Consider the following 56408-nt stretch of genomic DNA (forward strand, 5'->3'; position numbering starts at 1 on the left):
CACCGGCAGAGAACAGGATGGCATCGGGCTTGCCGTCCAGCCAGTTGGCCTTGTTGCGCAGGGCGGCGATCATGCGCTGCTGCTTGGGCAGCGACATCTCGTCGGTCGCCGCATCGCCATGATGGGCAAGGTTGAGGATGGTCGGCGGCATCGAGCCGATGCGGCGCAGCTGCGCGATCACATCGGTGTCGACGAACGGAAATCCGTTCCCGGTCAGCGGATAGTCGAACCAGGAATCGCCCTGCGCCAGCATCACCAGCGGCCGGTTGGCGACGGCCGCCTCGAGATTGCCGGCACTTTCCCTTGCGGTTTCGAGCCGCTCGATGTTGGCCTGGTGAACCCTGATGCGCTTGGCGATGTCGTCGTCTATGCGCCGCTGCGCGGCTTCCTGCACGAATTCCTGCTGGTCCATCCCCAGGTCCCTCCCACGACCGTCTACTTCCAGCTGAGCATGCGCCCATGTCCATGATCGGTCTGTAATTTAGATCACAGTAAGATTCCTGGGGAAGGACGGCTTGCCACGCCGTGATCGCCGCAGAGCATGTCGTTTCCGTCTCCGTGGGGCCTGCAAAAGACCATAGACTTCTATCCTTGTTTTCGCGCAATTCCGGACGGGAAACCGCCAACACCTTCCCTGGAATTGCTTAGTCAACGGAGATCGGGAACATGCGTCTTTTCGGTCGTTTCGTGCTTGCCGCTTCCGCCGCCCTGCTGCTTGGGACCGGTGCTGCCTCCGCCGAGAAACTCAGGATCGGGACCGAGGGCGCCTATCCGCCCTTCAACTATGCCAATTCGGACGGCACGCTGGGCGGCTTCGACATCGACCTCGGCAAGGCGCTGTGTGCCGAGATGAAGGCCGAGTGCGAATTCTCCGTACAGGATTTCGATGGTTCCATTCCGGCGCTGCAGGCCGGCAAGTTCGACGCCATCATCAACATCACCATCACGCCGGAACGGGCCGAGAAGGTCGAGTTCACCCACAAATATTACCAGACGCCACCGGCCATCGCCGTGCCGAAGGATTCGACCATTGCAGGCACGTCGCCTGACGATCTGAAGGGCAAGGTGCTGGGTGTGCAGAGCGCCACCATCCACCAGAATTTCGCCGAGAAGAAATACTCCGGCTCGACCGTCAAGGCCTATCCGACCGGCGACGACGCCCGCACCGACATGGCCAATGGCCGGCTGGACGCGATGATGGACGGCTCGATCATCCTGACCGAATGGCTGAAGAAGCCCGATGGCGCCTGCTGCAAATTGCTCGGCACGCTGGCCGCCGATCCGGCCATTCATGGACCCGGCGTCGGCATCGCCCTGCAAAAGGGCAACAAGGAACTGGCCGACAAGTTCAATGCCGCCATCGACGCCCTGCGTGCCAACGGCAAGTACAAGGAAATCAACGACAAATACTTCTTGTTCGACGTCTACGGAAGTTAACCCCTTCACCGCTCCTACCTCGGCAGCGCCATCAGGCGCTGCCGTTTTCATGAGATGACGGAGAAGTTTCTTGGTTGAGCGGCGCTCCCCTTTCTACACCAGCATCGTTGGCCTCGGCGCCACGATGGGCCGGGTCGGCGGCGATTTCGTCTCGGCCAAAACTTACTCCGGCATTGCCGACGAGCACCTGAACACGCGCAAGAATGTCGGCGTGCAGGATCTCAGCACCATGGGCAAGATGGACATCAAGGGGGCGGAAGCCGAGGCGCTGGTCAACCACATCATCGTCAACGATGCGGCCGCGATGAGCCCCGGCCAGGTGCGCTATTCCACCGTCTGCCGCGACGATGGCGGCATCATGGACGACCTCACCGTGTTCCGGCTGGGATCGGAGCATTTCATGCTGGTGACCGGTTCGGTCAACCGGCTGAAGATGCTGCCCTGGCTGCAGCATCATGCTGAAGCGCGAAAGGCCTATGTCACCGACATCACCGCGGCCGTCGCCTTCCCGACCATACAGGGGCCGCGCTCACGCGAGCTGCTGAAAGCACTGGTTTCGGATGCCGATCTCGCTGAGTTGAAACGCTGGGCGTTCACTTCAGGGCGCGTCGGCGAGACCAAAGTCCTGATCTCACGCACCGGGGTGACCGGCGAGCTCGGCTTCGAACTGTTCGTGCCGGCGGACGAGGCGACTTCCGTCTGGGACGCGCTGATGCGGACCGGTAGCGATTTCGGCCTGAAGCCATACGGCGTGCTGGCCATGTTCACGCTCGGGCTGGAAAAGGCCTATCCGGCGCATGGCATCGACATGGACGAGAGCCGTACGCCCTTCCATGTCGGGCTCGATCGCTGGATCAAGTTCGACAAGGGCGAGTTCATCGGCCGCGAGGCATTGCTCACAATTCGCGGCAAGGGGCTCGACGAACGCTGGACCGGGCTGATTCTCGACGGTGACAAGCCGGCCGCGACGGATGCCAGGGTTTTCGCCGACGGCGAGGATGCCGGCGTCGTCACCTACAGCGATCACGGCTATTCCTTAGGCAAAGTTCTGGCGACGGCGCATTTGCGGCTGCCGTTCACCGCCATCGGAACCGAGCTCAGCATCGACATCGACGGCAAGCCGACACGGGCGGTGGTGGCGCCGATGCCGTTCTTCGATCCCGAAGGCGCGAGGCTGCGCGCCTGATTGCTCAGGCCAACTTTGCCAGCAGCCGCATAAAGGTGGCCGCTTCCTTGGCGGTCAGCGGCGCCAGCGTTTCCTGGGTGATGGCGCGGGCCAACGGGATCAGCCGTTCGATCGCCTCGCGTCCCTCTGGCGTGAGGTTGACCAGCAGCCGCCTCTTGTCGACCTCGTGTTTGGTCAGATCGACCAGGCCACGCGCCTTCAGCCGGTCGATGACGCCCTTGACCGTCGCCGCATCCATGGCGATCAGCGTGCCCAACTGGTTCTGCGAGGTCTCGCCGACATCGTGCAGCTTGGCAAGTGCAGCGAATTGCGGCGGCGTCAGGTCGCTGATCTGGGCGGCAAAGATCGAGACATGGCGCTGATGCGCCTTGCGCAGGATGAAGCCGACCTGCTCCTGCAGGCGGTAGTCATGTTCGTCGGGCTCTTCGGCCTCGACGAGCTTGAGAAGATTGTCCCCGCCGCTCATCGCAAGCCGTCCCAGGCCTTGATGTCGCCGACCGCCAGGCCGCCCATGCGGTCGTGCACGCGGGGGCCGCAGCTCATGGCGAGGCAGAACAGGATTTCGTCGGCGCGCGGCCCGTCGCTGAGACCGACCTCCATGGCGTCGAAATGGCTACGCACATAGGCGGCGTTGGTGTGGCCGAGCGGCACGTCGAGCCGCGAGCCGAAGGCGCCGACCTTGGTTGCCGACGGCACGATCGCCTTGGCGTCGCCCAGCCGCTCGCGCATGGCGTAACCGCCCGGCACATGCCACAGCGCGCCGTGCTCCAGCTCCCCTGACGAACCGACGATGGTGCCCTTGCCGTAGGCGTCGATCTGCTTGATGTCGCCGCCCAATGCGGCAATGAGCTTGTCGGTGAGCAGCAGGCCAAGCGGCTTCAGATCGTCCATGGCGCTCTGCAGCTCTTCCACGTAACGACCGGCGAAGGGGTTCTTGACCAGCGCCACGGCGGCAGCACGGCGGCGCGGCGCGGCCGGGGCCGGCCCGCCATCGTGAAAGATCTCTTCGGTAAGAACCGCGATCTTGCGGATCGGAAACTCAGGCATGCGCAACTTCCTTCCCTGGACTTTTGTTGGGCGCGGCAAGCGCCATGGAACCACTGATGCGGGCTTCCCCGCCTAGAAACAGCGCCGATGCGGCAATCAGGCCGCGCCGGCGAAAATCTTCGGCGACGGCAAGGCCATTGTCCAGCGCCCGCTCCACATCGCCACGCGCGAGCACGCCGACGGCTTGTGTCACCAGCCGTGCACCGAGATCGCTGTCGGGCGCCAAGTCCTGCGCGGGAATGCGCTTGATGGCGGGATTGCCGGGCAGGTCGACGGCGTTGGCAATGAGTGTCGCGGCCGCATCGGCCTCGGCGCCGGTGCGCGCGAGCACGGTGACGGCGTCGGCAATGCCAAGCGAGAACGAACGGCCGCGCCAGCCGCTCGTGGCGACGCCGCGCACGCCGTCCGCCGAGCGAATGGTGAGACGGTCGGCCATGCCGTTGCCGGTGCCGGCGATCGCCAGGTTCATCGACTGGCCCTTGCCGATGTGGAGTGCGCTGTCGCCGCCATTGTTGACATAGGCGCGGTCGAGTCTGCGGCCTGCAAGCAATGCCGAGAGCATTTCGTCGGCTACCGATCCGGCGACGGCGGCCATCGGCGTGATAAAGCTTTCCGCCAAGGGCATGACGGCTGCTTCCATGCGGCGGGCCGTCGGACCGGCAAAGGTGCGTGGCGCCAGGAAAAATGCCGGGAGGCGCAGTTCCGGAAGCTCCTTGACCAACTCGACCAGGATCGTCTGGAAGCGCTCGATCGACTGGGCGTAGGCGGCACGACACTCATCCGCCTCGCCAAAGGCCTGGACGATCAGGTCGATCGGCCCGTGGTTGAGATGCAGCCGCTTGCCGTCCTGCAGCCAGTGGACTTGCGGGCCTTGCATCAAGAGGCCCCGTTCGAGCCGACGCGGCGCAACTGCGCCAGCGGCGGCCATGGATTGTGGGCCTCGGCGCCTGAGCCGCGGCGCGGGTTGAGATATTCGCCGCCTTTGGCAACGATATCCTCGACGCTGCGTATCTCGGCCTCGTAGCCGCCCAGCCGGACATAGTCGTCGCGGCGTAGCGTGAATTCGATCGGCGCCACCAGCGCCGGCGTCGGCACATAGCCGAAGGCGCCTTCCGGCACGCGCATGACGTCGACCATCAGCGTGATGCCGCCGCCCGGCCAGACATAGACCGGCGCGCCGCCAACGGTAACATAGGTATTCAAGCCCTGCACCGAGCGGGTGAGATTGACCGGGTTTTCGGTGACGCCGGCGCGCAGCGAACCGCCGGCGCCGCCGATGAACAGCACGGTGCAGAGCGCCGGCTCGCAATTGTCCTCGATCAGGCCGACCGATTTCTGCAGCCGCTCGGGGAACGGTTTTTCCACCGGCTTCAACTCGTCGTCGAGCTCGTAATAGGCGAACTGCTCGCCGGTGGTCGACACCATCAGCAGCGACAGGCCGGGGCGGGCGCCCTTCTTGGCGTTCCATTCGCCGAGGATCGACAGCGGGTCGGAAATCGAGGTGCCGCCCCAGCCGAGGCCGGGCTCGGAAACCTTGAAATAGCGGCCCGGCGTCGAACGGCGGCCGATGATCTTGATGCCGGTATCCTGCCAGCCCAGCACCTTGCCGGCCTGATGCTCGGAGACGACGCCGGTGATATGGTCGTCGACCACCACCACCTCGTCGACAAGGCCGCGCCATTGCGTGGCGAACATGCCGATGGTGGCCGAGCCGCAGCCGACACGCATGCGGTGTTCCTGCTTGCCGTCGATGACAGGCGGCTTGCCGGCTTCGACGATGATGGTGGCGCCGCCATCGATGGTCAGTTCGACCGGCTTGCGATTGCACAGACTGAGCATCGCGTCACAGGTTGCCCGGCCTTCGGCCTTGGAGCCGCCGGTCAGATGATGCACGCCGCCCAGCGACAGCATCTGCGAGCCGTATTCGCCTGTCGTGACGTGGCCGATCGGCTCGCCTTGCGCGCGCACGATTGCCGTTTCGGGACCGAGATGGCGGTCGGTATCGATCTTCACCTTGACGCCGCAGTACGAAAAAATGCCCTCGGTGACCACGGTCACCAGATCGACCCCCTCGACCTCCTGGCTGACGATGAAGGGAGCCGGCTTGTAGTCGGGATAGGTGGTGCCGGCGCCGATTGCAGTGACGAAGCGGCGGCCGGTGTTGACCAGTTCGCCGTCCCATTGCTCGCCCTCGGCAGTGAAAGGCACGACCGCGGCGCCGCTCTCTGCCGCATGGTCGAGGATGGTCAGCGGGTCCATACGCACGATGCGGCCACCGACATTGCCGTAGCGGTCGCAGGCGCCGGTGCGGCCATCGGCGATGTAGCACATGACCGGACAGGCATCGCAGCGGATCTTTTCCGCCACCAGCTTTTCGCCGGGATCGTGGGTTTCGAAGCGTTCGGCAAGCTCGCTCATCGGCGTGCCTCCTTGTCGCGGATGCCATCTTTTTCGCGGATGGCGGCGCGGATGCGCGTCGGCGTCGCCGGAACCTTGGTGATGAGAACGCCGGTGGCGTGGCGTATGGCGTTGAGGATGGCGGGTGCGGTCGGGATCAGCACATGCTCGCCCAGGCCCTTGGCGCCGAACGGTCCCTCCGGATCGGGAACCTCGATCAATATGTGCTCGATCTCAGGCACATCGCCGATGGTCGGGATGAGATAGTCGTGCAAATTCTCGGTGCGGCCGGGGATGTATTCCTCCATCAGCGCCATGCCGATGCCTTGCGCGATGCCGCCTTCGATCTGGCCTTCGACCAGCAGCGGGTTGATAGCCTTGCCGACATCGTGCGCGGCGGTGATTTTCAAGAGCTTCACCGTGCCGAGCTTGAGGTCGACCTCCAGTTCGGCGATCTGCGCGCCATAGCCATAGACGGCGTAAGGCTTGCCTTGGCCCTTGGCGTCGAGCGGCAGCGTCGGCGGGTCGTAGGTTTCCTCGGCGCGGAAGACGTAGCCGTCCGCATCGACATCGAGCGCGGCGAGATCGATACGCCGAGTGGCTTCGCCCTCACGAATGACGATCGCCGGGCCGTCCAATTGCAGGGCCGCGTTCTCCGAGACATTGGCAAAGCGCAGGATCTTTTCGCGCAAGGCGCGGCCGGCTTTTTCGGCCGCCTTGCCGGTGACAAAAGTCTGGCGCGAGGCCGATGTTTTGCCGGCGTCGGGGCTGATCGCAGTGTCGGCGCTTCTCAGCTTGAATTTTTCCAGCGGCAGGCCGAGTGCGTCGGCGCAGATCTGGGCAATGACGGTGTTGGAGCCCTGGCCGATATCGACGGCGCCCTGATGCAGGATGACCTCCCCCTCTGGCGAGATACCGACCCTTATGGTCGACGGATTGGGCAGCGAGGTGTTGCCGCAGCCATACCAGCAGGACGCGATGCCGACGCCGCGCTTTTTGCTCGTATTGGCATTGTTGAATGTATCTGCGTCGGCCGTCGCGCGAGCCCAATGCGGCCGCAAGGAGTCGAGGCACTCGAATATGCCGACGCCCGACTCCAGTCGCTGTCCGGTAACCGTTTCGGATCCGTTCCGAAGGCAGTTCTTCAGCCGAAAATCGAGCCGGTCCATGCCAAGCTTGCCGGCGAGCTCATCATAGAGCGTCTCCTGCATGATCGTCGCCTGCGGCACGCCAAAGCCACGGAAGGCGCCGGAAATCGGCCCGTGGGTGTGGATGGCGCGGCCTTCGGCGCGGTAGTTCGGCGTCGCATAGGGACCGGAGGCATGCACCGGCACGCGGTTGGCGACAGTCGGGCCCCAGCTGGCATAGGCGCCGGTGTTGAAATCGCCTGTGAAGACCATGCCGGTGACATGGCCCTCGGCATCTACGCCGATGGTCGCCTTCATCTCGGCGGGGTGGCGCTTGGTGGTCGACATCATCGATTCGGTGCGGGTGTAGGCAAGCGCCGCCGGCCGGCCGGTTTTCAGTGCCACAAGGCCGATGAGCGGCTGCAGCGACACGTCGAGCTTCGAGCCGAAGCCGCCGCCGGTCGCGGTCGGCACGATGCGCACCTTGTCGACGGCAAGACCGAGCACCTTTGCCGTTTCGTCACGGTCCATGTAGGGGGCCTGGGTGCAGGCGACGACGACTAGCGTGTCGCCGTCCATGTAGGCATGGCCGGCTTCCGGCTCGATATAGGCGTGCTCGACATAGGAGGTGTCGATGGCACCGGACACTGTGAAGGCAGCCTCGCCAAGCGCCGCCTCGGGGTCGCCGCGCTCGACAAAGCCCTTGGTCAACAAATTGGCCGGGCGGTTCGCGTGGATGAGCGCCGCCCCTTCTGCCTGCGCGTCGCCGGGCTGCAGAAAATGCGGCAGCTCGGTCCAGCGGACCGGGAAATCCTGGAGGTCGAGATCGAGCATGGCCTCGCGCTCGCCGGCGACCAGCGCCACTGCCTCGCCGCGCAGCCGCGCAAAGCCTTCGGCCAGCGCCGGCTGGTCGGCAAACGGACCGATGACGCCGAAACAGTTTTTTCCCGGAATGTCGGCGGCGGTGAAGACGCCGGCGATGCCGGGATGCGACTTCACCCAGCCCTCCAGGTCGCCGAAGGCGAAGCCGGCATGATAATGCGGCGAGCGAACCACCAGCACGGCCAGCGCATCGGCGGGAAAGGCATCGGCGCCGAATTTTTCAGCGCCGGTGACTTTTGGCACGCCGTCGAGCCGGACCGGGGAGGCGCCTACAGCATTCCCTGTGGTTGGCATTCTACGTTCAAAGTTGAATTCCAACGAATGACGTTGGCGCTGCCCCTCACCCTTACCCTCTCCCCGTGAAGAACGGTGAGAGGGGAGCGTCGGCGCTGGAGCACTTCCCTTATCCCCGTCACTATACGGGGTGCCGGCAGGCGGATGAGGGGCAGCGCCGCCGGTCGACGTCTCGAACCGTCCCGCATCCATCACTGCCGCGATGATCTTTCTGTAGCCCGTGCAACGGCACAGGATGCCACCCAGCGCATCCTGCACCTCGGTCTCGGTCGGATTCGGCGTGCCATCCAGCAGCGCCGTTGCCGCGACCAGCAGCGCCGGCGTGCAGATTCCGCACTGCGCGGCGCCATGCGCCAGGAAAGACGCCTGTAGCGCCGACAACCGGCCATCGGCAAGGCCTTCGACGGTCGTTACGGACGTCCCGGCTGCGGAGGCCGCTGGCATCAGGCAGGCGCAGACGGCGTCGCCGTCCACCAGCACCGTGCAGGCGCCGCAATCGCCGGCATCGCAGCCAACCTTGGTGCCGGTCAGCTGCAATTCGTCGCGCAAAACCTGCGAGAGCCGGCGCAACGGCGGCACGTTGACCGAGACGGCGCCGCCATTGACCGCGAAGACGATGTCTACGCGCTCGGGGCCGAAACCCGGCACGAGATCAGGCAGGGCTTCAATCATGTCGGAGTGGCTCATGCCGCCACCATGCTGTTGTCGTTCGTCAGCCCGCAAGCCCCCAGCACGGCGCGGGCGACAAGCTCGCGCGCTGCGTCGAGCCGGTATTCGGCGCTGCCGCGCACGTCGGCGATCGGCGAGAGCTCGGTCATCGGCGCGGCCAAGATCGCACCGGCGAGTGCCGGGCGGACAGGCTTGCCCACCAGCACGGCTTCGACAGCGGCGAGCCGCTTGGCCACGGCCGAGCAGGACCCGACCGCGACAGCGGCTTCCATGACGATGCCAGCCTCGGCAACGAGGCGCGCCGCCACCATGGCGATGGAGATGACGAGGTAGCGCCGCGCACCGAGCTTGACGAAGGCCGACGTGCCGGTGGCCCTGGGCTTCGGCACCCGGATGGCGGTAACCAGCTCGCCCGGTAGCAGCGCGGTGCGGCGGTTGCCGAGAATGAACTCCTGCAGCGGCAGATGACGCGTCACGGCTGCAGAGCGCAGCTCGACCTCGGCGTCCAGCACCAGCAGTCCCGGAACGCCATCGGCAGCAGGCGAAGCATTGCAGAGATTGCCGGCGATCGAGGCGACATTCTGGATCTGCAGCGAGCCCACTTCGCGCGCGGCCTGCTTCAGCGCATCGAAAGCCGCCGGCAATCGATGGCGGACAAGGTCGGTCCAGGTGGTGCGGGCGCCCAAAACCCAATGGGTTTCGGTCTCGGCAATGCCGCGCAGCGAGGCCAGGCCGTTAATATCGAGAACATTGTCGCGGAACGGTTTGGCGCCCTGCGCCGGATAGAAATCGGTGCCGCCGGCAAGCACGCGCCAGGCGCCCTCGCCCAGCAGAGCGAGCGCCTCGTCTAGCGTGGTGGGTTTCGCGTAACGGATCACGCTTTGCCTTCCAAAAAAATCGGCCTTCCCATTGGGGCCTTCAGAAGGTGGGGTCTTCCCGAACCCCGCCAATGTCTGATCAGGCCAAATTCATTCGTATGCAAATGATATCAAGCTGGCGGAAATTGTCAAAGCCGGAGTTTAAGAGAACCCGGCCGCCACGCATTTGTTACGTCCGCGCACGATCCCCAAAAATCGGAATCGATTTTCGAAAAGGATCCTGCGCAATGTAAAGTGCTACAGCGTCCTTTGCGCGTCCGAAGGGGACGCGCGGCGCTGTAGGAGGTTGACGCAGGCGGCCATCCGGTCAAGTTTCTGCATCCGGTCGCATCAGCGGCGTATTTCACTCGATCCCCCGTTCGAGACGTAGAAGAGGAGAGGCGCCATGGCCGACGAAGCGCTTGTTGTCATCGACCTGCAAAACGACTTCTGCCCCGGCGGCGCGCTGGCGGTTGCCGGCGGCGACGAGATCGTGCCGCTGGTCAACGATATGATTCGGCACGCCGAGCATGTCGTGCTGACGCAGGACTGGCACCCGGCCGGACATTCGAGCTTTGCCTCCAGCCATCCGGGTGCCCAGCCCTTCAGCGCCATCGAGATGCCCTATGGGCCGCAGACTCTGTGGCCCGACCATTGCATCCAGGGCAGCCTCGGTTCGGACTTTCACTCGGGGCTCGCCTGGACCAAGGCCGAGTTGGTGATCCGCAAGGGATTTCGCCCTGATATCGACAGCTACTCCGCCTTCTTCGAGAACGACCACAAGACGCCGACCGGGCTCGCCGGCTACCTCAAGGAGCGCGGCATCGGCACCGTGACCCTGGTTGGCCTGGCGACCGACTTCTGCGTCGCCTTCTCGGCCCTCGACGCGGTCAAGCAAGGCTTCAAGACGACGGTGCGGCTCGACGCCTGCCGCGGCATCGATCTCAACGGTTCGGTCGAGGCGATGCTGAAGCGGATGCGCGATGCCGGGGTGAGGCTCGAAGACCCGATCTCGGAGTGACTGGATCGTGAGGCATCGAGGGGGCTGCACACGGTTGGGGAAGGCTTTCGCGGCAGGTGTACTCGCTTCCGCTGCGTCTCCGCAAATGGCCTTCGCGGCCGAGGCCCGCGGCCTGCCCGATGCTGCCATGTCGCTGTGGTGGGCGCTGCCTTTCGCCGGCCTGCTGCTCTCGATCGCCACCGGACCGCTGCTGTTCCACCATGTCTGGGAGCATCATTACGGCAAGATCGCCGCCGGCTGGGCAGCGCTGGCGGTCATCCCCCTGATGGTTGCATTCGGCGTTCCGGTAGCCGGTGAAGCCGTGCTGCACACGCTGCTCACCGAGTACATGTCGTTCATTATCCTGCTGTTCGCGCTCTACACCATTTCGGGCGGCATCCTTGTCGCCGGCAACATCCATGGCACGCCGCTGGTCAATGCCGGGCTGCTGCTCGTCGGGGCGATGCTGGCCTCGGTGATCGGCACCACCGGCGCCTCGATGATCCTGATCCGGCCGATGCTGCGCGCCAACGACAACCGGCAGTTCAACGCCCATGTCGTCATCTTCTTCATCTTCCTGGTGTCCAACATCGGCGGCTCGTTGACGCCCTTGGGCGACCCGCCATTGTTCGTCGGCTTCCTGCGCGGCGTCGACTTCTTCTGGACGTCGGCGAACCTCTGGCGCGAGACGCTGTTTACCGGCGGCCTGGTGCTGCTTGTCTTCCTGGCCATCGACATCATGCTGCATCGCCGTGAAGGCGGCGCGCCGAAGATCAAGGATCCGACGCCGGATACGAAGGTGCGTCTGCGCGGCCTGGCCAATCTGCCGCTGCTGGCTGGCGTCATCGCCGCCATCCTGCTGTCGGCAGCATGGAAGCCGGGCGTGAGCTTTTCAGTGCTGGGCGTGAGCCTCGAACTGCAGAACCTGGCGCGCGACGCCATTATCCTGGGGCTCGCCGGACTGTCGCTTGTCGTTTCCCTCAAGAGCCATCGCGAGGCGAACGGTTTCACCTGGGGCCCGATCGCGGAGGTGGCAAAACTGTTTGCCGGCATCTTCATCTGCATCGTGCCGGTCATTGCCATCCTTCGCGCCGGCCATGACGGCGCGCTGGCGCCGCTGGTCGCGCTGGTGACGTCACCCACCGGGCAGCCCAATGATCTCGCCTATTTCTGGCTGACCGGCGGGCTGTCGTCCTTCCTCGACAATGCGCCGACCTATCTGGTGTTTTTCGAACTCGCAGGCGGCGACGCGCGGCACCTGATGACGGAGGCGGCCTCGACGCTGGCCGCGATCTCGGCCGGCGCGGTGTTCATGGGCGCCAACACCTATATCGGCAATGCGCCCAACTTCATGGTCTACGCCATCGCCCGACACCGCGGTGTGAAGATGCCGGGCTTCTTCGGCTACATGGCATGGTCAGGGCTGGTGCTGATCCCGATCTTTTTGACCGCCGGGTTCCTGTTTTTCGGCTGATCAGCCGACGCCGACATAGCGCCTGACTGCCGATGGGTCGGCGCGCAATTGCTCGACATCGACGGTCTCGCGGTTGCGGCCGTTCTCGATGAAGCAGACGCGGTCGGCGACGGACAGCACGGCGTCGACGCGCTGTTCGACCAGAATGGTGGAGACACCTAGCTCACGCAGCTTCACCACCGTCTCGCGGATTTTGGCGATCATCGACGGCATCAGCCCCTCCGTCGGCTCGTCTAGCAACAGCACCTGCGGCTCCAGACAAAGCGCGCGGGCCATGGCCAACATCTGCTGTTCGCCACCGGACAAAGTGCCGGAGCGCTGCCGCAGCCGCTGGCGCAGCAACGGGAAGAGGTCGAGCACGCTCTCGCGCGTCGCTCTGCCCTTGCCGCGCGCCATCAGACCGATCTCGATGTTTTCCGCCACCGTCATCTCGGCGAACAGCCGCCTGCCTTGCGGCACATAGGCGACGCCGGCCTTGGGCACCTCATGCGCCGGCAGGCCGGTCAACTCCTTGCCGGCGAGCCGGATCGAACCGGCGCTCGACCGAACCAGCCCCATCATTGCTTTCAGCGCCGTCGTCTTGCCGGCGCCGTTGCGACCGAACAGGCACAGCACCTCGCCCTTGTTGAGCACGAGATCAAGCTCGTAAAGCACCTGAACCTCGCCATAGAAGCAGTCGAGCCTGGAGATGGTCAGCGCTTCAGTCTCGTGGGCCTCAGTCTCGTGGGCCTCAGTCTTGGGGGCTTCGCTCATGCCGCCGTTCCCAGATAGGCTTCCTGCACCTGTGTGTTGGCGCGGACCTGTTCGGGCGTGCCTTCGGCCAGGATCCTGCCGGCGTTGAAGACCGTGATGCGGTCGGCCAGTTGCATGACGACAGGCATGTTGTGCTCGATCAGGAGCACGGTGGCGCTCTTGGCGATCTCGCGCACCAGTTCGATGAAATTGTCGATCTCGCTGTCGGCCAGCCCTTGCGTCGGCTCGTCGAGGATCAAAAGCCGCGGCTTCAGCGCCAGGCCCATTGCCACTTCCAGCAGGCGCTGATGGCCGTAGGAAAGCTGGCCGGCCGGCATATGGGCGCGGCCGGCAAGTCCGGTGCGTTCCAGCGCGGCCATGACGCCGGTGCGCACCGCACCTTTCGAGCGGCCATCGGTCAGCGTGCGCTGCACCGGCAACGCGACATTATCGTAGGCAGAGAGGTTGGCGAAGACGCTGGTGATCTGGAAGGTGTAGGCGATGCCCCGGCGCACCCTGAGATAGGCCGGCTGGCTGGTGATGTCGGCGCCGTCGAAGACGATCATGCCGGATGATGGCTGAATGCGGCCGCTGACCAGGCTGACGAAGGTGGTTTTGCCGGCGCCATTGGGGCCGATGACGGCGCGGATCTCGCCCGGCATCAGCTGAAAATCGACACCGTCGACGGCGCGCAGGCCGCCGAAACTGCGCGCCAGGCCTTTGGTGGTCAGCAACGGCATCATGGCAGCCACCCGAGCCAGCGCTGGCGGATGGTGCCCAGAATGCCTTTGGGGAAAAACAGCACCAGAAGGATGAGCGCAATACCGACGATCAGGAGATAGGCGGAGGTGTAACCGCTGGCGGTGTCGATGACATAGTACATGAACACAGTGCCAAGCAGCGCACCCAGCGTCGTGGCGGCGCCGCCGAGCAGCACCCAGAGCAGCGGCAGGATGGAATACTGCACCGAGGCAAAGCTCGAGCCGACATAGCCGAACAGCAGCGCATAGGCCGCACCCGAGGCGGCGCAGATGGTGCCGGAGACGACGACCGCAATGAGCTTGTTGGAGAAGGTGTCGTAGCCCAGCATTTTCGTGCGCTCCTCGTTCTCGCGCACCGCGACCAGCACGCGGCCATAGCGGGAGCGGACGATGGCGAGGGTGATCAGCAGCACGACCGAGAACAGCGCCAGCGCGCTCATGTAGCGCACGGTCGGGTTGGTTAGGTCGAGCGATGTCGCGCCGAAGGCCAGAACCCGCGCCGGCTGCGGCACGACCAGACCCTGGTCGCCGCCGGTCCAGGCGGCGAAATAGAGGATGACGAGGTAAAACACCTGCGCGAACATCATGGTGACGATCATGAAGGCGACGCCGGTGGTGCGCAGCGCCAGCAGGCCGATCACCAGTGCCAGCAGCGCGCCGCAGGCGATACCGGCGAGGAAAGCCAAAGGCACGCTCCAGCCGAGATGGATGACCGCGAGACCAGCGCCATAGAGCCCGGCGGCGAAGAACATGGCGTGGCCGAGGCTGAGCAGGCCGACATAGCCGAACAGCATGTTGTAGCCCATGGCGAACACCGCCAGCACCATGATGCGGGCTAGCAGGCCATGATGGTAGTCGGGCAGGACGAAGCTCAGCGCAAACAGTAGCGCGATGACGCCGAGATGCAATGCATAGGCTTTTGCCGGCGAAGCTTCGCTCATCGCGACGCCTGCCCGAACAGGCCCTGCGGCCGGAATACCAGCACCATGGCCACCAGCAGCGTGGCGATGATCTTGGCCAAAGTCGGCGAAAAGAACACCGAGATGATGCCGTCGGACAGGCCGATCAGCACGGCGGCGACGACGGTGCCGCGCAGCGAGCCGAGGCCGCCGATGATGACGACGATGAAGGACAACAGCAGCGGGTCCTGTCCCATCAGATAATGCGCCTGACTGATCGGCACGATCAGCACGGCGGCGATGGCCGCCAGCATGGCGCCGAGCCCGAAGACGCCGGCATAGACGCGGTCGACCGGAATGCCGAAGGCCTGCGCCGTCTCGCTGTCATATTGGGTGGCGCGCATGATGAGGCCGATCTTGGTGCGCGTCAGCACCAGCCAGGTGGCGATGAGCAGAAGGGCCGAAGCGGCAATGATCGACAGCTTGTAGCCGGAATAGCCGAACCAGGGCAAAAGGATGCGGTAGCTGAAGGGCGGCTCCACCGGGCGCGCTTCCGGGCCATAGAAGCTCAACGCCAGCTGCTGGATGATGTAGAGCATGCCGATCGTGGCGACGATGGTGGCTTCCGGATTGTAATTGAGCCGGCGCAGCACAAGCCGCTCGGCTACCAGCGCAATGGCGCCGACGATCAGCGGCGCAATCACCAGCGCCGCCAGGAAGCCGAGCGTGGGATGGCCGGGTATCGCCGTCGAGATCGCCCAGGCCAGCACCGCGCCCAGCATGAAGAACTCGCCATGGGCGACGTTGACGACGCGCATGACGCCGAACACCAGCGACAGCCCAAGCGCCGTCAGCGCCAACACGGCAGAGGTGACAAGGCCTTCGAGGGCGGCGAGGAGGAGGTGGGGTCCGAAATGCATTCAGGGCGCCCTTACCCTCCCCTTGTGGGGAGGGTGACCGCGCAGCGGTCGGGTGGGGGTTGGGCACGGGCCGTCGCGACCCCCACCCCGTCTCGCAAGCTTCGCAAAAGTGCGAAGCTTGCGTGCCGACCCTCCCCACAAGGGGGAGGGTAAGGCGCCTCACAGCGCCTGCGTCGTATAATCCCCTTCGGCCTCGTAAAGCCCGTCCTCGATCTTGGTCTTGTGGACGACATTCAGCTTGCCACCTTCGACCTTGGAGATGTTCTGGATGCCAAAACACTGGTGGATCTTGCCGTTGAAGGTCTTCGGCCCCTGCGGATGCTCCGGCCCTTCGGCGAATTCGGTCAGCGCCTCGGTCGCCTCGACCAGCTTGGCGCGGTCTTCCAGGCCCTTGTAGCCGGCGTCTTCCATCGCCTTCTTGACGACATAGAGCGTCTCCCAGCAGCCGAACATGTGGGCGGCGGTGGAGACGTCCTTGGGGTCGCCGACTGCAGCGCCATTTTCGTCGATGCCGACGGCGGCGCGGTAGGCTTTCTGCGCGGCCGAGTCATTGGCCTGCGCATAGCGCGGCGAACCTTCCCAGAAATGGCTGCCGTCCAGGAATTCGAGGCCGGGGCTGTTGATGTCGGTGGCTTCGAGCGAATCGATGAAGCCGAACAACTGCGGCCGGTTGGAGCCGTAGAACTCGCCGAGTTCCTTGACGAAGGTGAGCACGGCCGGGCCGACCATGACGTGGTAGATGACTTCGGTCTCGGCCGGGATCTGCGGGAAGTATTTCGTGAAAGATGACTCTGTCGGCGGGATGGCGATCTGGGCGATGACCTCGGCGCCTTGCGCCTTCAGCGCCGGCGGCAGGTAGTCGCGATGGTCGTAGCCGAAGGCGAAGTCGGGGAAGATCTGCGTCACCTTCTTGCCGGCATTGGCCGCGATCCATGGCGCCATCGACTGGATCTGGCTCTTCACATCGGTGATGCCGGGCTGGAAGACGTAGCGGTTGAGCTTGGTCGAAGCGACATGGTGGCCTTCGCTGACGACGAAATAGGGGATCTTGTTTTCGCCGGCGGCCGGGGCCGAGCCGATCACGACATGCGAGAACAGCGTGCCAAAGACGATGTCGGTCTTGTGCTGGGTGGCGAACTTGCCGACCACCTCGGCGCCACGGCCGGGATCGGTGCCGTCATCCTCGATCACCAGTTCGACCGGCCGGCCGTTGATGCCGCCGGCATCGTTGATCGCCTTGACCGCGGCGGCACTGGTCTTTTCGTACCAGCGGCCATAGGCGGCGCCGATGCCGGTGCGGTGCGACTGGAAGCCGATCTTGATTGGCGCCGAACTCTGCGCCTGGCTGTAGCGGACGAAGCCGGGCGCGAGCGTCAGCCCGGCGCCGGCGGCGAGACCTTTCAGCGCGGTGCGGCGGCTAAGGGTGGATTTGGAGAGATCGAAAAACCCATTCTTGTCAGTCACGGCAGTTCCCCTGTTTTTGAGTTTTGACTGGCTGTAACGAGGCAAGGCCACTCCCTTGCAGGAGGGGCAGAAATTGCATGTGTACAAACTAAATCACCAAAGCACAGAGCTTGCAAGCGGGCTTTCCGCAAAGGCATGTGGATCAGCTTGTCTCATCCGGCCGTCGGCGTGGCAAGCAACCACAGGCCGAAGATCGTGTAGGCAATCATCAGCATGGTGAGCGGCAACTGGCTGAGGGCGGCGCGCGATGGCACCTGGTGCAGTCGCCAGGCCAGTCCATGGGCAACGAGCACCGCCAGCATGTGCCCGGCGATGATGATGCCGGCCTGCAGGTTCCACAGCCACCAGGCGGAGTGGGCCCCGGCGACGATGCCGGCCTCGATCTGCATGTCGGCGGCGCCGAACAGGTTCCATCCCAGCGCGAACGGGTCGGACAAAGCGGCAATCGCATACTGGCCGTCGACCAGCAGCGCCGTCAGATAGTGCGCGACATGATAGGCGAGCGCGATCGGTACGATCGACCAGACCAGCAGCCCGGCGGCCTCGCCGTGGGAATGTCGGCTGCCGGCAAGGCGCTGGCCGAGTATGACGGCCAGCAGGAATGCCGCCGCGAGCAGGACGAAGGTCAGCACGAGGCCAAAGCTGCTTATGCCGATGAGCGCGGTGCGGCCGGGATATTCCAGCGGGTTGATGCCGAACAGGCCGAGCCAGAAGAAGGTTTTCGACAGGCCGTCGAAGGACACCGATGACAGGCTGAGCAGCAGGAAAGCGATGCCGCTTGCCGGCAGGGGCGCTGCGCCGAGCAGTTTTGAGCCCGGCCAGCAGAGAGCGAGCCGCCCGTGTTCATCGCGCTCGACAAGGGCGAAGCGCGCCACCATAGCGAAGAACACCGTCAGGAATTCGCCGCGCCGGCTCCAATCGCGGTAGCCAAAGGCGAGCATGGCGATGAAGGTAAGCAACCAGTAGAGGCCGGCGACATAGGCAAGCCGCGCCGGGTCGTCGGGCGCCGGGTAGATCAGCTCGAACCAGGCGAAGGCGAAGAACAGGATAACGGCCGGCCAGCAGCCGAGCCATGAAGGCAAACGCGATTCCTGTCCCTCACGGCCACGAAACTTGAACAGGCGGCTTTCGATCCGCCGCGGGCCATACCATGGATTCAGCCACGACCAGAGATCGCCGAACAGGCCTTGCGCGATGGCAAGGCCGACCCAGAGCAGCGTCCAGATGGTTAGCGGCAGCGGATTGGAGAGCGGGTCGCGGCTGCCGAACAGGCCGGCGGCGATGAGGGTTGCGAAGCCGGCAAAGGAGAGCAGGCTGATGATTATGCGGGCGGTGTCGGCGAATGGGAAGAGCGGCAGGCGGCGGCGCCAGAAGCGGTCGAGGGTTGCGGGTGGCAGCAGGGCGAGGACGAGGAAGCTGACGGCGACGGCGAGCGCGCCGCCGGCGATGTAGTAGCCGGTCGGGAGGAGGAGGACGTGGCCGCGGTCGGAGGCGTGGGCGAAGGCAGGGGTGGGGAGGAGTGTGAGGGTGGGGGAGCAGGCGACATATGTCAGCCTGACGCGATCCTTCACACCCCCCTCTGGCCTGCCGGCCATCTCCCCCGCAAGGGGGGAGATTGGATGTCGCCGGGGCTTTCGCCAACTTTCAAGGGTGAAGAAAGAGGCGCGGTACTCGACGCTGCCAATCTCCCCCCTTTCGGGGGAGATGTCCGGCAGGACAGAGGGGGGTGGGCGGGAACTCACGCTATCGCGATTTCCATTTCGTCCAGCAAGGCACCCGCCGACCCTCAAACCTTGACCAGCTGCTCCACGCGGTCCTTCGCCCCAAAAATCCGGAGATAGCGCTCGATCTCCTTCTTGTCGCCCGTCGCTTTCGCCGGATTGTCCGACAGCTTCACCGCCGGCCGGCCATTGGCCTCCGTCACCTTGCAGACCAGCGATATCGCATCCAGGCTGTTGGTTTTGGTCGGCGCGCAGCCTTCGAAATCGTTGGTGAGGTTGGTGCCCCAGCCGAAGGACATGCGCACCTTGCCCTTGAAGTGCCTGTAGGTCTCCTCGATGGTTTCGACCTCGAGACCGTCGGAGAAGATCAGCAGCTTCTGCCTGGGGTCCTTGCCCTTCTCGCGCCACCAGTCGATGATTTTTTCGCCGCCTTCGATCGGCGGCGCGCTGTCGGGGCGGAAGCCGGTCCAGTCGGCGACCCAGTCCGGGGCGTCGCGCAGGAAGGATGCGGTGCCGAAAGCGTCGGGCAGCACGATCAGCAGGTTGCCGCCGTAGTAGCGCTGCCAGTCCTGCAGCACCTTGTAGGGCGATTCCTTCAATTCCTTTTCCGACTTGGCAAGGGCGGCAAACACCATCGGCAATTCATGCGCGTTGGTGCCGAGCGCTTCGAGGTCGTTGTCCATGGCCAGCAGCACGTTGGAGGTGCCGGTGAAGGCTTCGCCAATACCTTCCTTGAGCGCCTCGACGCACCAGCGCTGCCACAGGAAGGAATGGCGGCGGCGGGTGCCGAAATCTGAGATGCGGATGCCGGGCAGCGCCTTCAAGCGTTCGGTCTTGGCCCACATCTTCCCCTTGGCGCGTGCATAGAGCACGTCAAGCGCGAAGGGACCGAAGGCGCGCATGGCGGCGCGGGAACGAAGCTCGTTGATGATCGCCAGCGCCGGGATTTCCCACAGCGTAGTGTACATCCAGGGGCCACTGAAGGAGAGCTCGTACTGCCCGTCGCGCTTGGACAGCTCGTAGTCGGGCAGCCGAAAACCTTCCAGCCAGGCGAGGAATTCCGGCTCGAAGATCTGCTTGCGGCCATAGAAATTGTTACCGCCAAGCCAGATCATCTCCTTCTTGGAGAAGCGCAGCGTGCGGGCATGGTCGAGCTGGTCGCGCAATTCGCCTTCGTCGATGTCGTCGGCAAGCCGCACCGAGGTGGTGCGGTTGATCAGCGAAAAGGTGGCGTCGACCTTGGGGTACATGCCCCAGATCATCTGCAGCATCAGAAGCTTGTAGAAATCGGTGTCGAGCAGGCTGCGGACGATCGGGTCCAGCTTCCAGGTGTGGTTATAGACGCGCCGCGCTATATCGGTTCTTGCCATGTCCTGCCGTCGCCTTCGCTGCTCACGTCTGTCTTACGCAATTCCGGACGGGAAACCGCCGCACTCGTTTCCTGGAATTGCCGGGCAAGAGCTTAGTAGCATTGAATTTTTGAAAGCGCTTCCCGCTTTCCGGGCTGGCCCGACAAAAAGCAGTCGCTCCCGGTCCAGCCTCAACTCTTGGCGCCCACCACCCGCAGCGCCGGACGCTTCCGGCGGCTGCCGATGCGGCCGGCCACCGGCGCGTCGGCGCGGCTGTCGGCCTGTTCCTTTTCGGCGAACAGCCAGTCGACGAACAATTGCACGATCGGCGCTGAACGCATCTCGTTGCGGCAGACGACATAGAAATCGTCGACCGCCGGCACCGACAGGCTGAACGGCGCCACCAGCAGGCCCCTGGCGAGCAGCATGCTGGCGGTGACGGAATCGCCGAGCGCCACGCCATGTCCGTGCACCGCGGCTTCGATCGCGGTGCGGGCGTCGCCGAGATGGTGGCGGCGGCCACGTTCGAGGTCGAGCCCATCGGCGGCGGCCAGCCAGGTGTGCCATTCGCGGCCATCATCGCCATGCAGGATGACATGGCCAGCAAGATCCCGGCAGATGCGGAGCGGCCGGTTGTTGATCAGCGTCGGGCTGACCACCGGGAACAGTTCGAGGCCCGACCATTTGCGCATCCAGCAATCGGTCCAGCTGCCGTCGCCATAGAGCACGCAGACATCGACCTGTGGGGCGCGGATGTCCTTGGGGTCGTTGGACGGGATCAGCGTCAACCTGATATCAGGATATTGCGCCATGAAGCTGCCGAGCCGCGGCGTCATCCACAGAAGCAGCAGCGCCGGCACGCAGGAGACCGACAGCGTACCGGCGCTGGCTGGCCTGGTCATGCGCTGGGTGGCGGCGGCGATGCCGTCGAAGGCGGTCGAGACCGCCGGCAGCAATTCGGCGCCGTGCGGGGTGAGCTTTACCCGCTGTCCGGTGCGTTCGAACAGTTTTACGCCGAGTGATTGCTCGAGCGCCTTGATCTGGTGGCTGATCGCGCCGTGGGTGACGTTGAGCTCACTCGCCGCCTTGGTCAGCGAGGCATGCCGCGCCGTCGCCTCGAAGGCGCGCAAGGGATTCAAGGGGGGCAGACGCTTGGCCATGAGCAACCGGATACTCTGTGAGATTTTCTCACAATCAGCACCGTAACAATATCAATTGATTTTTCAATACGGCTGCCGGACACTTTGGCAGGTCAACAGCATCAATGACGTGAAATCTACAGGCAGCCAGCGGGACAGCGACCCGGCCGGATAATGGTCAGTTTGCAGACGCTGCCGCATGCACCAGCCCGGCAGGAGGAGACCGACATGGGTTATGACAGAGGCAAGCTCGACGCGCTGCGCCGCAAGTATGGCGAGAGCCATGGCGGCGAGATGTTCGACCCGAAGTTCCGCAAGGTCGCCGACAAGATCTTCTCCAAGAGCGGCACCCGACTCGCGCCCTATGCCGGCATCCCGACCTTCCTCGCCGCGCCCTATCGCGAAATCGCAGCCGACAATCCCGATTTCGGCGATTTGCAGGTGGCGATCATCGGCGTGCCGATGGATCTCGGCGTCACCAACCGGCCCGGCTCGCGCTTCGGGCCAAGGGCGCTGCGCGCCATCGAGCGCATCGGCCCTTACAATCATGTGCTGGAATGCGCGCCGACGCATGAGCTGCGCGTCGCCGACATCGGCGATACGCCGTTCCGCAGCCGCTACCGGCTGGAGGTCAGCCACGAAGACATCGAGCGCCGCACCAACCAGATCGTCGATGCCGGCGTGCTGCCGCTTTCGGTCGGGGGCGACCACTCGATCAGCCATCCGATCCTGAAGGCGGTCGGCAAGAAGGCGCCGGTCGGCATGATCCATATCGACGCCCATTGCGACACAAGCGGGCTGTTCGACATGACCAAGTTCCATCATGGCGGACCGTTCCGCAACGCGGTGCTGGACGGCGTGCTCGACCCGACCCGCACTATCCAGATCGGCATCCGCGGCTCGGCGGAGTATCTGTGGGAGTTCACCTATGAATCCGGCATGACGGTCGTGCATGCCGAAGAGGTGACGGGTCTCGGCATCCCGGCCATCATCGAGAAGGCGCGCAGAATAGTCGGCGACGGCCCGACCTACATTTCCTTCGACGTCGACAGTGTCGATCCGGCCTTCGCGCCGGGTACCGGCACGCCGGAAATAGGCGGCCTGACGACGCGCGAGGTGCTCGAACTGCTGCGCGGCTTGAAAGGTCTCAACATTGTCGGCGGCGATGTCGTCGAGGTGGCGCCGCAATATGACGCGACCACCAACACCGCCCATGTCGGCGCCCAGGTCCTGTTCGAGATCCTGAGCCTGATGGTGTTCAGCCCGGCGATCACCGGCAAGGGGGCCTGACGGATTTCACACGCAAAGGCGGCCGCCGCGCTGGAGCCGGCGGCCGTTTCCAAAACAAACAAGCTTCCAGAAGGGGAATACCAATGACAATCCAAATGAAATCAACCATCGCCGCCGCGCTGATGCTCGCCGGCCTCGGCTTCGCCTCCCAGGCCCATGCCGACGCCGTCGACGACATCACCAAGGCCGGCGCCATCAATGTCGGCATCTTCTCCGACTTTCCGCCCTTCTCCTCGGCCAGCGCCGATATGAGCATCAAGGGTTACGACGTCGACGTCGCGCAGGCGATCGCCGATTCACTCAAGGTGAAGCTCAATCTGGTCAGCGTCACCGGCCAGAACCGCATCCCGTATCTCACCGACAAGCGCGTCGATATCCTGATGAGCGTCGGCTATTCCAAGGAGCGCGAGGAGGTGATCGATTTCGCCGCCGCCTACGCGCCCTACTACATCGCCGTCATCGGTCCGGCAGCGCTCTCCGTCAAAGGCAAGGAAGACCTTGCCGACAAGTCGATCGCCGTCAATCGCGGCACGCTGGAGGATACGTCGCTGACCGAAGCGGCGCCGGCATCGGCCGACATCAAGCGCTTCGACAACTACAATTCCGTCATCCAGGCCTTCATCTCGGGCCAGACCCAGCTGATGGTGGTCGGCAATGATGTCGGCGCCCAGGTGCTGGCCAAGCAGGACGCGCTGAAGCCGGAGCAGAAGTTCCAGCTTCTGACCTCGCCTTCGCATATCGGCCTCAACAAGAAAGAGGACCGGCTGAAGACGGCGGTCAATGATGCGGTTGCCAAGATGCTGGCCGACGGCAAGCTCGATGAGAGCTCGAAGGCCTGGCTGAAGACGCCGCTCAATCCCGACAACCTCAAGGATTGAGTTCTCGTGGCCTTTGCCTGGCTCCCAGGTGCTGTGGGCGACATCGCGCGCGGCGCGGCCACGACGATCCTGTTGATCGTCGTGACCACGCTCGTGGGCACGCTGCTCAGCATCCTGGGCGCTGCCGGCCGGCGCAACGGCCCGGTATTCGTGAAGCGCGCCATCGCGGTCTATGTCGAGGTGATGCGCAACACGCCGTTCCTGGTGCAGCTGTTCTTCATCTTCTTCGGCCTGCCCAGCCTCGGCATAAGGCTCGATCCGATCCTGGCAGCCATGTTGGCAATGACGCTCAACATGGCGGCCTACACGATTGAAATCGTCGGCGCCGGTCTCGATGCCGTGCCCGGCGGACAAACGGAAGCCGCCTTGGCACTCGGGCTTCGGCCACGCCAGGTGTTTGTCAAGATCGTGCTGCCGCAGGCGCTCAAGGTGATCTATCCGGCGCTGACCAGCCAGATCGTCATCATGATGCTGGAATCGGCCGTGGTGTCGCAGATCGCCGTGCGTGAGCTGACCTATGAGGCCGACATGCTGCAAGCCCGCACCTTCCGGTCCTTCGAAACCTATTTCGTCGTGACCGTGGTCTACCTCGTCCTGTCCATGGCCTTGCGCCGGCTGCTGGTCACAGGCGGGCGCCGCGTGTTGGGGGCAGGTGTCACATGATCGAATTCACCTTCTGGGACATCGTTCGCAATCTGCTGCTCGCCGCCCGCTGGACGGTGCTGTTGTCGCTGGCGGCCTTTGTCGGCGGCGCGCTGGTCGGGCTGATCGTGCTGTTCTTCAGGATCGCAGAGAATAAATGGAGCCAGCGGGTCGCTTCCGGCTACATCGCCCTGTTCCAGGGAACGCCGCTGTTGATGCAGCTGTTCCTGATGTTCTTCGGCCTGCCGATGCTCGGCCTGCGCATCGAGCCATGGACGGCAGCGGTGCTCGGCCTGACCTTCTTCGCCAGCGCCTATCTGGCCGAGATCTGGCGCAGCGGCGTCGATGCGCTGCCGCTGGGACAGTGGGATGCCGGCGCCAGCCTCGGCCTGCACCGTCTGCAGGAGCTCAGGCTGATCATCCTGCCGCAGGCGTTCTCGATCACAAGGGCGCCGATCGTCGGCTTCCTGGTGCAGTTGATCAAATCGACGGCGCTGACCTCGATCATCGGCTTCGAGGAGCTGGTCAGAACCTCCAACGCCATCAACAACGCCACCTTCGAACCGTTCAAGGTCTACGGGCTGGTGGCGCTGATCTTCTTCGTCATGTGCTTTCCACTGACGCAATACGCCCGTACGCTCGAACAACGAGCGGCGGCCCACTGACGCCAGGCGGCGACAGTGCGTGAAGGGAACCTGCCGGAATAGAACGGCATCAACTGAGGAGAAACCAGATGAACAGACTGATTGGAAAATCCCTGACACGGCGCGGCATGCTTGGTGCGGGCCTCGCTACAGCCGGCGTGCTGGCCATGCCGTCGATCCTGCGCGCGCAGGACAAGTCGCTGAAGGTCGGCGTCTATGGCGGCTACTTCAAGAAATCCTTCGACGAGCACGTCTTCCCCGATTTCACCAAGGCCACCGGCATTGCAGTGGAATCGGTCGCCGAGCCGACCGGCGAAGCCTGGCTGGTGCAACTCGAACAAGCGTCCAAGGCCGGCCAGGCGCCGGCCGACCTTTCGATGATGTCGCAGACCTCGACGCTGAAGGGCCAGTCGACCGAATTGTGGACGCCGCTCGATACGTCGAAGTTCAAGCACTACAACGACCTCTTGCCGCGCTTCGTCAACAAATATCCGGATGGCCGGGTCGCCGGCATCGGCGCCGTCGCCTGGTGGATCACGCTGGTCTCCAACACCGACGTCTACAAGGATGCGCCGACCTCATGGGAGACGCTGTGGGACAAGGCCAATGAGGACAAGCTTGGCCTTCTGGCACTTGCCTCGAACTCGTTCCTGCTCGAAGTGACGGCAAAGACCTTCATGGGCGGCACCAATGCGCTCGACACCGAGGACGGACTGAACAAGGCGTTCGAAAAGCTCGCCGAGCTCAAGCCGAATGTCCGGCTGTGGTATCGCGACGAGGCGCAGTTCGAGCAGGCGCTGAAGTCGGGCGAGATCCCGATGGGCCAGTATTATCACGACGTCACCGGCCTCGCGGTCGCCGACGGCTTCCATGTCCGCTCGACCTTCCCGAAAGAAGGCGGCATCCAGGACTCCGGCAATTGGGTGCTGTCGCGCGCCTCGACCAAGGTCGACGAGGCGCATGCCTTCATCGACTATATGAGCCAGCCGTCGATGCAGGGCCTGATGTCGCGCAAGGTCGGCACCACGCCGACGCTGAAGAAAGAGGTGCTCGACCTCAAGCCGGAAGAGTTCGCCGCGGTGTCGTCGGATATCGACCCGATCATCCCGCGCTACGACCTCTATACGTCGAAGGCCGACTGGATCAACCAGAAGTGGACCGAGCTGATCGTCGGCTGAGCCGTTCGATCCGTCTGAACCACAGCGGCCGCCGGCATAGTCCGGCGGCCCCTTAGCAAACCCTCCAAGGGATGAGCATGTCCGGACTAGACATCAACGCCGTCACCAAAAAATTCGGCAACTTCGCCGCCGTCGACAATGTCCAGCTCAACGTGCCGCATGGCACGTTCGTGTGTCTGCTCGGCCCGTCGGGCTGCGGCAAGACCACGCTGCTGCGCATGATTGCCGGACTGGAGGAGCCGACCAGCGGCGCCATCGTGCTCGACGACGAGGACATCACGCCTTTGCCGACGCACAAGCGCAATCTCGGCATGGTGTTCCAGTCGCTGGCGCTGTTTCCGCATCTCTCCGTCGGCGACAACATCGCCTATGCGCTGCGCATTCGCGGCGCCTCGAAGGAGGAGCAGAAGAAACGCGTCGACGAGTTGCTGGGCCTCATCCATCTGACCGGCTTTGCCGACCGTCCGGTGGCCAAACTGTCGGGCGGTCAGCGCCAGCGCGTGGCAATTGCGCGGGCCTTGGCGCTGTCGCCGAAACTGTTCCTGCTCGACGAGCCGCTGTCGGCGCTCGACGCCAAATTGCGCGAGGCCATGCAGGTGGAACTGCGCCAGTTGCAGCAGCGGTTGGGCATCACCACCATCGTCGTCACCCACGACCAGCGCGAAGCCATGACCATGGCCGACCTGGTCGTCGTCATGGGCCACGGCAGAATCCTGCAGGCGGCGCCGCCGATCGAGATCTACCGCAAGCCGGCCGACGCCTTCGTCGCCGACTTCATCGGCATCACCAATCTGCTGCCGGCCGAGATCGACAGCACCGGGCGTACCACCATTCTGGGCACAGCCATTCCAGGTCTTGCCATGCCGGCGGGTCAGACCAAAGCGTCTGTTTCGGTCCGCCCGGAGGACGTGCATCTGGGCAGCCCCGGCGGCTCGGCCATTACCGGAGAGGTGAGCTTCGTTCGCGATCTCGGCGGCACCATCGAGACCTTCGTCGACGTCGGCGGCACCAGCATCATTGCGGTGACGACGCCGCGCGAGCGGCATGACGTGCCGGTCGGCGCCAAGGTCGGGGTCACGCTGCCACCGGCAAGCTGCGTGGTGCTCGGCGCATGAGACGCGAAGCCCCGAAGTCCATAGCCGACTATACGCCACTGTTCTTTCCGGCGCTGATGCTGATAGTCTTCTTCGTCGTGCCCTTCTCGACGATGATCGCGGTGAGCTTCTTCAAGCGCAACCCGTCCGGTTTCTACACGCCGGATTTCGTGTTCGACAATTACGCCCGCTTCCTGTCGGTGTTCTTCGGCGGCGTGCTCGGCTTTTCGCTGCTGCTGGCGGTGCTGGTCGCCGTCTGCTGCGTGGCCATCGCCTTTCCCTTCACCTACCTTTTGACCCGCCGGCCGCGCCGCGTGCAGACGCTGTGGCTGGTCGGCCTCCTGTCGGTGCTGTCGCTGTCGGAAGTCATTATCGGCTTTGCCTGGTCGACGCTGTTTTCGCGCACCGCCGGCATCACCAATTTGTTCGTGTCGATCGGGCTGATGGACAAGCCGGTGGCGCTGCTGCCGACCTTTGGCGCGGTGCTGACCGGCATGGTCTACCAGGCGCTGCCCTATACGATCCTGGTGCTGTACCCCGCCCTCGTGCGCCTCGACCCGACATTGCTCGAGGCAGCGCGCACGCTCGGCGCCTCGCCGATCCGCGCCTTCTTCAACGTCGTCGCGCCGGCATTGCGCAACACCATTGTGGCGACACTGATCATGGTCTTCGTGTTCGCCCTCGGCTCGTATCTTTTGCCGCAGATTCTGGGACGGCCGCAGCACTGGACGCTGTCGGTGCTGATCACCGACCAGGCGATCTACCAGTCCAACATGCCGTTCGCGGCCGCAATGGCGGTGTTCCTGGTGCTGATCTCGCTGGCGCTGGTCGGACTGACGCTGCTCGTCGGACGAAGGGAGAACGCCCTATGACCGCGACCTTGCTGCGCCGTGTCTATTTCACCATCGTCGCGCTGTTCCTGGCGGCGCCGCTGATCGTCGTCGCCGGCGTGTCGGTGAATTCGCGGCAGGAGCTCTCCTTCCCGCCGGTCGGTTTCTCGCTCGCCTGGTACGCTCAGATCTTCACCGATCCGGAATGGCGGCTGGCGCTGATCCATTCGGTGACGCTGGCCGTCTGCTCGGCGGCCATTGCCGTGGCGGTCGCGCTGCCCCTGGCTTGGTTCCTGTGGCGGCGCATCGCGCCATGGGCGAACATCTTCCAGGTGCTGGGGCTTGCCCCCTTCATCCTGCCGCCGGTCATCACAGCGCTCGGCTTCCTCTCCTTCTGGGCGACGGTCGGGCTGTTCGGCCAGTTCTTCACCGCCATCATCAGCCACGCCATCTTCTTCGTCACGCTGCCGCTGGTGACGCTGTCGCTGGGCTTTGCCTCGATCGACCGCTCGCTGGTAGAGGCCGCCGCCACCATGGGCGCCGACGACCGCACAGTGCTGAAAACCGTGGTGCTGCCGTTGATCCTGCCCTACCTCGTCTCGGGCTACGCCTTCGCCTTCGTCTTGTCGCTCAACGAATACATCGTCGCCTACATGACGATCGGCTTCACCACCGAGACGCTGCCCATCAAGATCTTCAACGCGCTGCGCTATGGCTACACGCCGACCATGGCTTCGGTGTCAGTGTTCTTCGTCGCGGTGGCGGCACTGGTGTTCGGCTCGATCGCCAGGTTCGGCGATATTCGCAGATTGCTCGGCGCGATGTCGTCCGACGGGAGCTGAGCGCAATCATTCTAAGTAACAGCACCAGTACAGCACCCCTCGATCGCTGCTCAGACCACCAATGCCATTAAGGTGCTGAGTGCACCCTATGCACTCGCGCAGGCGGCAGCTTCGCGCCTCATCTCGGACTCAGGGGTGAACCTAAGTGCTCCTCGAAAGCGGACAACTGACTTCTTCGCCCGACTATTCGCCAGGGTCGAACTCACCTTTGAACAAGACTGTCTCCACCGGCCCGAGGGGATTGACGATCCGGCTCTCCAGGACTTCGACAAGTTTGCGTCCGACACCCGCTATATCGACGAAATGAACGCCGATCTTCGCAGGCAAGAAACGTGACAGCCGCGTGCTGTCCCGAGTGACAATGTGGATGTCACTCCCTGGCGCGAGACCTCTTCTGCCAAGAGCGTGTAGTGCCCCCAAAAGGCCCAGTTCGTTGGCGCAAGCCAAGCCCGTCGGCGGATCTGACCAGGCCAGCATGCGATCGAACCAGGCTGCGCTCGATTCCATGGTGAACATTCCATGACCGATCAGCGACTGGTCGATCGGAATACCAGCCTCGGCCATTGCCCTTCCATACCCGGAAAGACGCATGGCACTCGCCTGGTCGCCCGGAACGAGAAGTTGCAGCGCAATGCGTCGGCAGCCCTTGTCCACGAGCCGCCGGGTCGCCTCGTAGGCAATCTGTTCATTGTCGATGTCGACATAAGGATATGCTGTATCCAGGTCAGTTCTTCCAAACGCGACGAATGGCATGCCTCTATCCAGCAATAGCTTAACGCGTGGATCACCCGAGACCATGCGCGTGATAATCAGTCCGTCTGTGCTGCCCGCCTGAAGCTGTCGCTGCACACTCTCGATGGGGTCATCATCGGGCGTGGTGGAGTAGATGGATAGACTATAACCCGCTTGCCGCGCCGCCAGCGTCATGCCTTCGATTAACGGAAGCTTCAACAGATCGGACAGATGATCTTGTGTTTCCATCGGGTAGATTGCTGTCATCGTCAGCGTGCGGCCAGTTTTGAGCGCGAAGCCATGATGATTTGGCACATAGCCGACCCGCTGCGCCACTTCCTTGACGCGAGCGATGGTGGCGGGATGAACCTCCGGCCCATCCTTCAGCGCGCGGGATACCGTGGTCACCGAAAGGGAAAGTTCCGCCGCGATCTGTTTCAGGTTGGTCATGTCGCCCGACCTCATTTGCGAAAGCGCCGGCTGATTTGCTGACTTCCACTACGTGACCGAATTCCACCTCACGGTCAATCCAAGCTCTCGCTAAAGCAGCTTGACTCTCCTGCAATTGGATGCAATCGTAACGTTACGATTGGCAATAATTGGCCATTTTTAGCGCGTCTCAACAAATTCTAGGGAGGAGAACCTATGTCTTGGTTACGCATTTCCTTGACGGCATTCGCATTCTCGGCCGCCGTGCCGGTCTATGCCCAATCAGTCACCATCACGACCGCGGGCGGCGATTATGGCAACGCCATGAAGGAAGCCATGTGGGGCCCCGCTGCAAAAGAGCTTGGCTATGATGTCGGCGAGGAGACCCTCAGCGACGGCTTGGCCGCCCTGAAGATGCAGGTTACCTCGGGCGCGGTCACAACCGACGTCATTCACCTGGGCTCACCGGAGGGCGCGCAGGCCGCCGCACAGTCGCTGCTGGAGCCGCTCGACTACACGATCATCGACCCAAAGGCCGTGCCGGACGGCGCAAAGTCCGACTACTGCTATCCATTCGACTCCTATGGCACCGTCTTGTCGTGGAACACCAAGACCTATGGCGAAAACCCGCCGAAGACATGGGCGGAGTTCTGGGACGTTGCCAAATTCCCCGGCCGTCGTGCGCTGCGTGCCAATGCCCAGGACTCGATCGAGATCGCGCTGCTCTCCGATGGCGTAGCACCGGCGGACGTCTATCCCGTTCTCAGCACGCCAGAGGGTCTGGATCGCGCTATCAAGCGGCTCGAAGCACTCAAGCCGAATGTCGCCGTTTGGTGGACCTCGGGAGCGCAGTCGGCGCAGTTGCTGAAAGATGGTGAGGCGGATTTGGTCGTTACCTGGAACGGGCGGGCCCAAACCGTAAAAGCAGATGGCGGCGCGGCCGACTACACGTTCAAGGGTTCCGTCATTGGCACCGACTGTCTTGCGGTGCCGAAAGGGGCGCCGAACAAGGAAGCAGCTATGAAGCTCATCGCAGCGATGACACAGCCCGCGCGCGTGGCGAAGCTGACCGACTTCATAGCCTATGGCCCGGTCAATCCTGCTGGCTATGAGGGTGGCCTTATCCCCGAGGACCGTCTCAAGACGCTGGCGACCGCGCCTGAAAATGCCGGCACTTCGGTGTTTTCGAATTCAGAATGGTGGGTCAGGAATGGCGAGGCTGCCCAAAAAGCCTTCGATGAGATGATGGCCCGCTGAGTCTCAGCTCTAAGGCTTGAGCACATGATGAAGTCGCTCCCGATCACCATCGACAGCGTGCGCAAGACCTATGGATCTTACGTCGCGCTGGACGATGTCTCGCTCGACATTCGGGCTGGCGAATTCCTCACGCTGCTGGGGCCATCGGGATCGGGCAAGACCACGCTGCTCATGGCTCTGGCCGGCTTTGTCCGGCCGGATTCCGGTAGACTTCTGTTGGGCGATCGCGACATTACCCGCCTGGCCCCGAACAGGCGCAACATCGGCATAGTCTTCCAGAACTACGCCCTGTTTCCCCACATGAACGTTCTGGCAAATGTTGAGTATCCGCTGGTGCTGCGCAAGGTACCGAAAGCCGAGGCCCGCCAGCGGGCGCTCGACACTTTGGACCGCGTGAAGCTCGAAGGTTTGGCGGAGCGCAACATTGCCGCATTGTCCGGCGGCCAGCGCCAGCGGGTTGCGTTGGCGCGGGCGATCGTCTTCGAGCCGCGCGTGATGCTGATGGACGAGCCGTTGTCGGCGCTCGACAAGAATTTGCGCGAAACCATGCAGTACGAGATCCGGCGTCTGCACGATGATCTGGGGATCACCGCGATTTATGTGACGCATGACCAGCGCGAAGCACTGATCATGTCAGACCGGGTCGCGGTGATGAATTCCGGCCGTATTCAGCAGATCGACACGCCACAGCGGATTTATGATCATCCATCGACCCGCTTTGTCGCGGGGTTCATGGGTGAGGCCAACATTGTGGCCCTGGGCGCGGTGCGCAGAATAGACGGCGCCGATGCATCAAGCGAAGCTCTGATGATCCGCGCCGAAAGCTTCCATCTTGATGCGAAGCTCGTCGGGCGAGACGGGGTGGCGCTCGAGGGAACGCTGCGTGCCAAGGCGTTTCGCGGCGAGAACTGGCTTTTGACGCTGGCGCTTGACGGCGGGCAAGAGATTCTTGTCTGCGTTCCGGCGGCGATGGCCAGCGGCTGCGGCGAGCTTGCGACCGGTCAGCGAGTGACCGCATATGCACCGGCAGCGAAAGTTCACGCGATACCGGGAGCAGGAGCGTGACCGTCATCGCCGATCCTGCGCTGGCGGCAGACGCACGACGCGAGCGGCGGTTCTTCCTGTCGCTTTCAGTGCCCGCGCTTTTGATCGTTGGGCTGGCGGCGATCCTGCCCATCGTCTGGATTATCCGGCAATCCTTCGTCACCACAGCGGGTGAATACACCGTCGGCAACTACGAGAAAGTGCTTTCGAGCGGACTGACATGGTCGGCACTCGTCACCACCCTTGAACTGTCCGTGGGCACGCTGGCGATCTGCATTCTACTCGGTACCCCCTTGGCGCTCGCCCTGGCCAGCACCAGACCAAGGATGGCCAATTTGCTGATGGCCTTCGTCATGCTGCCATTGTGGACCTCCATTCTGGTGCGCACCTATGGCTGGCTCGTTCTGTTGCGACGCGATGGCCTGATCAACGCGGCTTTGACCGGTTCAGGCCTGACAGCTGAGCCATTGCCGCTGGTTTACAATTTCACGGGAACGCTGATCGGCATGGTTCACTACATGCTGCCGCTTTTTCTGCTGCCCGTTTATGCGGCGATGCGCGATATGGATGCAAACCTCGTCCGCGCGTCGGCGAGCATGGGCGCCACTCTCGGGCAAACGATCCGCACGGTCATTCTGCCGCTTTCGGCCGGCGGCATCTTCTCGGGTTCGATCATCGTCTTCATTTACACCATAGGGTTTTTCATCACGCCGGCGGTGCTTGGCGGCGGCAAGGTAAACCCTCTTTCCACCCGGATCGAGCGCACGCTATCGACCTTCCAGGATTGGGGCTCGGCGAGCGTCCTGGGCATCCTGCTCCTCGTACTAATGGCGTTGGTGGGGGTGATGTTCCTGGCTGCGCGGCGGCTGATTGCCGGGCGCAGCATCGGCACAGCCCATGCTTGAAGCCTATCCAGATAGCAGGCTGGCCCGCATCCTCCTGTGGAGCTTTTGCGCGCTCGTTATGGCGTTCCTGATGCTGCCGACGCTCGTCGTCGTGCCGCTCTCTTTTTCGGCGTCCAATCTTTTGGAGTTCCCGCCGCGCGCATACTCGTTGCGCTGGTACGAGGCTTTCTTCGGTTCGGCGGCATGGATGGCCGCACTCAGGACGAGCCTGATCCTTGGCACATTGACGGCGATGATCGCAGTGCCCCTGGGGCTGCTGGCCTGCATTTCGATAAATCGGCTCGGCGGAAAGGCCGCCATTGCCATTCAGGGTATTCTGCTAACCCCTTCTATCGTGCCGGGAATCCTGCTCGCTATTGGTCTCTTCTTTGTTCTGGCGGCCCAACGTCTGGTCGGAACGCTGTTCGGTGTCCTGGTCGGACATGTGGTGCTGGCCATTCCGGTCGCCTGCATTGTGTTGTTGCCCGCCTTGGCCCGCTTTGACTGGAACCAGGTTCAGGCGGCGCGCAGCCTGGGCGCAAACTGGGCAAGAGCCATTGGCGGAATAATTGTCCCCCAACTTCGGATAAGTCTGTTGTCGGCCACGCTGATGGCCTTCCTGACCTCGCTCGATGAATCCGTCATTTCGATCTTCGTCGCCAGCGGTCAAAACAGCACGCTGCCGAAGCTCATGTTCCTGTCGCTGCGCGATCAGATCGACCCGACCATTGCGGCGATTTCGACCTTGTGGACCGTCATCGTCGTGGTCGTTGTCCTCGTCGTGACCCTTCGCCAAAAATCCTGACCGAGATTGGAAACATGCCCAACAATCATCATGCAGCCGACGATCTGGCGGATCATTCAACGGACATACCCCAGGTGGGGTTGGCAATCATCACCGGCTCGGCGAATTGGGGGCTCGCCTTTCCGGAAGATGTCGAAGTCGATGGCGTCCGCACCTTGCAACGAGACATGAGTTTCGAAACCCCTTTCGGTCCCAGCGACAATTGGAAACTGCTCGAATTCGATGCATCTATTACCGTCGAGGGCAAAACGAAACGTGCCCTGTGCATGTATTCGCACGGCAATCCCCGAGACCATATCGACCATTCCTGTCATCGCCGCGCGTTCTGGGTCTTGATGAAAGCGGGTGTAAGGCAAGTGCTGGCCTGCTCGACTGTTGGCGCCGTCAACAAGGCGATCCAGCCCGGCGACATAGTCGTAAACGCCGATATCATCGAACTGTCGCAGACCCCGTTTTCACTTCTGCCTGGCCGCCAGAGCTTCGACTGCTCGGGCAAGCAGATCGTATGTCCAAGATGTGCGGCGTTGTTGGCCGAGACCGCCCGGCGCCATTGGCCAGCCGAATGCCGCGTCCATGGCATCGAGCAGCAGTTGGTGGCTGCCCACTGCTACGGGCCGCGACTGACAACTCCCGCCGAAGCTCTGGCGTATCGAAACATGGGAGCGGACGTGCTCAACCATTCGATCGCCCCTGAGGCCACCTTATCGCGCGAGATCGGCGCCTGTTTCGTGCCCCTGGCGTTCGTCACGGCCGGCTTCAACGACTATATGGACCGCGAGCGCCAGAAATTGCTGCAGGAGCACGTGCTGCCGAGCCTCTCTATGACAGCCTCGCGGGTTGCGCTGGAGACCGCGGCGCGACTTCCGGCCAATCCGGAATGCTCTTGCCACGGCTTGAAGTCGCCCCAACCGGCAGAGCGTTCTACCCGGTTCTGAAAAGCAGCGAGAGTCTGGGATCGTTCACTCGCAACGATGCTCGCGTCGAACTGAGAGTCCGCTTTTGAAGGTCCCACGCCCGAAGCGTTCGGCCGCTTCCGGTCCAAAAGGCGACACCAGACATCTGCTCTGCAGTGACTGCTTCGGGCAGTTGGCGGACCGCTTGGTGCGTCTTCAATGGCTGAAGACGAGCGGCGGTGCGATGCGGTCTCGCCGCAGCCAGCGCGCGAGCAGCAGCACCGCCACCACGGCCAGACCTGACGCCAGGCCGATCCAAATGCCGACGCCGTGCAGGCCGAAATGGAAGGCGAGCAGCACGCCGAGCGGCAGGCCGATGCCCCAATAGCCGATGGCGGCATAGATCATCGGCACCTTGGTGTCGTGCAGGCCGCGCAGCATGCCGGCGGCAACAGCCTGCGCGCCGTCGAAGATCTGGAACAACGCGGCAAAGGCCAGGAACGACACGGCCAGCGCGATCACCCTGGCATTGGCCGGATCGGTCATGTCGATGAAGGCGCCGATCAACAGATGCGGCCACAGCACCATCACCAGCGCCATCAGCGCCATGGACGAGACGCCGATGACGAAGGCGGTCCAGCCGGCGCGCGAAACGCCTGCCGGATTGCCGGCGCCGTGGGCCAGCCCGACGCGCACGGTGACGGCCTGGTTGAGACCGAGCGGCACCATGAAGGAGATCGAGGCGATCTGGATGGCGATGGCGTGCGCGGCGAGCGAATCCGCATCGATCAGGCCCATCAGCAGGGCTGCGGCGTTGAAGATCGTCACCTCGAAGGCGAGGATGCCGGCGATCGGCATGCCGAGCCGCAGCAGACCCTTGAAACGCGGCCAGTCGGAGCGCCAGAAGCGGCCGAACAGGCGGTAGCGGCGGAACTTCTTCTCCAGCATCACCACGGCTGCCAGGCCGCAGAACATCAGCGTGCTCGACAGCGTGGTCGCCAGCCCCGAACCGGCAATGCCCATCGAGGTGACGCCGAGATTGCCGAACATGAACACCCAGTTGAAAAAGACGTTGCAGGCGACGGCGACGAAAACGATGACCAACGCCCAGCCTGGCCGCTCCAGCGCCGAGATGAACGAGCGCAGCACGATATAGCCGTAGAACGGTAGCACCGCCCATTCCAGCCAGCGCAGATAGATGCCGGCCTGATGTGCCAATGCCGGCTCCTGGCCCATGGCCAGCAGAATGGCCTCGCCATGCCACAGCACCATCCAGATCGGGATCGAGATCAGGATCGCCAGCCACAGCCCTTGCCGCACGGTGCGGCGCAAATCGCGCACCGAATATCGGCGGCGGCCAAGCTCGGTGGCGATCATCGGCGAGGTCGCCAGCATCAGGCCGAGGCCGAAGATCAGCGGCATGAAATAGAGGTTGGCGCCGAGCGCGCCGCTGGCCAGCGTGTCCGCGCCCAGACGCCCCATCATCATGACGTCGGTGGCGGTCATCGCGGTCTGGCCGAGATTGGTCAGCACCATCGGCCAGGCCAGCGCCAGCGTCGCCCTGATTTCCTGACGCCAAAGATTTTCCGGCGCACGAGCGCCGGCTTCGATCGCAGACATTGTCCTGCTCTTTCCGATTGCGGCGCGTCGGCAACGAGGCCGGAAGCCGCACTTCCAAACGGCAAAACCTTCGGTTTCGCAGCGTTTGCGTCGTTCTATTGGACGAAATGCGGCATGAAGGCAAGGGAGGACGGGCAGCCGGCGATTGAGCCAGAAGCGGGAACCCTCCTATCCGGCTGCCCTTATTTGTTTTACGCAATTCCGGACGGAAAACCGTTACACACTTTTCCTGGAATTGCTCTAGATCAGCCGATGCTTTCGCCGCCGTCGATCACCAGTGCCTGGCCGGTCATGAAGGATGAGCGGTCGGAGACGAGGAACAGGATCGCTTCTGCGATCTCTTCGGCGCTCGCCCAGCGGCCCATCGGAATCTTGGTGCGGACATAGGTTTCGATCGCCTCGCGTCCGCCCATCTGGGCGATGAACGGTTCGTTGAAGGGGGTGTCGACCCAGCCGGGGCAGAGCGCGTTGACGCGCACATTGTGCCGGGCATAGTCGAGCGACATCTGCCTGGTCATCGCCACCACGGCATGTTTGGACGTGGCATAGGCGATCATCTCGCGGTCGTAGAAGACGCCCGAATTCGAAGCCGTGTTGAGGATGACGCCGCCGCCTTGCGCGACCATTGCCGGCATGACCAGCCGCGCGGCCAGAAACTGCGCCCGTACATTGATGCGCCAGGACGCATCCATACCATCGACCTCGACCTCGGTCAGCGTGCCGCCGACCTGGATGCCGGCGTGATTGTGCAGAATGTCGATGCGGCCATACTTGCCGAGAGTGCCTGTGATGAGCTGCCCTACCGCCGCGTCGTCAGAGACGTCGGTGACAATGGACTCGGCCTGCCCGCCAGCCGCGCGGATACTCGCCGCTGTCGCCTCGCCGCTGGTCTTATCCCGGTCGGCGATGACCACCAGCGCGCCTTCCCTGGCCATGATCATGGCGCCGGCGCGGCCGATGCCGGAACCGGCGCCCGTCACCACGGCGATGCGGTCTCTAAGGATCATGAATTTGTCTTTCAGCTGGATGGCTTGTTCAGTTTGACGGCTGGCGCTGGCGCAGCTGCCATTGGGCAAGCACTACCAGAAGAACCGAGGCGACGAGCACGATGGTGGCGATGGCGTTGATTTCCGGCGTCACGCCGCGCCGGATCGAGGCGAAGACATAGATCGGCAGCGTCGTCTGCGCGCCGGCGACGAAGAAGGCGACGATGAAATCGTCGAAGGAGAAGGTGAAGGCGAGCAGGAAGCCGGCGATCACCGCCGGCATGATCTGCGGCAGCACGATCGAGCGAAACGTCGTCAGCGGCGTGGCGTAGAGATCGCTCGAGGCCTCGACCAGGTTGCGGTCGAGGCTGGCGAGACGCGTGCCGACGATTATCGTCACCAACGCCATCGAAAACAGGCCGTGGGCGGCGATGATCGATCCATAGCCGAGCGACAGGCGCGGCGGCTGGTCGTTTGGCCAGATCGAGGCGAGGAACGGGTTGAGCACGCCAAACAGCTGGACCAGCGCGACAAGCGTCGAGATGCCGATGACGACGCCGGGAACGACGATCGCGGCACCCATCAGCGCGTCGAAGACGGCGCGGGTTCTGAGCCCCACCCGCGCCAGGCCGAGTGCCGCCGCCGTGCCGCACACCGCCGCCAGAAGGGCGCTGGTGGTGGCGATGAACAGGCTGTTCTTCAACGCCTCGACCAGGAACGGGTTCGACAGCGCCGTGCCGTACCACTGCACCGAAAAGCCGGTGAACTCGCTGGCATGGCGGCCGGCGTTGAAGGAAAACAGCACGACCAACGCGATCGGCAGATAGAGGAAGGCGAAGACGGCTGTGACGAAGGCGCGCATCAGATCAGATCCACCCTGCGGGCGCCCGACACCCGTGTCGAAATGCGGTTTGCCGCGATCAGAACCACCACCGAAACCGCCACCAGCGTGATGGCGATGGCCGATCCGAACGGCCAGTTGCGCGACTGCAGGAACAGGTCGACCAGCGCATTGCCGATGAAGAACACCTTGCCGCCGCCAAGCAGCGTCGGGATCAGGTATTCTCCGAGCAGCAGGATCATGACCAGCGAGAAGCCGGTCATCACGCCCGGCAGCGACAGCTTCAGCGTCACCCCCAGAAAGGTTGAGAGCGGGGTCGCGCCGAGATCGGCGGAGGCTTCCAGCAGCCTTCGGTCGAGCCGCTCGAGACTGACATAGATCGGCAGGATCATGAGGGGCAAATAGCCGTAGACGATACCGAGCAGCACGGCGCCCGGCGTGTTGATCAACCTGACATCCTCGATGCCGACAAAGGCCAGCAGTGCGGGAATGCCGCGTCCGCCCAGAATGTACATCCAGGCATAGGTGCGCATCAAAAGGCTGGTCCAGAACGGAATGACGACGAGCGCAAGCAGGATCAGTCGCCAGCGTTGCGGCGCCTTCAGGGCGAGATAGTAGGCAACCGGGTAGGCGACGAGCAGGCAGGCAAGCGCGCCCACAGGCGCCAGCATCATCGTGTTCCAGAAGGCGGTCGCCCTTGCCGGGAGATTGGCGTATTGCGCCAGCGTGAAGGTGGCCTGATAGCCGCCCTCCGGCGCCCGCTCGCCGACGCTGAACACGGCAATGGCGATGAACGGCAACACCAAAAACACCACCAGCCACGCTGTAGCCGGAGCGAGCAGCAGCGCTGTCAGGATGTTATGCCGAAATCTGTTGCCGTGCATGGAAACCGCCCCGATGCCGGCGGACATAGGCCCGCCGGTTTTCCGTTTGCGTCAGGCCAGCCTCAAGCCGACTTGAAGCGCGCCATCAGTTCGGCGCGGCCGGGGTCGGTCAGCGTCGCCGCCGCACCAAACTCCAGCGGTGTCAACAGGTCGGCCGCCGGGTAAAGGATCGGATTGTCGAGCACTTCCTTGGGCAGCAGTTTGTTGACCCGCGCGTCGGTCGAGGGCGCGCCATTGGCGAGATGCTCCTTCACAGCAACCTCCGGGGTCATCAGATAATTGAGCAAGGCATAGCCGGCCGGCTTGTTCGGCGCGTCCTTCGGGATGGCGTAGAAATCGGTCCAGATTTCGCCGCCCTCCTTGCCCAAGACATAGGCGATCTCTGGAATATCGCGATGCAGCTGCGCGCCGTCATTCGTCCAGCACATGGTCATCCAGGCGTCGCCCGCCCGCATTCCCGGCTGGTAGTCCGAAGAGACCGCGAACAGATGCGGCTTGACCTTGAGCAGCAGTTCCTCGGCCTTGGCAAGTTCATCCTGCTTCAGCGAGTTGAAGGAATAGCCGTAATATTTCAGCGCGTTGCCGATGGTGGTCAGCTGGTAGTCGTGCACCATGGTGCGGCCATCGCCCTCGGCCATGGCGACGTCCCAGAATTCCTTCCAGCTGGTCATCGGCTTGGCCAGCTTCTTGGCGTTGACGGCAAAGCCCGTGGTGCCCCAGTTCTTCGGCACCGCGTAGGTCGTGCCGTCGATCGTGCCTTCCGAGGTGAAGCGCGGGTCCTCCTGGGAGCTGTCGAAATTCGGCAGCTTGGCCATGTCGAGCGGATCGATGATGCCGAGTTTCTTGTAGGTCGAGATCGTGTAGTTGGTCGGCACGAACAGGCTCCAGCCCGAGGCGCCGGCCTGCAGCTTGGCCAGCATCTCCTCATTGGAGCCGAACACGTTGACCTCGACGGCGACGCCGGTGTCCTTCTTGAAATTCTCGAAGGTCTGCGGGTCGTGATAGTTCGGCCAGGTGGCGATCGACATGCGGTCGCCGAGGTTTTCGGCGGCGAAGGCCGGCGTCGGCATGATGCCGAGCTCGCGCGCCATCACCGCGGTTGCGATGCCAAGGCCGGTGAGGCGGAGGAAGTCGCGGCGGCCGATCGAGCCGCGCTTCAGGCGCATCAGCTGGTCGACGAAGTTCTCAGGGCTAATCGGCAGTCCGTCACGATATGATTTCGACATTTTTTGCTACCCTCTGGTTGGTCCCGTTGTTCTTGGTCTCCGGAAACGCCAGCGGCGTCCCGGAGGCAAAGCCGATGGCGACGGGTTCACCCGGCTTGAAGAGGTTGCCATGGCCGATCACATGGTCGGCTTTGGCCAGCAGCGTTCCGATGCCCTGCACCTCGATGGCGTATTCCGCCGTCGAGCCCAAGAAGATCCGGTTGCGCACGATGCCCTTGAAAGGGCTGCCTTTGGTGGCGCCGAGGCTTAGCGATTCAGGACGCAGGCTGACAGAAACGGTCTCGCCCTGCTGCAAGGCGGTTCGTTTGCGCGCGGCAATGACGGTTCCGTCCGCCAGCGCCACATTGACAAGATCGCCTGTATGCCCGGCAACCTTGCCGCTCAACAGATTGGTCTTTCCGACGAAGTCGGCGACGAACAGGTCGGCCGGCTCGTCATAGATCTCGCTCGGCTGGCCGAGCTGTACGATGCGGCCGCCATTCATGACGCAGACGAAGTCGCTCATCGACAGCGCTTCCTCCTGGTCGTGGGTGACCAGCACGAAGGTGATGCCGATCTCGCGCTGCAGGTTCTGCAACTCGATCTGCATATCGGTGCGCAGTTTCTTGTCGAGCGCCGCCAGCGGCTCGTCGAGCAACAGCACCGCCGGCTTGTTGACCAGTGCGCGCGCCAGCGCGACGCGCTGCTGCTGGCCGCCGGAGAGTTCGTGGATCTTGCGGCGGCCATAGCCGGCGAGCCGCACCATTTCGAGCGCCTCGCCGGCGCGCCGGCCGATTTCCTGCGACGACAGGCGTGGCCGTGCCTGGCGCAGCCCGTAGGACACATTGGCTTCCACATCGAGGTGCGGAAACAGCGCGTATTGCTGGAACACCATGTTGACCGGCCGACGATAGGGTGGCGTTCCGGCCATGTCCCGGCCACGGATGAACACCTGGCCTTCGCTCGGCTGCTCGAAGCCGCCGATCATGCGCAGGCATGTGGTCTTGCCGCAGCCGGACGGTCCGAGAAGGGCGACAAAGGCGGAGGGCGGCACAGCCAGATCGATGCCGCTGACAGCGGTCACGGCGCCATAGCGCTTGGTGACGCCGCGAAACTCGATGTCGGGCACTGCGGTCAAAGTGCTGGCTCCAGCAACAGGGCTATTTCAGGACGCTACCAGAGCCAATGGCGGCTAGTATATACCTCGCTGGTGGTATATCTGATCTATTTTCTCGTTTAAGGGGGTATATTTTGAGTGCGTCCCGCAGCGACGAATACAGCCGGCTCGCAGCCCTTGTCGCGGCGACACGGGAGACGAGCGGCGACCTGTTCGGCAAGGCAATGGTCGGCTGGTTGAGCCAGCATGTCGGCTTCGACCACTGCGTGATCTTCGGTTACCGCGGCGCCTCGCGACCGCCGCTGCTGTTCGAAACCTTCTCGCCGGCCGAGAGCCATGTCTTCGTCACGCTCTATCAGGAAGGACCTTATCTGCTCGACCCATTTCATCACGCGGCGGTGGAGCGCAAGGAGGGGTTCTGGCGCATGCGCGAACTGGCGCCCGACCGCTTCTATGCCAGCGAGTATTTTCGCACCTACTATAGCCAGACAAGGCTGGCCGAGGAGGTCGGCTTCTTCGTGCCGCTGCCCGGCAAGGATGCGCTGGTGCTGTCGCTGATGCGATTGCACGCCTCGGGTCCCTTCGGCACCGCCGATGCCAGGCTGCTGCGCGACATGGCGCCGGCGGTCATCAACTTCGCCCGGTTGCGCTGGCCCGCACTTGCGGCCGAGGAGCAGGACGAAGCGGAGCAGGGCGAGACGATCGCCGCCGTCAACGAGTTCGACCGCGCCCACATTTGGGAAAGCCTGTCGCTGACCCCGCGCGAAAAGCATGTCGTCGATCTGGTGCTGCAGGGGCATTCCACCGAGTCGATCGCAAGAGCCATGCGCATCGTGCCGGGAACGGTGAAGGTCCATCGCCGCAACATCCATCGCAAACTCGGCATCAAATCCCAGGCCGGGCTGTTCGCCCGCTTCATTGAGATCATCGAGAGCCGGCGTTGAAATCGCTGAGGCAGACATCGTTCACTTGCGGGCGACAGACTGCTACGGATTACCCGAAACCAGTCGCTTCCTCATACGCCCCGGAGAGCAGACGATGGCATTCAGGCGCAGAAAGAACACGGCCGCGATCCCTCGCACGGTGCCGGCTTTCGAGCACATCGTCACCGAGGCGAGCGACAGTTTCCTGTGGCGGCTCGACGACTATCCCTGGGAGCGCAATGTCTGGAATTTTCATCCGGAATACGAGATCCATCTCCTGAGGAAGTCTTCCGGGGTCGCGCTGGTCGGCGATCACATCGGCGAATTCGGGCCGGGCTACCTGAGCATCGTCGGCGGCGGGCTGCCGCATGACTGGGTGACATCGGTGCAACCCGGCGAGCTGATCGAAGGACGCGACATCGTGCTGCAATTCGATCCGCAGCGGCTGCGCGGCTCGGCGGGACTCCTGCCGGAGCTGCGCGAACTGGAACCGTTCCTGGAGCGATCGCTGCGCGGCATGGTCTTCCATGGCCGCGCCGCGCTCGAAGGCGCCGCGCTGATGGAACGGATGGGCACGGTGCACGGGCTCGCCCGGTTTTGCCTCTTCCTCGAACTGGTCGATTTGCTGGCCAGGACAGACGAATACGAGCTTTTGTCCTCGCCGGATTTCTCACCCGCGCTCGACGCAACCTCGCTGGACATCATCCAGCGCACGCTGACCTATCTCTTCCAGCACTTCGCCGAGGACCTGAAGCTGCCGGAGGCGGCGGAGCTGGCGGGGATGAGCGAAAGCACGTTTTCGCGCTTCTTCCAGAAAAACACCGGCAACAGTTTCAGCGACCACATCGCCAAGCTCCGGCTCTGGCAAGCCTGCAAGCTGCTGGCGGACACCGATATTCCGATCACCGACATCTGCTTCCAGGTCGGCTACATGAACATCTCCAACTTCAACCGCGCCTTCCTGCGCAAGCACCGGATGACGCCGTCATCCTACCGCAAGCTGTCGAAGCAGCGGATGACGATGCGCGCCTGAAAACCGGCCTTCCTCACTCCATCGGTACTCATGTGACAGAGGCCGTGCAGGCGGGCCGGATTTTGCAGCGCACAATGCATAAAAGTACAGGTCTGCTGCAACGGGGCTTCTAGCGCGGCCTTTAGCAACTCCTCATTTTGGCGATGGGTGGCTTGTCGCTCGGGCGATGGCGAGGATCGCGCAACCGAAGACTTCCGCTTCCTGCGACTGTTCCTGGAGGAGTAAATCAATGAAACCAATTCGGCTCGCTGCGAGCATAAGCGCAGCTTTCATGCTTACCACGACCCTCTCGACCATGGCGCTGGCGGCGCCGGTCTGCTCGGCGCCGGTCAAGGTGCTGGCGCAACCGCGTGACGGGCTGACGCTGCTGGAAGCGTCCAAGGACGAGTTCCAGAAACTGGCCGGCGCCAGCTTCCAGATCGACTATCTCAACGAGAACGACCGCCGGGCAAAATCGCGCGCCGATGCGTCCACGGTGGGCAACTACAACGTCTACTATGTCGACGAAGCCAATGTGGCGCTGTTCGCCTCGTCGAAATGGATCGTGCCGCTCACCGACTATTACCCGGCTGACTACGACTACGCCGATTTCGACCCGGGCCGGCAGAAGGTCGCCACCTATGACGGCAAGGTGTGGTTCGCGCCGCTGACCGGCGGCGGCGACCTGATGGTCTACCGCAAGGACATTCTGGAAGCCGCCGGCATCCAGCCGCCGAAGACGCTGGACGAGTTGATCGCCGACGTGCCGAAGCTGACCGATCCCGACAAGGGCATGTACGGCATCGCGCTGCGCGGCGCGCGTGGCTCGGGCGCCAATGTCTGGCGCTGGATGCCGTTCTTCAAGGCCTATGGCGGAAAATGGTTCGACGGTGACAAGCCGGCTTTCAACTCCGAGGCCGCGGTCAAAGCGACCGAGACCTATCTTAAACTGTTCAAGGCTTCAGCGCCCGGCACGCAGACCGGCAGCTGGGATGAATCGACCGGCGCCTTCCTGTCGGGCCAGGTTGCCATCTTGGTCGAATCGACGCCGCTGTCGGGCATGGCGGTCGACCCGAAGACCTCGCAAGTGGTCGGCAAGATCGGCTTCCTGCCGCCGCCCTCGCCACTGACCGGCGGCGGCTACGGCCACGGCCTCGCCATCGCCGCCAAGGCCAATGCCGATGACGCCGCGAAGCAATGCGCCGGCCTGTTCATCGCCTGGGCGACGTCGAAGGAGAACGAGAAGCGCCGGCTCGACGCGCACCAATTCGGCGAGCTCAACCGCACCAGCGTGCTGTCCAGCAAGGAGTTCGCCGACATCTATGGCGCCGATCTCGGCCAGGCGCTTGCGGATACCGGCAAGGTGACGGCGGTGAACTTCTGGCAGGATCCGCGCTGGCCGGATCTCGGCGACCGCTGGGGCATCATCCTGGAAGAGCTGGTCACCGGCACGCGCACCGACGTCAAGGGCGGCCTCGACGAACTCGAGGCCTACGCCAACGAGCTGGTGAAGAAGAAGTAATCCTCCCGCCCCCGGCGCGCGGTCCACGGCATTCGACTGGATGCCGGGACTGTGCGCCGCGGGTTCTCCCCAAAAAGGCACAGCCCGAGGATAGGCAATGCGCCGACGCTCTTCCCTGCCCGTGACGTTTCTGGTTCCGACGCTCGCCATTCTTCTGGTGCTGTCGATGGTGCCGACGCTGTACGCCATCGTCATTGCGCTGCAGAACCGCGAGCTGAGCTCGTCGGACTATTCCTGGGTCTGGCTGTCGAACTTCATCGACCTGTTCGCCGACCGGCGTTTCCTCAACGCGGTCTGGGTTTCGGTGAAGTGGGAAATCGTCACCGTGGTGGCGACGATGATGGTGGCGATCGGGCTCGGCGTGCTGATGTTCGAAGTAGCGTCGCCGCGGCTGCGCAACATCTACTGCCTGCTGTTCATCATCCCGGTTCTGTTGCCGCGTGTCTCGGCGGCCTTCGTGTGGAAGTTTGCCTATCATCCGCTCTACGGCATCGCCACCTATCCCTACAGGCTGATCACCGGCGGGCTGATCTTCGACCCGCTGTCGAAGCCGTCGACGGCCCTGTTTGCCGTCGCCTCGGTCGATGTCTGGCAGTGGGGACTGTTCTTCGCGGTCATCGTGCTGAAGCTTCTGGAGACCTTGCCGCCGCAGCCGATCGAAGCGGCGCGGCTCGACCACGCCAAACGCTGGCAGATCCATGCCTATGTGACCTTGCCTATGCTGAAGGCGCCGCTGATCAGCCTGATGTTCGTCAAAATGATCGAATCGCTGCGCTCCTTCGACCTGATTTATGTGATGACGCGCGGCGGGCCGGGCGTGGCGACCGAGACGCTCGACATGTACGCCTTCTCGCAAGGCTTCATCGAATCCGGCAAGGTGTCCTATGCCTCGGCCATGGCGGTGCTGATGATGATCGCGACCGTCATCACCTTCACCATGCTGTGGAAGCGGGTGCAGGCATGAGGCCGTATCGCATGAGACCGGGGCGCCTCATCGGCAAGATCATCCTGGCCTTCGCCGGCTTCATGGCGGTGTTTCCGCTCGCCTGGACGGCGGTCAATTCGCTGAAGAACAATGTCGACATCATCACCCGCGTGCCGCGCCTGGTGTTTACCCCGACCTTCGACAATATCAGCTACATCATCGGCCGCGACAGCGTAATGACCGGTCTCTATAACTCGGTCATTTCCTGCGGCGTCGCCGTGCTGATCGGCGTCATGCTCGGCCTTCCGGCAGCCTATGCGGTGGCGCGCTATCCCAATCGCTTCGCTGGCGACATCCAGTTCTTCGTGTTGTCGCTGCGCTTCCTGCCCCCGGTGGCAGTCGCCATTCCGCTGATGGTGATCTGGCTGCAGATCGGGCTCTACGACACCTTGCCGGCGCTGATCGTCACCTATTCGCTGCTCACCATCTCGGTGATCATGTGGCTCGCCATTCCCGCCTTCCAGGCCGTGCCTAAGGAAATCGAGGAAGCCGCTTTCCTCGACGGCTACGGCGCTTACTCGGTGTTCTGGCGCATTGCGCTGCCGGTAGCGGCGCGCTCGCTGATCGGCGCCGTCGCCTTCAGCTTCGTGCTGGTGTGGAACGAATTCCTGATCGCGCTGATGCTGTCCAGTTCCAACGCCAAGACATTGCCGATCGTCGCTTCCGAACTTTCACAGCAAGGCATGAACGTGCCGTGGGGAATCCTCAACGCCTCGGTCGTGCTGTTGTCGCTACCGCCGCTGCTGTTCCTGGGCGTGCTCAGCGGCTTCCTGAATTCCGTTTTCCGGCAAAAAAAGACTTGATGCGAGGACTTACCTATGCGGGCACTGGTGCTTGAGAAAAAAGGCGAACTGTCGCTGCGCGAGATCGCGCTGCCGCTCGACGTCGGACCGGGCGATGTCAAGATCGCCATCCACACGGTCGGCGTCTGCGGCAGCGACGTGCACTATTACACCCATGGCGCCATCGGCAGCTATGTCGTGCGGGCCCCGATGGTGCTCGGCCACGAAGCCGCGGGAACGATCGTCGAGATCGGCGCCATTGTCGGCACGCTGAAGGTCGGCGACCGCGTCTGCATGGAGCCGGGCGTGCCGAACCTGTCGTCGCGCGCGACGAGGCTCGGCATCTACAATGTCGACCCTGACGTCTCCTTCTGGGCGACGCCGCCTGTGCATGGCGTGCTGGCGCCCTATGCCGTGCACCCGGCCGCCTTCACCTACAGACTGCCGGACAATGTCACCTTCGCCGAAGGCGCGATGGTCGAACCCTTTGCCATCGGCATGCAGGCGGCGAGCCGCGCCCGCATCGTGCCGGGCGACGTCGCCGTCGTCGTCGGCTGCGGCCCGATCGGCATCATGATCGCGCTGGCGGCGCTGGCCGGCGGCTGCTCGAAGGTGCTGATCTCCGATTTTTCCGCACCCAAGCTCAAGATTGCCGCGCAATATCCCGGCATCGTGCCGGTCAATATCGGCGACCAATCGCTGGTCGACGCAGTCTCCGCCGCGACCGACAATTGGGGCGCGGATATCGTGTTCGAGGCGAGCGGCAGCCCGAAGGCATTCGCCGACCTGTTCGATGTCGTGCGGCCGGGCGGCGCGGTGGTGCTGGTCGGACTGCCGGTCGAACCGGTCACTCTCAACGTTCCGGCGGCGATCTCCAAGGAAGTGCGCATCGAGACGGTGTTCCGTTACGCCAACATCTTCGACCGCGCGCTGCAGCTGATCGCCTCGGGGAAGGTCGACCTCAAGCCGCTGATCACCGGCACTTATGATTTCTCGGACAGCATCGAGGCCTTCGAGCGGGCGGCGCAAGGCAAGCCGCAAGACGTCAAGCTGCAAATCCTTCTTACCGGCGAGAAGGGCTGACCATGTCCGCGATCGTTTGCTCCCATGTCGACAAGGCTTACGGCGCCACCACCGTCATCCGCGACCTCAATCTCTCGATCGAGGAGCACGAATTCGTCGTATTCCTCGGCCCGTCCGGCTGCGGCAAGTCGACCTTGCTCAGGATGCTGGCCGGACTGGAGGATATCAGCGGCGGGGAAGTGTCGATCGGCGGCAAAGTGGTCAACGATCTCGAGCCCGGCGAGCGCGGCATTGCCATGGTTTTCCAGAACTATGCGCTCTACCCGCATATGACGATCTTCGACAACATCGCCTTTGGGCTCAAGCGACAGAAAGTGCCCCCGGCCGAGATCCGGAAGCGGGTCGAGGCGGTGGCAACGACGCTCGGCCTCGAACCTTACCTCGCCCGCAAGCCGACCGAACTTTCCGGCGGCCAGCAGCAGCGCGTGGCGATTGCGCGCGCCATGATCAAGACGCCGAAAGTGTTCCTGTTCGACGAGCCGCTGTCCAATCTCGATGCCAAGCTGCGCAACCACATGCGGGTCGAAATCGCCCGCCTGCACCAGTTGCTGAAGACCACTACCGTCTATGTCACCCACGACCAGCTCGAAGCGATGACGCTGGCCGACCGGATAGTGCTGCTCAGGGATGGCGTTATCGAACAGATCGGCTCGCCTGCGGAGATCTATCGCCAGCCGGGCAATCTGTTCGTCGCCGGCTTCATCGGTACGCCGAACATGAATTTCATCGACGTGGCCGTCGGGCGGAAGGACGAACGCTGGACGCTGACAGGCGGCGGCTCGAGCTTCTCCATAGAAGGCTCGGGCTTCGATCTACGCGGCGTCCGGCGCGCCGTGCTTGGAATCCGACCGCCGGACCTGAAGACCGCCGGCGCTCAGAGCATCAATCTTCTGCAAGGCACCGCCGACCTCATCGAGTTCCATGGCAATGACGCGCTGGTGACGTTCGCCTGCGGCGGCAAGGAGGCCGGCGCATTGGTATCGGCCCGCGAATGCCCGGCGTTGCGCGCGCCTGTGCGCTACACATTCGAGGAGGAGAGCGTGCATCTGTTCGACGCGGCGACCGGCGCATCCTTGCGCCGGCGAGAGGAGGCCTAGATTTGGTACGCAATTCCGGACGGAAAACCGTTTCACGCTTTTCCTGGAATTGCTCTAGCTGATGGCGTCGAGCTCCTGCCGCTGGCGGTGCATTTCGAGGAAGACCTTGTAGTCGCGGTCAAAGCGGCCTGAAGCGGCCGGGTTCGAAGCGCGGGTTCTGCCGCCTTGCTGCATGGCGACGCAAGCGGCATTCAGGTCCGGGAACAGACCGGCCGCGGTGGCGGCGACCATGCCGGTGCCGAGCAGAACGGCTTCGTCGGCCAGCGGCTCGATCACCGCGCAGCCGGTGGCGTCGGCATAGAGCTCCATCAGCAACGGGTTCTTGGTGTGGCCGCCGGTGACATGCAGCGTGTCTATGAGATAGCCGTTCTCGTTCAGCGCCTCCAGCACATGGCGCACGCCGAGCGCGATGCCGACGGCGGTGCGCCAATACAGCTTGCACAGGCTGTCGAAGGAGGAATCCAGCGTCAGCCCGCTGACCACGCCGACCGCATGCGGATCGGCAAGCGGCGAGCGGTTGCCATGGAAATCCGGCAGCACATGCAGCCTTGCCGCCAGCTTGTCACCTTCGGTGCTGCGCAGTTCGGCGACGCGCCTGGCGATTTTTGCATGCATGGCCGCGTCCGGCTCGCCGCCGGCGCCGTGCCAGCGGATGATATGGTCGAGCAGCGCACCGGTCGCCGACTGGCCGCCTTCCGACAGCCAGAGTTTTGGCAGTGCGGCGCCATAGTATGGACCCCAGACGCCGGCGAAAGGCTGCGGGTCGGGCGACATCGCCATGACGCAGGACGAGGTTCCGGCGATCAATGCCAGATGGCGGCCGATATTCTGCTCGTCGCCAGCAAAGCCGCCGAGCACGCCAAGCGCGCCGGCATAGGCATCGATGACGCCGGCGCCGACCCGACAGTTTTCGCTCAAGCCCAACTCCGCCGCCGCTTCAGGGGTGAGCGTGCCGATGTCTGCGCCGACAGCACTTGCCTTCTCCGGCAGGCTGCCGTGTTCGAACAGATCGCCAAGCCCGACCCTGTCGAAGAAGTCACGGCGCCAGCCGGTTTCCTCATGCGCCAGATAGGTCCATTTGGCGGTCAGCGTGCATTGCGAGCGCGCCAGCGACCCGGTCGCCTTCCAGGTCAGGAAATCGGTGAGGTCGAATAGGTAGCCGGCTTCATGCCAAGTTCCCGGCAGATTGCGCTTCAGCCACATCAGCTTCGGCGTCGCCATTTCCGGCGACATGACGCCACCGATATAGTCGAGTACGGCGTGGCCGCTATCGGTGCATTCATCTGCCTCGGCGATGGCGCGATGGTCGAGCCAGACGATGGTGTCCCAGCGCCGTTCGCCCGTCACCGAGACGCTGAGCTGGCCGGCATTCCTGTCCAGCACCACCAGCGAGCAGGTGGCGTCGAACGACATGCCGACAATATCGTCGGCTGACACACCGGCCTTTTCGCGCGCGGCACGCACCGCGATGCACACAGCCGACCAGATATCCTGCGAATTGTGCTCGGCGTGATCGGCCTGCGGCTGGTTCATGACGATCGGATGCTCGGCGCGGCCGAGCAAGGTGCCTGACGTGTCGAGAATGCCCGCGCGGGCGCTCCCGGTGCCGACATCGACCGCGCAAACGAAGCTTTTCGTCAAGATGCTTTTACTCTCGCTCCCTAGAGCCGGATGATTTCAGGTCTGTTCGACCTGAAATCTGAATCCGTCTCTAAATCAAAGAAGTAGAGCATGATGTCGTCCGAAAACCGCTTCACACTTTTCGGCATCATGCTCTAGCCTGCAATCAGATCGGGCAATTGCAGCATGTCCGCGAATATAAAGTCCGGTTCACTCGACGCAAGCCGCGCTTTCAAGGCCGGGTTGCCGGCGTGCGAACCGCCGGTGAAAGCAAAGACGCGCATGCCGGCCGCACGCGCCGCCGCGATGCCGGCAGGGCTGTCCTCGATTACGATGCAATTACCGGGATGCGCGCCCATGGCAGCGGCGGCATGGAGAAAAAGATCCGGCGCCGGCTTGCCGCGCGCGACCATGGCAGCGCTGAACAGATGGGGCTCGAGCAGGCCGAGCAGGCCGGTAACGTCGAGCGCATAGCGAATGCGGTCGAGCGTGCCGGAGGAAGCGACGCAGCAGGGCACGCCCAGCCTCGGCAGGATGTCGCTGATGCCGGGAATCGGCTTCAGCTCCTCGCGGAATTTGCGCATCAGCTCGACGCGCATATCGGTCAGATGCACGTCGGTGATGTCGATGGTGAAATCGCGAAGAAGTATCTCGCGCACGCTCTTCATGCTCTTGCCGAGGAAATGCTCGTAGGCCGCATCCTCGCTGACCGAGCCCCCGGCGGCAGAGATCATGCCGAGCAGAGCCGAAACCGACAGCGCCTCGCTGTCGACCAGCACGCCGTCACAGTCGAAGATGACCAGTTCGGGCGTCATTGCGGCTGGCGTCAGAGCTTGCCGGAGATGTAGCGCGTCAGCGTCGCGCGCGTGCCATTCGCCCACAAGACGTTGAGCGCATGGGCAAAGGCCTCGGCGAACGCCGCCGAGCGGCCGACATCGCCATAGATGTCCTCCATCGCAAGCCAGGCGCCGGGCGCATCCTTCGCCGCCTTGGCGGTTGCCTGCAGCCGGTCCCAGCTCGGGTCGTTGGCTTCGATGTCGGCGCCGCTGTCGGTGGTGCCGAAGCAATAGCGGCACCACAGCGCCGATTCCAGCGCGAGACCCGCAACGCTCTTCCCGGCTTTCAGCCGGTCGGCGATGGTCGGGATGATGAATTTCGGCTGCCGGTTGGAACCGTCGAGGCAAAGCCGGCGGATGGTGTCGCCGATCTTGGGGTTGGAAAAGCGGTGCTCGATGAGCTGGTAATAATCCTCCAGCACGGTGTCCGGCACCGGCGGCACGGTCGGGATGATCTCGTCATGCTCGAGCTTGGCGAGGAAGCCGCGCACCAGCGGCTCCTGCATCGCCTCATGGACGAAATGGATGTCCATCAACCCTGCGGGATAAGCGATCGTGGCATGACCGCCATTGAGGATGCGGATCTTCATCAGTTCATAGGGCGCGACATCCCTCACGAATTGCACACCGACCTTTTCCAGCGGCGGGCGGCCGTCGGTGAAATGATCCTCCAGCACCCATTGCTTGAACGGCTCGCAGAACACCGGCCAGTTGTCCTCGAGGCCGAACTCGGTGGCGAGAATACCGCGCTCGCGGTCGGAGGTGGCGGGGGTGATGCGGTCGACCATGCCGTTGGGAAAGGCGACATTGTCGCTGACCCAGTTTGCCAGATCCTCGTCGATCAGCCGGGCGAGGCCGATGACGCCATCCGAGGTGACATGGCCATTGTGAGGGATGTTGTCGCAGGACATGACGGTGAACGGCACGATGCCGTCGGCCCGGCGGCGCATCAGGCCCGCAAGGATGAGGCCGAACACCGTCTTCGGCGTCGTGCCTGCCTGTGCGTCGGCGACGATGTCGGGGTGGGTCGGGTTGAACTTGCCGGAGGCCGGATCGATGAAATAACCGCCTTCCGTGATGGTCAGCGAGACGATCTTGATCGCCGGATCGGCGAGCTGGTCGATGATGGCATCGGCATCGCCGGGCGTCAGGAAGTCGATCATGACGCCGGTGACGCGGGCGCTCATATGGTCGAAATCCTGCTCGACCACGGTGGTCAGCCAGTCCTGCTCCTGCAGCTTGGAACGGCCGATTTTTTCGCCCTCGAAGACCCCGGCGCCGACCAGCGCCCAGTCATGGCCGATGCCTGCATTGAAGAGATCGTCGAGATAGACCGCCTGATGCGAGCGATGGAAATTGCCGACGCCGAAATGCACGATACCGGGTTTGAGCGCAGCGCGGTCGTATTTCGGACCGGCGACCTTGGCGGGGAGTTCCGAGAGGATCGAGGAGGAGAGTTTCACGGTCATTTTTCTACCCTTTTGGCCGGGCTGCGGCCTGCGTGATCCCGGCCCATCAACTCATCCATTGGCCGCCATCGACATTGTAGGTCTGGGCGACGATGTATTCGGCGTCGTCGCTGGCCAGGAACACCGCCATGCCGGTCAGGTCCTCCGGCTTGCCCATGCGGCCATAGGGCACGCCCTCGCCGACCAGCCGCTTCTTCTCGCCCTTCGCCCGGTTCTCATATTTGGCGAACAGCGCATCGACCTCATCCCACATGTCGCTGTCGACGACGCCGGGCGCGATGCCATTGACGTTGATGCGGTGCTTGATCAGATCGAGCCCGGCGGACTGGGTCAGCGAAATCACCGCGGCCTTGGTGGCGCAATAGACGGCGACCAGCGGCTCGCCGCGCCGTCCTGCCTGGCTGGCGATGTTGATGATCTTGCCGCCCTTGCCCCTTGCGATCATCGAACGCGCCGCTGCCTGCAGCATGAACAAGGTGCCGGCGACGTTGACGGAGAACAGGTTGTCGTAGCTTGCTCTGGTGATCTCGACGATCGGCGCCAGGTCGAACAAGGCAGCGTTGTTGATCAGGATGTCGAGGCCGCCGGTCTTTGTTTCGACCGCATTGACCGCCGCCTGGATCGAAGCGAGGTCGCTGACGTCGAGCCTGACCGGATAGGCGTTGGCGCCGATCTCGGAGGCTGTCTTTTCGGCAGCCGCCAGATTGATATCGGCAATGGCGACGGTCGCACCCTCACGCACATAAGCTTCGGCGAAGGCCTTGCCGATGCCGCGTGCTGATCCGGTGACCAGCGCCGATTTGCCTTTCAGCCTCACTGCGTCAGCGCCTTTCCGTCGGGGCCGAAGCGATGCATGCGGACCTTGTCCGGCGTCAAATAGATGGTGTCGCCATGGCGTACGGCCAGTTCGCCATCGGCGCGTACCGTCAGCGGACCGACGCCGTCGGCCTGGACATGCAGGAAGGTGTCGGAGCCCAGATGCTCGGCGACGCCGACAAGGGCTTTCCAGTCACCCGCCGTGGTCGATATCCCCATATGCTCGGGACGGATGCCGATGGTCTTGGCGTTGTATTTGGCCGCCGGCGCACCTTCGATCAGGTTCATTTTCGGCGAACCGATGAAGCCCGCCACGAACAGGTTCTTCGGCGACTTGTAGAGTTCCATCGGCGAGCCGACCTGTTCGATGTTGCCGGCGTTGAGCACGACGATCTTGTCGGCCATGGTCATGGCCTCGATCTGGTCGTGGGTGACGTAGACCATCGTCGTCTTGAGCTGGTGGTGCAGCTCGCTGATTTCGAGCCGCATGGTGCCGCGCAGTGCGGCATCGAGGTTGGACAGCGGCTCGTCGAACAGGAAGGCCGAGGGCTGGCGCACGATGGCGCGGCCGATGGCGACGCGTTGCCGCTGGCCGCCGGAGAGCTGGCCCGGCCGGCGTTCGAGATAGTTGGTGAGGTTGAGGACCCGGGCTGCGTCCTTCACCTTCTTGTCGATCGTCGCCACATCCTCGCCCGCCATCTTCAGCGGGAAGCCGATGTTCTTGGCCACCGTCATATGCGGATAGAGCGCATAGGACTGGAATACCATGGCCAGCTTGCGCTTGGCCGGCGCCTCGCCGGTGACGTCACGGCCATCGATGTTGATGGTGCCCCCGCTGGTGTCCTCGAGCCCGGCGATGAGGCGCAGCAACGTGGACTTGCCGCAACCCGACGGCCCGACGAAGACGACGAACTCGCCATTCTCGATGACCAGGTCGAGGCCTGGAATGATGACCGTCGATCCGAAATGCTTGGAGACGTTCTTGAGCGTGATGTTTCCCATGGTTTCCTCCCCGAGGGGTTATTTGGCCGGATTGCTTCAGGCAACGTCCGTTATTTTACCGCGCCGAATGTCAGGCCGCGCACCAGCTGCTTCTGGCTGAACCAGCCCATGATCAGGATGGGGGCGATGGCCAGCGTCGAGGCCGCCGAAAGCTTGGCCCAGAACAGGCCTTGCGGGCTTGAGAACGAACTGATGAAGGCCGTCAGCGGCGCCGCCTCGGTGGTGGTCAGGCGGATGGTCCAGAACGCTTCGTTCCACGCCAGGATGATGTTGAGCAGCATGGTCGATGCGATGCCCGGCACGGCCATGGGGGTCAGCACATAGACGATCTCGCCCCACAGGGTGGCGCCGTCCATGCGTGCCGCCTCCAGGATTTCGCCGGGGATTTCGCGGAAGTAGGTGTAGAGCATCCAGATCACGATCGGCAGGTTGATCAGCATCAGCATGATCATCAGGCCGATGCGGCTGTCGAGCAGTCCGGCATCGCGGAAGATGAGGTAGATCGGGAACAGCACGGCAACCGCCGGCATCATCTTGGTCGAGAGCATCCACATCAGGATGTCCTTGGTCCACTTGCCCGGCGAGAAGGCCATCGACCAGGCGGCCGGAACCGCGACGATCAGGGCCAGGATGGTCGAGCCGACCGAGAGCAGCACCGAGTTGAAGAAGAACTTGAAGTAGCCGCTCTGCGCCTGGACCTCGGTATAGCTCTCGAACGTCCCCGACGGGATCAGCGCGAAGCCCTGGATGGCCTCCTGCTCCGACTTGAACGAGGTGATGATCGTGTAGAGGATCGGGAAGAAGATCAGCAGCGCGACGATCCAGGCGGCGCCTGTCGCAATGACCTTGTGTTGGGTGGTGACTGCACGTGCCATCGTATCCTCCCTTACTTGTCCAGGTTCTTGCCGACCGCGCGCATGGCGAAGAAGGCGACGATGTTGGCGAGAATGACGGCGATGACACCGCCGGCCGATGCCTGGCCGATTTTGAACTCCAGCAATGCCTTCTGGTAGACGAGGAAGGGCAGGTTGGTGGAGGCATAGCCGGGTCCGCCATTGGTGGTGACCAGGATTTCGGCATAGACCGACAGCAGGAAGATGGTCTGGATCAGGATGACGACGGTGATGGCGCGCGACATGTGCGGCAGCGTCAGATAGATGAAGCGGCTGACGAAGCCGGCGCCGTCCATCTCGGCGGCTTCCTTCTGCTCGCCGTCGAGCGACTGCAGGGCGGTCAAAAGGATCAGCGTTGCGAAGGGCAGCCATTGCCAGGCGACGATGATGATGATGGCCAGCATCGGGTGCTGCCCGAACCAGTCGATTGGCTGGGCGCCGAAGAAGCGCGCAATGTCGGCAAAGACGCCGTATTGCGGGTGCATGATCATGTTCTTCCAGACAAGTGCAGCCACCGGCGGCATGACGAAGAACGGAGAGATGACGAGGATGCGGACGATCCCCTGTCCCCACATCGGCTGATCGATCAACAGCGCCAGCATGATGCCTCCGATGACGGTGATCAGCAGCACGCTGCCCACCAGGACCAGCGTGTTGAGGATCGACTGCAGGAATGCCGGGTTGGAATAGAACAGCGAGTAATTCGAGAACCAGACAAACCCGTCGCGGATCGGATTGAGCGGATTGTACTGCTGGAAGGAGAACCAGATCGTGAGTGCCAGCGGCACGATCATCCAGACGAACAGCAGCACCACGGATGGCGCCAACATAAAGCGGGCAAGCGAACGGGTCTGCTGAGTAGCCATGACGGTCACCCTTCACTAGTCGGACTGAATTTTCACAGCGGGGAAAAAGCGG

53 protein-coding genes (1 of these 53 only partly in view) are annotated in these 56408 nt (G+C 63.4%); 24 read left to right on the top strand and 29 right to left on the bottom strand.

Annotation, left to right across the window (positions count from 1 at the left end; all coding sequences use genetic code 11):
* Window positions 1-412 carry the beginning of an SGNH/GDSL hydrolase family protein gene (locus ACYG9Y_RS23500; RefSeq protein ID WP_023689203.1) on the bottom strand. Its footprint begins 479 nt before the window's first position, so the window shows 412 of its 891 coding nt (coding positions 1-412); it begins with the start codon at window positions 410-412; the stop codon falls past the left edge of the window.
* Between the two features lie 254 nt (window positions 413-666).
* Between ACYG9Y_RS23500 and ACYG9Y_RS23505 the strand changes: the two genes are divergently transcribed.
* On the top strand, window positions 667-1437 hold the full coding sequence (locus ACYG9Y_RS23505) for an ABC transporter substrate-binding protein (RefSeq protein ID WP_023700430.1): 771 nt from the start codon (window positions 667-669) through the stop codon (window positions 1435-1437).
* A gap of 70 nt (window positions 1438-1507) precedes the next feature.
* The gene (locus ACYG9Y_RS23510; protein ID WP_023739684.1) at window positions 1508-2623 is read left to right on the top strand and encodes an aminomethyltransferase family protein; all 1116 of its coding nucleotides are present in this window, start codon (window positions 1508-1510) and stop codon (window positions 2621-2623) included.
* A 4-nt stretch (window positions 2624-2627) separates the two neighbouring features.
* On the opposite strand, the gene ACYG9Y_RS23515 is transcribed toward ACYG9Y_RS23510, so the two are convergent.
* Genes ACYG9Y_RS23515 through ACYG9Y_RS23540 form a run of 6 tightly spaced genes read right to left on the bottom strand, consistent with a single transcriptional unit; the run spans window position 2628 to window position 9917 of the window.
* A complete protein-coding gene (locus ACYG9Y_RS23515; protein WP_023671294.1) occupies window positions 2628-3089 on the bottom strand; it encodes a MarR family winged helix-turn-helix transcriptional regulator in 462 nt (153 codons plus the stop codon).
* A complete protein-coding gene (locus tag ACYG9Y_RS23520; RefSeq protein WP_023695904.1) occupies window positions 3086-3670 on the bottom strand; it encodes an amino acid synthesis family protein in 585 nt (194 codons plus the stop codon). The genes ACYG9Y_RS23515 and ACYG9Y_RS23520 overlap by 4 nt, the downstream gene beginning before the upstream one ends.
* Window positions 3663-4547, bottom strand: a complete 885-nt coding sequence (locus ACYG9Y_RS23525; protein WP_023739685.1) for a UPF0280 family protein — start codon at window positions 4545-4547, stop codon at window positions 3663-3665. The genes ACYG9Y_RS23520 and ACYG9Y_RS23525 overlap by 8 nt, the downstream gene beginning before the upstream one ends.
* On the bottom strand, window positions 4547-6088 hold the full coding sequence (locus ACYG9Y_RS23530) for a hypothetical protein (protein ID WP_023739686.1): 1542 nt from the start codon (window positions 6086-6088) through the stop codon (window positions 4547-4549). The genes ACYG9Y_RS23525 and ACYG9Y_RS23530 overlap by 1 nt, the downstream gene beginning before the upstream one ends.
* Window positions 6085-9057 carry a molybdopterin-dependent oxidoreductase gene (locus ACYG9Y_RS23535; RefSeq protein WP_023739687.1) on the bottom strand — a complete coding sequence of 991 codons (2973 nt, stop codon included), beginning with the start codon at window positions 9055-9057 and terminating at the stop codon, window positions 6085-6087. Before ACYG9Y_RS23535 ends, ACYG9Y_RS23530 begins: the two co-directional genes overlap by 4 nt.
* Window positions 9054-9917: an FAD binding domain-containing protein gene (locus ACYG9Y_RS23540; RefSeq protein WP_023739688.1), complete on the bottom strand. Its 864-nt coding sequence runs from the start codon at window positions 9915-9917 to the stop codon at window positions 9054-9056. The genes ACYG9Y_RS23535 and ACYG9Y_RS23540 overlap by 4 nt, the downstream gene beginning before the upstream one ends.
* Before the next feature lie 385 nt (window positions 9918-10302).
* Between ACYG9Y_RS23540 and pncA the strand changes: the two genes are divergently transcribed.
* Both pncA and ACYG9Y_RS23550 read left to right on the top strand, forming a co-directional pair.
* Window positions 10303-10917, top strand: a complete 615-nt coding sequence (gene pncA, locus ACYG9Y_RS23545; protein ID WP_023739689.1) for a bifunctional nicotinamidase/pyrazinamidase — start codon at window positions 10303-10305, stop codon at window positions 10915-10917.
* 85 nt (window positions 10918-11002) lie between these two features.
* The gene (locus ACYG9Y_RS23550; protein WP_023739690.1) at window positions 11003-12370 is read left to right on the top strand and encodes a sodium:proton antiporter; all 1368 of its coding nucleotides are present in this window, start codon (window positions 11003-11005) and stop codon (window positions 12368-12370) included.
* On the opposite strand, the gene ACYG9Y_RS23555 is transcribed toward ACYG9Y_RS23550, so the two are convergent.
* From ACYG9Y_RS23555 to gcvA, 8 genes are all read right to left on the bottom strand, one after another.
* Window positions 12371-13123, bottom strand: coding sequence for an ABC transporter ATP-binding protein (locus tag ACYG9Y_RS23555; RefSeq protein ID WP_023739691.1), 753 nt, complete (start codon window positions 13121-13123; stop codon window positions 12371-12373). It lies immediately after the preceding gene.
* A complete protein-coding gene (locus ACYG9Y_RS23560; RefSeq protein WP_023739692.1) occupies window positions 13120-13845 on the bottom strand; it encodes an ABC transporter ATP-binding protein in 726 nt (241 codons plus the stop codon). Before ACYG9Y_RS23560 ends, ACYG9Y_RS23555 begins: the two co-directional genes overlap by 4 nt.
* Window positions 13842-14804: a branched-chain amino acid ABC transporter permease gene (locus tag ACYG9Y_RS23565; RefSeq protein ID WP_023689192.1), complete on the bottom strand. Its 963-nt coding sequence runs from the start codon at window positions 14802-14804 to the stop codon at window positions 13842-13844. The genes ACYG9Y_RS23560 and ACYG9Y_RS23565 overlap by 4 nt, the downstream gene beginning before the upstream one ends.
* A complete protein-coding gene (locus ACYG9Y_RS23570) occupies window positions 14801-15682 on the bottom strand; it encodes a branched-chain amino acid ABC transporter permease (protein ID WP_023671284.1) in 882 nt (293 codons plus the stop codon). Before ACYG9Y_RS23570 ends, ACYG9Y_RS23565 begins: the two co-directional genes overlap by 4 nt.
* A gap of 159 nt (window positions 15683-15841) precedes the next feature.
* Window positions 15842-17146: an ABC transporter substrate-binding protein gene (locus ACYG9Y_RS23575; protein ID WP_023683566.1), complete on the bottom strand. Its 1305-nt coding sequence runs from the start codon at window positions 17144-17146 to the stop codon at window positions 15842-15844.
* A gap of 152 nt (window positions 17147-17298) precedes the next feature.
* Window positions 17299-18741, bottom strand: coding sequence for a hypothetical protein (locus tag ACYG9Y_RS23580; RefSeq protein WP_023739693.1), 1443 nt, complete (start codon window positions 18739-18741; stop codon window positions 17299-17301).
* A 191-nt stretch (window positions 18742-18932) separates the two neighbouring features.
* Window positions 18933-20237 (bottom strand): nicotinate phosphoribosyltransferase, encoded by a 1305-nt coding sequence (gene pncB, locus ACYG9Y_RS23585; RefSeq protein ID WP_023739694.1) that lies wholly within the window; start codon window positions 20235-20237, stop codon window positions 18933-18935.
* A 170-nt stretch (window positions 20238-20407) separates the two neighbouring features.
* Entirely contained in the window at window positions 20408-21376 is a 969-nt protein-coding gene (gene gcvA / locus ACYG9Y_RS23590; RefSeq protein WP_023671280.1) for a transcriptional regulator GcvA, read from the bottom strand.
* Window positions 21377-21583: 207 nt separating this feature from the next.
* On the opposite strand from gcvA, the gene speB reads away from it, so the two are divergent.
* From speB to ACYG9Y_RS23630, 8 genes are all read left to right on the top strand, one after another.
* Entirely contained in the window at window positions 21584-22645 is a 1062-nt protein-coding gene (gene speB / locus ACYG9Y_RS23595; protein ID WP_023695895.1) for an agmatinase, read from the top strand.
* Window positions 22646-22728: 83 nt separating this feature from the next.
* Window positions 22729-23523 carry a transporter substrate-binding domain-containing protein gene (locus ACYG9Y_RS23600; protein ID WP_023739695.1) on the top strand — a complete coding sequence of 265 codons (795 nt, stop codon included), beginning with the start codon at window positions 22729-22731 and terminating at the stop codon, window positions 23521-23523.
* 6 nt (window positions 23524-23529) lie between these two features.
* Window positions 23530-24186, top strand: a complete 657-nt coding sequence (locus tag ACYG9Y_RS23605; RefSeq protein ID WP_023739696.1) for an amino acid ABC transporter permease — start codon at window positions 23530-23532, stop codon at window positions 24184-24186.
* Complete coding sequence (locus ACYG9Y_RS23610) at window positions 24183-24830, top strand: amino acid ABC transporter permease (protein ID WP_023739697.1); 648 nt, start codon at window positions 24183-24185, stop codon at window positions 24828-24830. The genes ACYG9Y_RS23605 and ACYG9Y_RS23610 overlap by 4 nt, the downstream gene beginning before the upstream one ends.
* A 68-nt stretch (window positions 24831-24898) precedes the next feature.
* Window positions 24899-25987 (top strand): ABC transporter substrate-binding protein, encoded by a 1089-nt coding sequence (locus ACYG9Y_RS23615; protein WP_023739698.1) that lies wholly within the window; start codon window positions 24899-24901, stop codon window positions 25985-25987.
* Window positions 25988-26064: 77 nt separating this feature from the next.
* Complete coding sequence (locus tag ACYG9Y_RS23620; protein WP_023739699.1) at window positions 26065-27102, top strand: ABC transporter ATP-binding protein; 1038 nt, start codon at window positions 26065-26067, stop codon at window positions 27100-27102.
* Window positions 27099-27953: an ABC transporter permease gene (locus ACYG9Y_RS23625; protein WP_023739700.1), complete on the top strand. Its 855-nt coding sequence runs from the start codon at window positions 27099-27101 to the stop codon at window positions 27951-27953. The genes ACYG9Y_RS23620 and ACYG9Y_RS23625 overlap by 4 nt, the downstream gene beginning before the upstream one ends.
* Window positions 27950-28753: an ABC transporter permease gene (locus tag ACYG9Y_RS23630; protein WP_023671272.1), complete on the top strand. Its 804-nt coding sequence runs from the start codon at window positions 27950-27952 to the stop codon at window positions 28751-28753. The genes ACYG9Y_RS23625 and ACYG9Y_RS23630 overlap by 4 nt, the downstream gene beginning before the upstream one ends.
* A gap of 183 nt (window positions 28754-28936) precedes the next feature.
* Here the strand turns inward: ACYG9Y_RS23630 and ACYG9Y_RS23635 are convergent, their stop codons facing one another.
* The gene (locus ACYG9Y_RS23635) at window positions 28937-29935 is read right to left on the bottom strand and encodes a LacI family DNA-binding transcriptional regulator (protein ID WP_023739701.1); all 999 of its coding nucleotides are present in this window, start codon (window positions 29933-29935) and stop codon (window positions 28937-28939) included.
* Window positions 29936-30130: 195 nt separating this feature from the next.
* Between ACYG9Y_RS23635 and ACYG9Y_RS23640 the strand changes: the two genes are divergently transcribed.
* Genes ACYG9Y_RS23640 through ACYG9Y_RS23660 form a run of 5 tightly spaced genes read left to right on the top strand, consistent with a single transcriptional unit; the run spans window position 30131 to window position 34839 of the window.
* The gene (locus ACYG9Y_RS23640; protein ID WP_352543907.1) at window positions 30131-31171 is read left to right on the top strand and encodes an ABC transporter substrate-binding protein; all 1041 of its coding nucleotides are present in this window, start codon (window positions 30131-30133) and stop codon (window positions 31169-31171) included.
* 27 nt (window positions 31172-31198) lie between these two features.
* A complete protein-coding gene (locus tag ACYG9Y_RS23645; protein ID WP_023739702.1) occupies window positions 31199-32236 on the top strand; it encodes an ABC transporter ATP-binding protein in 1038 nt (345 codons plus the stop codon).
* Window positions 32233-33120, top strand: a complete 888-nt coding sequence (locus ACYG9Y_RS23650) for an ABC transporter permease (RefSeq protein WP_023739703.1) — start codon at window positions 32233-32235, stop codon at window positions 33118-33120. The genes ACYG9Y_RS23645 and ACYG9Y_RS23650 overlap by 4 nt, the downstream gene beginning before the upstream one ends.
* A complete protein-coding gene (locus ACYG9Y_RS23655; protein WP_023739704.1) occupies window positions 33113-33904 on the top strand; it encodes an ABC transporter permease in 792 nt (263 codons plus the stop codon). The genes ACYG9Y_RS23650 and ACYG9Y_RS23655 overlap by 8 nt, the downstream gene beginning before the upstream one ends.
* Before the next feature lie 14 nt (window positions 33905-33918).
* A complete protein-coding gene (locus ACYG9Y_RS23660) occupies window positions 33919-34839 on the top strand; it encodes a phosphorylase family protein (protein ID WP_023700447.1) in 921 nt (306 codons plus the stop codon).
* Window positions 34840-35013: 174 nt separating this feature from the next.
* Here the strand turns inward: ACYG9Y_RS23660 and ACYG9Y_RS23665 are convergent, their stop codons facing one another.
* The 6 genes from ACYG9Y_RS23665 to ACYG9Y_RS23690 all read right to left on the bottom strand — a co-directional run bounded on the left by ACYG9Y_RS23665 (window position 35014) and on the right by ACYG9Y_RS23690 (window position 41471).
* Complete coding sequence (locus ACYG9Y_RS23665) at window positions 35014-36417, bottom strand: MATE family efflux transporter (RefSeq protein ID WP_023739705.1); 1404 nt, start codon at window positions 36415-36417, stop codon at window positions 35014-35016.
* 245 nt (window positions 36418-36662) lie between these two features.
* Window positions 36663-37424: an SDR family NAD(P)-dependent oxidoreductase gene (locus ACYG9Y_RS23670; protein ID WP_023739706.1), complete on the bottom strand. Its 762-nt coding sequence runs from the start codon at window positions 37422-37424 to the stop codon at window positions 36663-36665.
* A gap of 28 nt (window positions 37425-37452) precedes the next feature.
* On the bottom strand, window positions 37453-38265 hold the full coding sequence (locus ACYG9Y_RS23675; protein WP_023683576.1) for an ABC transporter permease: 813 nt from the start codon (window positions 38263-38265) through the stop codon (window positions 37453-37455).
* A complete protein-coding gene (locus ACYG9Y_RS23680) occupies window positions 38265-39128 on the bottom strand; it encodes an ABC transporter permease (protein ID WP_023739707.1) in 864 nt (287 codons plus the stop codon). Before ACYG9Y_RS23680 ends, ACYG9Y_RS23675 begins: the two co-directional genes overlap by 1 nt.
* A gap of 62 nt (window positions 39129-39190) precedes the next feature.
* Window positions 39191-40354 (bottom strand): ABC transporter substrate-binding protein, encoded by a 1164-nt coding sequence (locus ACYG9Y_RS23685; RefSeq protein WP_023739708.1) that lies wholly within the window; start codon window positions 40352-40354, stop codon window positions 39191-39193.
* Window positions 40335-41471, bottom strand: coding sequence for an ABC transporter ATP-binding protein (locus ACYG9Y_RS23690; protein ID WP_023700452.1), 1137 nt, complete (start codon window positions 41469-41471; stop codon window positions 40335-40337). Before ACYG9Y_RS23690 ends, ACYG9Y_RS23685 begins: the two co-directional genes overlap by 20 nt.
* 113 nt (window positions 41472-41584) lie before the next feature.
* On the opposite strand from ACYG9Y_RS23690, the gene ACYG9Y_RS23695 reads away from it, so the two are divergent.
* From ACYG9Y_RS23695 to ACYG9Y_RS23725, 7 genes are all read left to right on the top strand, one after another.
* Window positions 41585-42394: a helix-turn-helix transcriptional regulator gene (locus tag ACYG9Y_RS23695; RefSeq protein ID WP_023693096.1), complete on the top strand. Its 810-nt coding sequence runs from the start codon at window positions 41585-41587 to the stop codon at window positions 42392-42394.
* Window positions 42395-42488: 94 nt separating this feature from the next.
* Window positions 42489-43406, top strand: coding sequence for an AraC family transcriptional regulator (locus ACYG9Y_RS23700; RefSeq protein ID WP_023736914.1), 918 nt, complete (start codon window positions 42489-42491; stop codon window positions 43404-43406).
* 229 nt (window positions 43407-43635) lie between these two features.
* Complete coding sequence (locus ACYG9Y_RS23705; protein WP_023739709.1) at window positions 43636-44907, top strand: ABC transporter substrate-binding protein; 1272 nt, start codon at window positions 43636-43638, stop codon at window positions 44905-44907.
* Between the two features lie 97 nt (window positions 44908-45004).
* Window positions 45005-45871, top strand: a complete 867-nt coding sequence (locus ACYG9Y_RS23710) for a carbohydrate ABC transporter permease (RefSeq protein WP_023683583.1) — start codon at window positions 45005-45007, stop codon at window positions 45869-45871.
* An 11-nt stretch (window positions 45872-45882) separates the two neighbouring features.
* On the top strand, window positions 45883-46695 hold the full coding sequence (locus tag ACYG9Y_RS23715) for a carbohydrate ABC transporter permease (protein WP_023689174.1): 813 nt from the start codon (window positions 45883-45885) through the stop codon (window positions 46693-46695).
* 15 nt (window positions 46696-46710) lie between these two features.
* Window positions 46711-47757 carry an NAD(P)-dependent alcohol dehydrogenase gene (locus tag ACYG9Y_RS23720; RefSeq protein ID WP_023739710.1) on the top strand — a complete coding sequence of 349 codons (1047 nt, stop codon included), beginning with the start codon at window positions 46711-46713 and terminating at the stop codon, window positions 47755-47757.
* Between the two features lie 2 nt (window positions 47758-47759).
* Window positions 47760-48854 (top strand): ABC transporter ATP-binding protein, encoded by a 1095-nt coding sequence (locus ACYG9Y_RS23725; RefSeq protein WP_023739711.1) that lies wholly within the window; start codon window positions 47760-47762, stop codon window positions 48852-48854.
* 54 nt (window positions 48855-48908) lie between these two features.
* On the opposite strand, the gene ACYG9Y_RS23730 is transcribed toward ACYG9Y_RS23725, so the two are convergent.
* From ACYG9Y_RS23730 to ACYG9Y_RS23760, 7 genes are all read right to left on the bottom strand, one after another.
* The gene (locus tag ACYG9Y_RS23730) at window positions 48909-50495 is read right to left on the bottom strand and encodes an FGGY-family carbohydrate kinase (protein WP_023736918.1); all 1587 of its coding nucleotides are present in this window, start codon (window positions 50493-50495) and stop codon (window positions 48909-48911) included.
* Window positions 50496-50629: 134 nt separating this feature from the next.
* Window positions 50630-51289 carry an HAD family hydrolase gene (locus ACYG9Y_RS23735; protein ID WP_023689170.1) on the bottom strand — a complete coding sequence of 220 codons (660 nt, stop codon included), beginning with the start codon at window positions 51287-51289 and terminating at the stop codon, window positions 50630-50632.
* An 11-nt stretch (window positions 51290-51300) separates the two neighbouring features.
* Entirely contained in the window at window positions 51301-52779 is a 1479-nt protein-coding gene (locus ACYG9Y_RS23740; protein WP_023739712.1) for a mannitol dehydrogenase family protein, read from the bottom strand.
* Between the two features lie 46 nt (window positions 52780-52825).
* Complete coding sequence (locus ACYG9Y_RS23745; RefSeq protein WP_023739713.1) at window positions 52826-53596, bottom strand: L-iditol 2-dehydrogenase; 771 nt, start codon at window positions 53594-53596, stop codon at window positions 52826-52828.
* Window positions 53593-54597 (bottom strand): ABC transporter ATP-binding protein, encoded by a 1005-nt coding sequence (locus ACYG9Y_RS23750; RefSeq protein WP_023689168.1) that lies wholly within the window; start codon window positions 54595-54597, stop codon window positions 53593-53595. The genes ACYG9Y_RS23745 and ACYG9Y_RS23750 overlap by 4 nt, the downstream gene beginning before the upstream one ends.
* A 50-nt stretch (window positions 54598-54647) precedes the next feature.
* A complete protein-coding gene (locus ACYG9Y_RS23755; RefSeq protein ID WP_023671250.1) occupies window positions 54648-55472 on the bottom strand; it encodes a carbohydrate ABC transporter permease in 825 nt (274 codons plus the stop codon).
* An 11-nt stretch (window positions 55473-55483) separates the two neighbouring features.
* Window positions 55484-56356, bottom strand: coding sequence for a carbohydrate ABC transporter permease (locus ACYG9Y_RS23760; RefSeq protein WP_023671249.1), 873 nt, complete (start codon window positions 56354-56356; stop codon window positions 55484-55486).
* Window positions 56357-56408 lie beyond the last annotated feature (52 nt).

The sequence above is a fragment of the Mesorhizobium sp. W050 genome (assembly GCF_054719535.1).

What these genes read in the sequence shown, in the direction of transcription:
- ACYG9Y_RS23760 (WP_023671249.1), bottom strand. Translation starts at nt 56,356, where the DNA reads ATGGCTACTCAGCAGACCCGTTCGCTTGCCCGCTTTATGTTGGCGCCA.
- ACYG9Y_RS23720 (WP_023739710.1), top strand. Translation starts at nt 46,711, where the DNA reads ATGCGGGCACTGGTGCTTGAGAAAAAAGGCGAACTGTCGCTGCGCGAG.
- ACYG9Y_RS23570 (WP_023671284.1), bottom strand. Translation starts at nt 15,682, where the DNA reads ATGCATTTCGGACCCCACCTCCTCCTCGCCGCCCTCGAAGGCCTTGTC.
- ACYG9Y_RS23635 (WP_023739701.1), bottom strand. Translation starts at nt 29,935, where the DNA reads ATGACCAACCTGAAACAGATCGCGGCGGAACTTTCCCTTTCGGTGACC.
- ACYG9Y_RS23655 (WP_023739704.1), top strand. Translation starts at nt 33,113, where the DNA reads ATGCTTGAAGCCTATCCAGATAGCAGGCTGGCCCGCATCCTCCTGTGG.
- ACYG9Y_RS23640 (WP_352543907.1), top strand. Translation starts at nt 30,131, where the DNA reads ATGTCTTGGTTACGCATTTCCTTGACGGCATTCGCATTCTCGGCCGCC.
- ACYG9Y_RS23705 (WP_023739709.1), top strand. Translation starts at nt 43,636, where the DNA reads ATGAAACCAATTCGGCTCGCTGCGAGCATAAGCGCAGCTTTCATGCTT.
- ACYG9Y_RS23675 (WP_023683576.1), bottom strand. Translation starts at nt 38,265, where the DNA reads ATGCGCGCCTTCGTCACAGCCGTCTTCGCCTTCCTCTATCTGCCGATC.
- pncA (WP_023739689.1), top strand. Translation starts at nt 10,303, where the DNA reads ATGGCCGACGAAGCGCTTGTTGTCATCGACCTGCAAAACGACTTCTGC.
- ACYG9Y_RS23710 (WP_023683583.1), top strand. Translation starts at nt 45,005, where the DNA reads ATGCGCCGACGCTCTTCCCTGCCCGTGACGTTTCTGGTTCCGACGCTC.
- ACYG9Y_RS23520 (WP_023695904.1), bottom strand. Translation starts at nt 3,670, where the DNA reads ATGCCTGAGTTTCCGATCCGCAAGATCGCGGTTCTTACCGAAGAGATC.
- ACYG9Y_RS23600 (WP_023739695.1), top strand. Translation starts at nt 22,729, where the DNA reads ATGACAATCCAAATGAAATCAACCATCGCCGCCGCGCTGATGCTCGCC.
- ACYG9Y_RS23610 (WP_023739697.1), top strand. Translation starts at nt 24,183, where the DNA reads ATGATCGAATTCACCTTCTGGGACATCGTTCGCAATCTGCTGCTCGCC.
- ACYG9Y_RS23680 (WP_023739707.1), bottom strand. Translation starts at nt 39,128, where the DNA reads ATGCACGGCAACAGATTTCGGCATAACATCCTGACAGCGCTGCTGCTC.
- ACYG9Y_RS23700 (WP_023736914.1), top strand. Translation starts at nt 42,489, where the DNA reads ATGGCATTCAGGCGCAGAAAGAACACGGCCGCGATCCCTCGCACGGTG.
- ACYG9Y_RS23615 (WP_023739698.1), top strand. Translation starts at nt 24,899, where the DNA reads ATGAACAGACTGATTGGAAAATCCCTGACACGGCGCGGCATGCTTGGT.
- ACYG9Y_RS23625 (WP_023739700.1), top strand. Translation starts at nt 27,099, where the DNA reads ATGAGACGCGAAGCCCCGAAGTCCATAGCCGACTATACGCCACTGTTC.
- ACYG9Y_RS23715 (WP_023689174.1), top strand. Translation starts at nt 45,883, where the DNA reads ATGAGACCGGGGCGCCTCATCGGCAAGATCATCCTGGCCTTCGCCGGC.
- ACYG9Y_RS23580 (WP_023739693.1), bottom strand. Translation starts at nt 18,741, where the DNA reads ATGGCCGGCAGGCCAGAGGGGGGTGTGAAGGATCGCGTCAGGCTGACA.
- ACYG9Y_RS23630 (WP_023671272.1), top strand. Translation starts at nt 27,950, where the DNA reads ATGACCGCGACCTTGCTGCGCCGTGTCTATTTCACCATCGTCGCGCTG.
- ACYG9Y_RS23665 (WP_023739705.1), bottom strand. Translation starts at nt 36,417, where the DNA reads ATGTCTGCGATCGAAGCCGGCGCTCGTGCGCCGGAAAATCTTTGGCGT.
- ACYG9Y_RS23550 (WP_023739690.1), top strand. Translation starts at nt 11,003, where the DNA reads ATGGCCTTCGCGGCCGAGGCCCGCGGCCTGCCCGATGCTGCCATGTCG.
- ACYG9Y_RS23505 (WP_023700430.1), top strand. Translation starts at nt 667, where the DNA reads ATGCGTCTTTTCGGTCGTTTCGTGCTTGCCGCTTCCGCCGCCCTGCTG.
- ACYG9Y_RS23530 (WP_023739686.1), bottom strand. Translation starts at nt 6,088, where the DNA reads ATGAGCGAGCTTGCCGAACGCTTCGAAACCCACGATCCCGGCGAAAAG.
- ACYG9Y_RS23555 (WP_023739691.1), bottom strand. Translation starts at nt 13,123, where the DNA reads ATGAGCGAAGCCCCCAAGACTGAGGCCCACGAGACTGAGGCCCACGAG.
- ACYG9Y_RS23755 (WP_023671250.1), bottom strand. Translation starts at nt 55,472, where the DNA reads ATGGCACGTGCAGTCACCACCCAACACAAGGTCATTGCGACAGGCGCC.
- ACYG9Y_RS23670 (WP_023739706.1), bottom strand. Translation starts at nt 37,424, where the DNA reads ATGATCCTTAGAGACCGCATCGCCGTGGTGACGGGCGCCGGTTCCGGC.
- ACYG9Y_RS23685 (WP_023739708.1), bottom strand. Translation starts at nt 40,354, where the DNA reads ATGTCGAAATCATATCGTGACGGACTGCCGATTAGCCCTGAGAACTTC.
- ACYG9Y_RS23645 (WP_023739702.1), top strand. Translation starts at nt 31,199, where the DNA reads ATGAAGTCGCTCCCGATCACCATCGACAGCGTGCGCAAGACCTATGGA.
- ACYG9Y_RS23565 (WP_023689192.1), bottom strand. Translation starts at nt 14,804, where the DNA reads ATGAGCGAAGCTTCGCCGGCAAAAGCCTATGCATTGCATCTCGGCGTC.
- ACYG9Y_RS23515 (WP_023671294.1), bottom strand. Translation starts at nt 3,089, where the DNA reads ATGAGCGGCGGGGACAATCTTCTCAAGCTCGTCGAGGCCGAAGAGCCC.
- ACYG9Y_RS23535 (WP_023739687.1), bottom strand. Translation starts at nt 9,057, where the DNA reads ATGAGCCACTCCGACATGATTGAAGCCCTGCCTGATCTCGTGCCGGGT.
- gcvA (WP_023671280.1), bottom strand. Translation starts at nt 21,376, where the DNA reads ATGGCCAAGCGTCTGCCCCCCTTGAATCCCTTGCGCGCCTTCGAGGCG.
- ACYG9Y_RS23525 (WP_023739685.1), bottom strand. Translation starts at nt 4,547, where the DNA reads ATGCAAGGCCCGCAAGTCCACTGGCTGCAGGACGGCAAGCGGCTGCAT.
- ACYG9Y_RS23725 (WP_023739711.1), top strand. Translation starts at nt 47,760, where the DNA reads ATGTCCGCGATCGTTTGCTCCCATGTCGACAAGGCTTACGGCGCCACC.
- speB (WP_023695895.1), top strand. Translation starts at nt 21,584, where the DNA reads ATGGGTTATGACAGAGGCAAGCTCGACGCGCTGCGCCGCAAGTATGGC.
- ACYG9Y_RS23750 (WP_023689168.1), bottom strand. Translation starts at nt 54,597, where the DNA reads ATGGGAAACATCACGCTCAAGAACGTCTCCAAGCATTTCGGATCGACG.
- ACYG9Y_RS23735 (WP_023689170.1), bottom strand. Translation starts at nt 51,289, where the DNA reads ATGACGCCCGAACTGGTCATCTTCGACTGTGACGGCGTGCTGGTCGAC.
- ACYG9Y_RS23560 (WP_023739692.1), bottom strand. Translation starts at nt 13,845, where the DNA reads ATGATGCCGTTGCTGACCACCAAAGGCCTGGCGCGCAGTTTCGGCGGC.
- pncB (WP_023739694.1), bottom strand. Translation starts at nt 20,237, where the DNA reads ATGGCAAGAACCGATATAGCGCGGCGCGTCTATAACCACACCTGGAAG.
- ACYG9Y_RS23620 (WP_023739699.1), top strand. Translation starts at nt 26,065, where the DNA reads ATGTCCGGACTAGACATCAACGCCGTCACCAAAAAATTCGGCAACTTC.
- ACYG9Y_RS23740 (WP_023739712.1), bottom strand. Translation starts at nt 52,779, where the DNA reads ATGACCGTGAAACTCTCCTCCTCGATCCTCTCGGAACTCCCCGCCAAG.
- ACYG9Y_RS23660 (WP_023700447.1), top strand. Translation starts at nt 33,919, where the DNA reads ATGCCCAACAATCATCATGCAGCCGACGATCTGGCGGATCATTCAACG.